This window comes from Streptomyces sp. P9(2023) (assembly GCF_032436795.1).
Lineage (GTDB): Bacteria > Actinomycetota > Actinomycetes > Streptomycetales > Streptomycetaceae > Streptomyces.
On sequence record NZ_JAUPWM010000001.1, the window covers coordinates 165,034 to 222,704 of the forward strand.

The following is a 57,671-nucleotide window of genomic DNA, read 5'->3' on the forward strand; positions in this document are numbered from 1 at the left end:
GTCGGCCCCACCGGGACCGTCATCGGCGCGGATCTCACCCCCGAGATGCTCGGCGAGGCGGTACGCGCCGGACGCGACGCGGCCGGCACGCTGGTCCTGGCCGATGTCGCCCGGCTGCCGCTGCGCGCCGGGGCGCTCGACGCGGTCTTCGGGGCGGGGCTGATCTCCCATCTGGCGGACCCGCCCGCCGGCCTGCGCGAACTGGCCCGGGTCGTACGCCCCGGCGGACGGCTGGCGCTCTTCCACCCCATCGGCCGGGTCGCGCTCGCCGCCCGCCACGGGCGTCAGATCACCGACGACGACCTGCGCGCCGAGGACAACCTCCGCCCGCTTCTGACCGGTTCCGGCTGGCGGATGGTCAGTTACGTGGACGAGGACGAGCGTTACCTGGTGCTTGCCGTTCGCCAGGACCAGTGACGGGGACCAGTGACGGGGACCAGTGACGGCCGCCCGCCCCGCGCCCTTCTGTACCGGCGCTTCCGTGTCTACGGTGGAGGTGCCGGGCAGCCGTGTCCGGGAAAGGCGGCAGGCATGGCCCGTGTGCGAGCGCTCTTCAACGCCCTCCTGCCGACCGCGCGGCGGGCCCCGGAGGAACCCCGGAGGCCCGCCCCGGCCCGCCGGCAGCACAACATCTTCGAGGCGGCGGCGACGTACGTGACGGGATGCGTGGAGGAGGACCAGGACCGGATCGACGAGGCCGTCACCTGGGTGTCCCCCGAGGCCCTGTCGTTCGGCGTCAACGAGCTCGCCTGCCGGGCGGTGATCGCGCTCGCCCGCGAGCGGGACGAGTCGCCCGAGACCGTGGCGCGGTCCCTGCTCGGGCTGCCACCCGCCTGAGGTCGTACGGAACGGGCCGCGCCAATTTCCTTCCGGAGACTCTCGACGCGCGGGTTACCCACTGGTTAAGGTGCGCCGACGACCAGATGGGGAGGCTGACGTGGCTACCGCCGACGACGACGCGCTGTATGTGCTGACCGCCGTGCTGCTGACGCCCGCGCAGTTTCCGAGCGTGCTCGGCGACGACTACCCGGCCGCGTGCGCGGCCCTCGACCTCGAACCGTACGCGGGCGGGTACGGCCTCGTCCTCGGCCAGGACGGCGCCGGCGCCCGGTGGACGGTGATCATCGACGATGTGTCGCTGGTCGCCGTGGCCATCGCCTCCTGGGACTGCGGGATGGAGTACGACCTCTCCCCCGACGAGCGTACGGTCGTGGCGGCGCTCCCCGGCTGGCCGCTCGCCGTGGCCACGGCCGCGCCCGGCCTGCCGGACCCGCACGACCCCGAGCCCGAGGAGGGCGACCGTCCTCCGCTGTCCCCGCCGGACGACGACGGCTGGGGTCCCGCGCAGCGCAGGCTCGGCGCCGACGAGGTGGCCCTGCAGTGGGCGGCCTGGCGGGCCCAGATGGACGAGAACGACGGGGACGGGAACGAGCCGGTCGGCTCGGCGCCCTCGGCGGACGCCGCCCCCGGCTCCGGCTCCGCGTCCGACTCCCCCGACCCGTACGACGGTGTCCGGCGCGCCCTCGCGGAGCTCCGCGGCTATCTGGAGGACGCGCCGCCGGTGGGCCGGGTGCGGTCGAGTTTCGCGTCCGGTGAGGCGCGGATGCTCCGGGCCGACGGGCCCGGCTGGTCGCTGGTGGCCCGCACCGACGACATGGCCTTCCTGCTCCTGGACGACGAGCCCCGCGAGGTCCTCCCCGTGGCGCGCGGATCCAGGCTGCCGGCGCTCCTGGAGGCCCTGGACGCGATGGCGGTACGCCCCTCTTGACGGCCCGCGGCTCAGGTCACCACCTCTTCGGTGACCTGAGCCTCAGCCGTACGCGGACCTGCCTCAGCGGCGGAGTTCCTTGCGGGAGACCCGGCGCAGCCGGCGCCGCTGACTGGGGTCCAGAGCCAGGTAGGCGACGGCCGGGACGCCGAGCACCACCAGCAGGGACAACCAGAATCCGATGAGGGGCATCAGGAGAAGGCCGACTGCCACTCCCCCGATCACGATCTTCGTCCGTGTCGACATGGGACGCCTCCTTCTCACGCTGCCGAGCGCAGCGGCTCGCCGACCTCGTGCAGATGTCCGAGCGCCTGTCGGTAGGACTCGACGAAACCGGTCTCTGTGTAGGGGATACCCACGGTACGGCAGTGCGCACGCACGGCGGGCTGGGCGAGTCGAAGATGCGGCCGCGGCATGCTCGGGAAGAGGTGGTGCTCGATCTGGTAGTTCAGTCCGCCGAGGAACCAGTCGGTCAGGAACCCGCCCCGGATGTTCCGCGAGGTGAGCACCTGGCGGCGCAGATGGCCCCAGCTCTCGCCGTCGGGGTGGGCGTCCGGCATCTCCATGCCCTTGTGGTTGGGCGCGAAGGCCATCCCGAGGTGCAGCCCGAGGAGCATCTGGTGGATCAGCGCGAAGACGAGCGCCTGGCCGAGGGTCAGGGTGGTGAGCAGGAGGGTGGCGTAGCCGGCGACGTGGGCGAGGAGGAGGGCGCCTTCGACGAGCCGCTCGCGCCGGGTCCGGTAGGGCCCGTCCTTGGAGAACAGGGCCTGGAATCCGTACACCTTCAGCGCGATGCCCTCAAGGGTGGTCAGCGGGAAGAACAGCCAGGCCTGGTGCCGGGTGAGCCAGCCGCGGAATCCGGCGCGGCCGGCGGTCTGGTGCTGGGCGAAGACGAGGATGTCGGCGGCGACGTCCGGGTCCTTGTCGAGGTGGTTGGGGTTCGCGTGGTGGCGGTTGTGCTTGTCGTTCCACCACTCCTGACTCATGCCGAGGAGCAGGTTGGCGTGGACGAGCTGGATGATCCGGTTCCGGCGCCGGTCCGCGCTGATCTGCGCGTGTCCCGCGTCGTGCCCGACGAAGGCGGCGCGGGCGGAGAGCAGCGCGAGCGGTACGGCGAGGAGGAGGGCCCACCAGGAGGGGCCGAGCAGGACCAGACCGGCGGCGACGGCGGCGAGCCCGAGGAAGTTGACCGCCATCCCGCGCGCGTACCAGCCGGTCCTGCGTTCCAGGAGTCCCTGCTCCCTGATCGTGCGCAGCAGCGGCGCGAACTCGCTGCCGCCACCACCGCGCCGCGGGGTGGCGGCACTCCGATCGGGCTCCGTGAGCGTTGCGGTGGCCTGGGGCATGGCGGTCTCCGGGGTCCGTGGTCGGTGACCCGGGCGCGGGCCGCCCGGACTCCCTCGAACCTACGGATCGGTGATCCTCCGCAACCATGGCGTCACCCCCCGAGATCCCGGGGGGATTCCCCGGGGGCGGGGGTGGGGCTGGCTCTACCCTTGAGGCGGAGTCAGGGGGAACCCCTACGGGGCGTGTCAGGCGCCCAGCGAGTCGCGCACCGCCTCGATCAGAGCAAGGTGCGTACCGCCTCGATCAGGCGGTTGGCGCGGGCGTCGCCGTGGCCGATCATCCGGTTGGCGACGTACGCGAACCCCACCCCGTGCTCGTCGTCGCCGAAGGCGAACTGGCCGCCCGCGCCGTCGTTGCCGAAGCTGCGCGGACCGAGCAGCGGGCGGAAGGCGGCGGAGTCGAGGAGGAAGCCCGAGCCCCAGCGGGCTCCCGCGTCGAAGCCCAGCCAGCCCGTGCCCGACGACACCTCGCGTACCGCGTCGGTCACCGTCTCGTGGGTGAGCAGCCGCTCCCGCCCGTCGACTCCGGTGGCGGCCGCCGCGAAGAGCCCGGCGAGACCGCTCGCGGAGGCCACCGCACCCGCGCCGGGCAGCTCGATGGCGTGCAGCGCGGGATCGTTCCAGCCGTGCGGCTCGTCGAGACCGGGGAAGACCAGGGCGCCGTTCATCGTGACGATGCGGGTGAGCAGGTGCTCGGGACCCGGCATCGGACGTCGCCCCTCCGACTCGACGAGCCGGGCGAGGCTGCCGCGTTCGGTCTCGGGGAGGCCGATCCAGGCCCGCAGCCCGAGGGGTTCGGTGACGGTGGAGCGGAGGTACGCGCCCGGTGTCAGGCCGGTGAGGCGGCGGACGAGTTCGCCGAGGACGAAGCCGAAGACATGGCCGTGGTACTCGTACGCCGTGCCCGGCTCCCACAGCGGTTTCTGGTCCTCGACGGCGCGTACGACCGGAGTCCAGGCGGCGATCTCCTCGAAGGAGAGGACGCTGTCGAGGACCGGGACGCCGGCGCGGTGGCCGAGGATCATGCGCGGGGTGACGGCCTCCTTGCCGTGGCGCGCGAACTCCGGCCAGTGGTGGGCGATCGGCGCGTCGAGGTCGAGGCGGCCCTCCTGCGCGAGCAGGTGGACTGCGAGGCTCACCATGCCCTTGGCGCAGGAGAAGACCGGGACGACCGTGTCCCGCTCCCAGGCGCGGCCGGTACGCCCGTCGGCTACACCGCCCCACAGCTCCGCGACCTTCCGGCCGCCCGCGAAGACCGTGACGCCGGAACCCAGTTCGGGGAAGTCGGCGAAGTTCCGCGCGAAAGCGTCGGCGACCGGGCCGAAGCCCTCGTCGGCCCATCCGTTGTACTGATCCACCGCGCTGCCCGCTCTCCTGCTCGTGATGATCAACGACGACCGGGTCACGGTACGGGCGTCCCGGGGTCGCGCACGAGCGAATTCTGTGCCCCCGCGGGCGGCCTCGTAACGTGAGTCAGGTCATGGCGCTTCCGCTCCCGGGTGGGTCGGAGGTTCCTGTACCCTCGGCCGCTCGGCCCAGTAGTCAAATTTGAGGAATGTGTTGTCGCCGTCCCAGAGACTCGATGAACTCGCCCACTGTTCCGCCGTCTTCCTGCCCGCCGACCCGCCTCGTGCGGGCCGAGTCGCCTTCTGGTCCCCCGACGGGACGCCGCCGGTCGACCCGCGGGTCGACCCTCCGACGGGCCCGCTGACCGTGGTGGCCGACGACGTGCGCCCACGGACGGTGCCGGCCGTACTCCTTCCCGTACGGGACGCCCTGCCGCTCCTCACCCGAGCCCGGTTCTCGGACGGGGCCTCGTCCGCGGCCGCCTTCTGGGGCGCCGCGTCCCTCTTCGCCCTGCACCTGGCGGCCCGGGGCCTGCTCCTGCCCGGTCTCACGGCCACCGACACGGACGCCTGGCGGGCGGGCCCGCTGGGGCCCGAGGAGTTGGCCGAACTCCGGGCCCTCGCCGCGTCGATGCCCCCGGCCGCCCACGCCGTACCGCTGTCGGGCGTCGATTCGTCGGGCGACGACGGGCCGCTGCTCCTGCCCGAACCGGAGAAGCTGCTGCGCGCCTTCGTGGACGCGGTCGTGGACGGCCTGCCCCGTACCCCGGCCGCCGCCCTCGCGGCCGGCGGGCCGGCCTTCGCGGCCGACGAGCCGCAGACGCTGACCGCGCAGCGGGCCTGGGCGGCGGACGTGGCGGCCGGCCATGACGCGGGCGTACGGCTCTCCCTGCGGCTGGAACTGCCCGGGCTGAGCGAACGGGAGGCGCCGGCCTTCCGGGCCGTACTCCAGATGCACAGCGTCGCCGACCCGACGCTGGTCGCGGACGCGGCGGAGGTCTGGGCGGGATCCGGACCGGCGGGATCGGCACGGCCGGTGTTCGAGCCCCGGGCCCGGATGGACGCCCTGCTCGCGCTGCGGCGCGCCGCGCGCGCCTGGCCACCCCTGGCGCCCCTGCTCTCGGCGGCCGTCCCCGACGCCGTCGAGCTGGCCGACGAGGAGGTCACGGAGCTGCTCGGCCCGGCGGCCCGCGCGCTCGCCGCGACCGGCGTCCAGATCCACTGGCCGCGCGACCTGGCCCAGCGGCTCACCACGAGTGCCGTGATCGGCCCGGCGGACGGCGCGCCCGCCGACACCAGGACGATCACGAAACCAGACGCTCCGGACCTCCACGACACGGGCCAAGACGCCGGCGCCGACACCGGCGCCGACACCGGCGCCACCTCCGACGGCCGCCGCTCCTCCGCGCTCCCCTCCTTCCTCTCCGCCGACGCCCTGCTCGCCTTCAACTGGCGGTTCGCCATCGGCGACCAGGAGCTCACCCGCGCCGAACTCGACCAGCTCGCCGAAGCCGGCCGCCCGGTCGTGCGGCTGCGTGACCAGTGGGTCCTCGTCGACCCGGCCGAGGTGCGCCGCGCCCGAGCGTCGCAGGACACCAAGGTCACCCCGGTCGACGCGCTCGGCGCGGTGCTCACGGGGGCCGCCGAGCTGGACGGCCGGCGGGTCGAGGTCCGGGCGACCGGCTGGCTGGAGCAGTTGCGCGCCCGGCTCGCCGACCCCGAGGGCGGTACGCAGGAGGTCGCGCAGCCGGCCGCGCTGGCCGCGACGCTCCGCGACTACCAACTGCGCGGGCTCAACTGGCTGCACCGGATGACCTCGCTGGGCCTCGGCGGCTGCCTGGCCGACGACATGGGCCTGGGCAAGACCATCACGGTCATCGCCCTCCACCTGCACCGCCAGGGCGACCCGGCGGCCGCCGGCCCCACCCTCGTCGTCTGTCCGACCTCGCTGATGGGCAACTGGCAGCGGGAGATCGAGAAGTTCGCGCCCGGCACGCGCGTACGTCGCTTCCACGGCCCGTCGCGGAGTCTGGAGGAGCTGGCCGACGGCGAGTTCGTCCTCACGACGTACGGCACGATGCGGCTCGACACGGAACAGTTGGCCGCCCGGAGCTGGGGCATGGTCGTCGCGGACGAGGCCCAGCACGTCAAGAACCCGTACTCGGCCACCGCGAAGCAGCTCCGTACCATCGGCGCCAAGGCGCGCGTCGCCCTGTCGGGCACCCCCGTCGAGAACAACCTCTCCGAGCTGTGGGCCATCCTCGACTGGACGACACCCGGTCTCCTCGGCCGGCTCGGCACCTTCCGGACCCGCTACGCCGCGGCCGTCGAGGGCGGCGAGGATCCGGCGGCGGCCGAGCGACTCTCGGCGCTGGTCCGACCGTTCCTGCTGCGCCGCCGCAAGTCCGACCCGGGCATCGCGCCCGAGCTGCCGCCGAAGACCGAGACCGACCGGGCCGTCTCCCTGACGAAGGAGCAGGCGGGTCTCTACGAGGCGGTGGTACGCGAGAGTCTCGAGGCGATCGCCGTGGCGGACGGGATGGAACGGCGCGGTCTGGTGGTGAAGCTGCTGACCGGGCTGAAGCAGGTCTGCAACCACCCCGCGCAGTACCTCAAGGAGGACCAGCCGCGGATCGAAGGCCGGTCCGGCAAGCTGGAGTTGCTCGACGAGCTGCTGGACACCATCCTCGCCGAGGACGCGAGCGTGCTCGTCTTCACCCAGTACGTGCAGATGGCGCGGTTGCTCGAGCGGCATCTGGCGGCGCGGGGCGTGCCCACGCAGTTCCTGCACGGAGGCACCCCGGTCGCCGCGCGCGAGGCGATGGTCGCGCGGTTCCAGGACGGCGAGGTGCCGGTCTTCCTGCTGTCGCTGAAGGCGGCGGGCACCGGGCTCAACCTGACCAGGGCCGGGCACGTCGTGCACTACGACCGCTGGTGGAACCCGGCCGTGGAGGCGCAGGCCACCGACCGTGCGTACCGGATCGGACAGACCCAGCCGGTGCAGGTCCACCGGCTGATCGCCGAGGGGACGATCGAGGACCGGATCGCGGACATGCTGCTGCGCAAGAAGGCGTTGGCCGATGCCGTGCTCGGCTCGGGCGAGGCGGCGCTGACCGAACTGACGGATGCCGAGCTGGCGGACCTGGTCCAGCTGCGAGGGGACGGACGATGAGCGGATACGCACACGACGACGAACGGACGTTCGCGGCGCTGCCGCCCGCCGGGGGCTCGGCCTTCGCCCGTACCTGGTGGGGCCGTGCGTGGCTCAAGGCGCTTGAGGACACGGCGCTCGACGGCCAGCAGCTGAAGAAGGGGCGGCGGCAGGCGCGGGCGGGCGCCGTGGGTGCGGTGTCGGTACGGCCGGGCCGGATCACGGCGGTCGTGAAAGACCGTGACGGCTCCTCGTACCGCAGTGACATCCTCCTGCAGGAGCTGTCGGACGAGGACTGGGACCGGCTGCTCGACCTGGCGGTGGAGAGCGCGGGCCACATCGCGGCCCTGCTCGACCACGAGATGCCGCCGCACCTGGTGGAGGACGCGGCGGCGGCCGGCCTCGAACTGCTGCCGGGCATCGGCGATCTGGAACCGGAGTGCGGCTGCGAGGCGTGGGACCACTGCCCGCACACGGCCGCGCTCTGTTACCAGGTGGCGCGGCTGCTGGACGAGGACCCGTTCGTGCTGCTGCTGATGCGGGGGCGCGGCGAGCGGGCGGTCGTGGACGCGTTGCAGGAGCGCAGCGCGGCGCGGGCCACGACGACGGCGTCCGCCGTCGAGGAGCCGGTGGCCGAGGGCGTACCGGCGGAGGAGGCGTTCGGCGCGCGCGACATCCTGCCGCCGCTGCCGGCGCCACCGGCGCTCCCTTCGGCGCCCGGCGAGCCGCCTTCGCTGGACACCGAGACCGAGCCGGAGCCGGGTCTCGACCCGGCCGCGCTGGAGTTCCTCGCGGCGGACGCGGCCGCCCGCGCCCACCGGCTGCTGGCCGAGGCGTTCGCCCCGGGTCATGAACGCCCTTGGGCGGAGCCGCGCTTGACGCCCGCTCAGGACGCGGTGCGGCTGGCGGCCACGGGGGCGCCGCCGTCGTGGGTCGCGGCGCGGCTCGCGGAGGGGTCGGGCCGGCGCCGGACGGAGCTCGACCTGGCCACGCGCGCGTGGCGGTTCGGGGGCGCCGCCGCCCTCTCCGTGCTGGAGGAGGAGTGGACGCCGGGCCCGGACGCGCTCGCCCGTGCGAAGACGGCGCTCACGGAGGCCTGGGAGGACGCCGACCGGCCCGTGCTGCGCCAGGCGGGAGCGGCCCGCTGGACGGTGGTCGGTGCGGAGGCACAGCTGCGTCTGGGCGAGGACGGCCGCTGGTGGCCCTTCCGTAAGGAGCGCGGCGACTGGGCCCCGGCCGGCCCCGCGGACCAGGACCCGGCGGCCGCGCTCGCGGGCGTGTCGTCGCCGGAGGCGTGAGCGGACGGCCGGGTCGCTGCGAGGCTCGCAGCAGAGGTGCCGCCGCCCCGTCCCGTAGCGCATGGTCGGTACGGGACGGGGCAGCGGCACTTGCTGGGCTGCGGGCGCCTTGCGCTCCTACAGCCCGAGCTGGCGCTCCGCGCCTTCGACGGTCTGCGCGAGGAGCACGGCGATCGTCATCGGGCCGACTCCGCCCGGTACGGGGGTGATGAGGGAGGCGCGCTCGGCGGCCGTCTCGAAGTCGACGTCACCGATGTTGCCGGGGTTGTAGCCGGCGTCGACGACGACGGCGCCGGGCTTGATGTCCTCGCCCTTGATGAAGCGGGGCTTGCCCACGGCCGCCACGAGGATGTCGGCCTCGCGGACGGCGGCCGAGAGGTCGGTGGTGCGCGAGTGGCAGTAGGTGACGGTGGCGTCGCGGCCGAGCAGCAGCAGACCGGCGGGCTTGCCGAGGATCGCGGAGCGGCCGACGACGACGGCCCGCTTGCCGCGCGGATCGACGGCGTACGCGTCGAGCAGCCGCATGATGCCGCCGGGCGTGCAGGAGACGAAGCCGGGCAGCCCGAAGCCCATGGCGGCGAACGAGGCCATGGTGACGCCGTCGACGTCCTTCTCCGGGGCGATCGCCTCGAAGGCCGCGCGCTCGTCGATGTGCGGGCCGACCGGGTGCTGGAGCAGGATGCCGTGGACCGACGGGTCCTGGGAGAGCGCGGTGAGCGCGGCGACGAGTTCCTCGGTCGTCGTCTCGGCGGGCAGCTCGACGTGCTGGGAGCGGATTCCGGCCTTCGCGCAGCGGTTCTGCTTCATCTTCACGTACGTGACGGAGGCCGGGTCCGCTCCCACGAGCACCGTGGCGAGGCAGGGCGTGACGCCGGTGCGGCGGGTGATCTCGGCGGCGCGGGCGGCGGTCTCCTCGACCGTACGGCGGGCGAGCGCGGTGCCGTCCATGAGGGAGGCGGTACTGGTGGACATGGGCCACTCCTGGGCGTCGTCGATGACAGGGTGATCGCCCAGGCGCACGGCAGTGGCGGATCCGCGCGCGTGCGCGGGTTCCGCGGGCCGCTCCCCGGTGGTGATCCACCTCAAGCGCCAGTCACGGCCCTACCCCTACTCTACGTGAGCCCCGGAGGGGGGCCCAGGGGCGGTGTCCGGACACCGCGCATAGGCGGGGGTGCCGGGACGCTTGTCGGGGGCCTCCGCGCGCACGACGATGACCGGTGTTCCGAACGGTGGACCTCGACGTGGAGGCCGAGTTGAGCGATGCGTGGGTGGCGGCGGAGCCGGACGCGGGAGCGCTGCGGAGGGCGCACGAGGTGTTCACCAGCGGCGGCCAGGTCCGCCTCCCGCCGGTGCGGCCGCTGGTCGCGGAGTCGTGGCGGCGCTCGGCGCGGGCCCGTGTCAGCCCGGACGGGGCGGCCTGTGTGGAGCTGGCCGACGACGAGCTCGCCGACCACCGCGAGGGTCATCCGCTGTCCGCCGCGATGCCGGTGATCCGGGAGCTGATGGGCACGTACGCGACGGACGGCGCGCACCTGTTGGCGGTCTGCGACGCGGCGGGGCGGATGCTGTGGGTGGAGGGCCATCCGGGGACGCTGCGGCGGGCGCGGGCGATGAACTTCGTCGCCGGGGCCCGCTGGTCGGAGTCGGTGGCCGGGACGAACGCGCCCGGCACCGCGATCGCCATGGACCGCCCGGTGCACGTGTTCAGCGCCGAGCACTTCCAGCGGCCGGTGCAGGCGTGGACCTGCGCCGCCGCCCCAGTACACGATCCGCACAGCGGGCGGCTGCTCGGCGCCGTCGACCTGACCGGCGGGGACGAGCTGGCGCATCCGCACAGTCTGGCGTTCGTGCAGGCGGTGGCGCGGGCGGCGGAGTCGCAACTGGCCCTGCTGGCGCCCCGACCCGCCGCCGACCGGGTACGCCTCGCGGCGCTCGGCCGGGACGAGGCGCTGCTGACGGTGGCGGGGCGGCGGCTGCGGCTGAGCCGCCGGCACAGCGAGATCCTGGTGGTCCTGGCCCACCGCCCGGAGGGGGTGAGCGGCGACGAGCTGCTGACGCTCCTGTACGAGGACGAGTCGGTCACCCCGGTGACGCTGCGCGCGGAGCTGTCCCGGCTGCGCGGTCTGCTCGGCCCGGAGCTGCTGCGCTCGCGCCCGTACCGCCTGGCCGGCGCGGTGGCGGGGGCGGTGGACACGGACTTCGCGACGGTGGACCGCCGGCTCGGCTCGGGCGCGGTGTCGGCGGCCCTCGCCGACTACGCGGGCCCGTTGCTGCCGGCGTCCCGGGCCCCCGGGGTCGTACGGCTGCGGGAGCGGCTCGCGGACCGGTTGCGGGCGGCGCTGGTGGACCGGGGCGATCCGGGGCTGCTGGCGGACTGGACGTACAGCGCGTGGGGCGAGGACGACGTGGAGATGTGGCGGGCGCTCTCGGAGGTCGTACCGGCTTCCGGACTGGCGCCCGTGCTGGCCCGGTTGCAGGCGCTGGACGCGGAACTGTCGGCGGGCGCAACGGTGTTGCAACCTCGGTCGGCGCACTCTCGGCGGTGAGCGCCGGCCAGGGACGGCCGGCGCGGTCCGAGGGAGGCCATGTCCATGACCCGTTTCGCCGCACCCGGTACCGAGGGCGCGCTCATGTCGTACCTGCCCCGCTACGACCACTGGATCGGCGGTGCGTACGTGGCCCCGGCCCGGGGCCAGTACTTCGAGAACCCGAGCCCGGTCGACGGCCGTCCGTTCACGGAGGTGGCGCGCGGCACCGCGGAGGACGTGGAGCGCGCCCTCGACGCGGCGCACGCGGCGGCGCCGGGGTGGGGCCGTACGGCGCCCGGCGAGCGGGCCGGGGTGTTGCTGCGGATCGCGGACCGCATGGAGTCGCATCTGCAGGAACTCGCGGTCGCGGAGAGCTGGGAGAACGGCAAGCCGGTCCGCGAGACACTGGCGGCCGACATCCCGCTCGCGATCGACCACTTCCGCTACTTCGCGGGGGCGCTGCGCGGCCAGGAGGGCGCGCTGAGCGAGATCGACGAGGACACGGTCGCGTACCACTTCCATGAGCCGCTGGGGGTCGTCGCGCAGATCATCCCGTGGAACTTCCCGATCCTGATGGCGGTCTGGAAGCTGGCCCCGGCGCTGGCGGCGGGCAACGCGGTGGTGCTCAAGCCGGCGGAGCAGACCCCGGCCTCGGTGCACTACTGGATGAGCCTGGTCGCCGACCTGTTGCCGCCGGGCGTGATCAACATCGTCAACGGCTTCGGCGCGGAGGCGGGCAAACCTCTGGCCTCGTCCCCCCGCGTGGCGAAGATCGCCTTCACGGGCGAGACGACGACGGGGCGGCTGATCATGCAGTACGCCTCCGAGAACATCAAACCGGTCACGCTGGAGCTGGGCGGCAAGTCGCCGAACATCTTCTTCGACGACGTGTGGGCGGCGGACGACGACTTCCGGGACAAGGCACTGGAGGGCTTCACGATGTTCGCCCTGAACCAGGGCGAGGTCTGCACGTGCCCGTCGAGGGCCCTGATCCAGCGGGGCCACTACAGCGAGTTCCTGGAGGCGGCGGTCGCCCGCACGGAGCAGATCCTCCCGGGCCACCCGCTGGACACGGACACGATGATCGGCGCCCAGGCGTCCAACGACCAGCTGCAGAAGATCCTCTCGTATCTGGACATCGGCCAGCAGGAGGGCGCGAAGATCCTGACGGGCGGTCAGCGGATCGAGTACGAAGGGGAGTTGGCGGGCGGCTACTACGTCCAGCCGACCATCTTCGAGGGCGACAACCGGATGCGGATCTTCCAGGAGGAGATCTTCGGCCCGGTGGTCGCGGTCACGTCCTTCACGGACTTCGACGACGCGATCCGCACGGCGAACGACACGCTCTACGGCCTCGGCGCGGGCGTCTGGACCCGCGACGCCAACACGGCCTACCGCGCGGGCCGGGCGATCCAGGCGGGCCGCGTCTGGACGAACTGCTACCACGCCTACCCGGCCCACGCGGCCTTCGGCGGCTACAAGCAGTCGGGCATCGGCCGCGAAACCCACAAGATGATGCTGGACCACTACCAGCAGACGAAGAACCTGCTGGTGAGCTACTCCCCGAAGAAGCTGGGCTTCTTCTAGCAGCACGAAAGAGGGCGCCTGACCTGGGGTTTTCCCCGGGTCGGACGCCTTCTGGGAGCGCCCGGCCCTGCCCATGGGGGAGGCATCGAAATACTCCTACGGGCCCGCTCCCCCGTCTTGCCGTAGGCCGCTGCATCAACGTATCCGCCGGCCGCATGGCCGCGTAGTACATGCGGCCGAAGAACGCCTCAAGGCGCGGGCCGCGTCCCCGTTGTTGGCCAGCAGTGGTCAGCAGGCGAGCAACCTGGGTAGGGTTCGGCACGCAGGCCGGGTCCACTTCCTCACTCACCCCAGGGGCCTGCCACTTGACCCTTGCGAGCGGATTCTCCGCGAAGTATCCCTTGTCGACGGCGGTTCCGAGGACCTCACTGAAGGCTGATCGTTTACACAGGGCGGTCTTCGCCGCGGCGGATTCGCCGTCGATCTTGCGGCCAAGCGCGTCCAACGCCCTGCGCACGACATCTGGTTCCATCAGTCGCTGATGGGCAGGGAGTTGAGGGCCGCCCCCAGCGCCTCATCCCCGCCGTCGGACTGGCCGGCTGCCTCGCCCTGACTTTCGCCCTCCCCGCGTCCTCGGTCGTCTCCGGCGCAGCTGTCATCGCCCTGGGGGCCGCCCTCTACGGCCTGCGCAGCGCGCTCACGGTCCGGTGCGGTGTCGGCCGCCTTCCGTGACGTCGTGCGCGTGTCCGACCTCACCGACAGCCACGCCGCGACCAACGCCCTGCTGGCGGAGGCGAGGAAGTCCCACTGGACCGCCCACGCCGTCGCTCGCTTCCTTTGCACGCCGGCCACCGTCGGCGTGTCAGGCAGCCCGTCACCCTCGCGCGCTCGCCCAGCTCACCGCCTTGCACGGCCTCTTGGTCCCCCTGACCCGCACCCGGCGGGACCGCGGATGGGTAGCGGCGAGCTGGACACTGTGCGCCCTTCACCTGGGCCTGATGGAGGACCGCGACCGGCTCTCCGTAGCCGACGCGCTCACCCTCATCCGTGGCAACCTCCCCGCGACGGCCGCCTGGCCCGGCGTCAGGCCACCGTGTCCCCGTTCGGCGACTACGCCGACTCCTTCGCCGACGCCGCGTTCTGGACCTGGCTCGCCCTGCGGCACGAACCGAGCCGGATGCCGGAGCGGCCCCGTCCCGCACTGCCGCGAGGCCGCGACGACGCAGGCGGTTGTCGCGCTCCGTCACCTGCTACGCCGCTGACCCGGCAACCTCACCGGACTCACACGTGCGGAACAGACGCCGACGCCCACGTGCGGACTTCGGCGGCTCTGCCGTACCCGGGAGTCCGAACCGGTGCGCCAAGACGCGCGGCACGGCATCTCTCTGATGGAAGCATCAGTAACAGCGTTGGGACGGGTAGGAACCTCGCTTCCGCCCGTCACCCGGTCGGGCGGTTCACCGTAGGGCCAGCGTGGGAAGCCATCCGTCCGTGCTGTCACTACCTCCACCGGCAGAAGCCCTGCACAGCCGATTCAAGGCCGACCACTATCTTCCGATGCCAGGCCTCCTGGGGCCCGGCCTCCTCACGGCACTGCGTGCGGAGGCCCGGCGGCTGGAACGGAGCGCGGCCCGCCGGGACTTCCGCATGGAGTGCATGGCGGGAAGCCCCCGGCACATGACCACCGTCGGTGGACGACAGATCGCCCGGGAATCGCCGCTGGTCAGCGACCTGTACCAGGACACCACCCTGCTGGCCTTCCTGACCTCCGTACTGGGCAGCGAGGTCAGCACCGTGCGGGACCCCGTCGAGCGGCACGTCCTGAACATCCTCCACCGGGAAGGCGACACCCACGGCGCCCACACCGACGACCACCCGCTCGCCCTGGTCCTCTTCCTCGAATCCCCACCCCACCCCGATGACGGCGGTCTGCTGGAATTCCACCCCGGGCACCCCGACCTCGACGAACTGGACAGCGCCGCCTCCCGGCGCGTGCATCACCGACCGGGCGAGGGCTATCTCCTGCGCAGCGACCGCACCGCCCACCGCGTCACCCCACTGAACCGTCCGGGCGTCCGGCGGACCGTGCTCAACCTGGCCTACACCGTGCCCGGCCACCAGGGGCCTGCCACCCCGTCCGCATTCCTCCTGTACGAGTGACGCGTCTCGGGATACCCCGCTGTGGGCGTTCTCGTCATTCTGGACGCCGACGTCCGCGGCGCGCTCGATCGCCGCTTGCCACGGGTGGCAAGCCGATGAGCCGCTGCTGTGCCCGCCCGCGATCAGGGGATGGGGCGCAGGGTGGGGTATGGGGTGAGGGAGAGGTAGAGGCCCGCGGCTGCCTGATCGGGGGTCGTGGGCAGGGGGAGCATCTGACTGGTTCCGTGTCCGCCAAGCCCTTGGGCGTGGTGGCCGGCCAGGGGGGTGCGGAGCTTTTCGTAGAGGGAGTCGAGGCGGTCTTGCTGGGCGTCGTGGAGGTCTTCCTCGCCGGTGATGATGTTGAGGAACGACTCGTGGAGGCGTAGTCCTTGCTGGTCGCGGTGGCTGAGGGCCTGTGCTCGGCGGAAGTAGGCGTCGCGGCCGTCATGGATGCGGTAGAACGCGCTGACCAGGACGAGGAGACGCTCGTACGCGTTCTGATAGGTCGTCTGGTAGAAGCGGCGGGCGTCGGTCTCATCTACTTCGCCGCGCAGGACGCCGGCAATGGCCGCGGCGCTGAGAAGGCCGCTGTACATGGCCAGGTGCACGCCGGTGGACAGCAGCGGGTCGAGGAAGCAGGCGGCGTCGCCGGCGAGGTAGTAGCCCGGGCCGCAGAACGCGTCGCTGGTGTATGAGTAGTCGCTCTCCACTTTGAGGGCGGAAACCTGTTGTGCGCCTTCGAGCATGCGGGCCAGGAGCGGGCATCGAGCCATTGCGTCGTGGTAGACGGCGTCGATGGAGCCCTGTTCGTCCTTTGCCTGGTTGAAGGAGCGTTTGTCGGTGACCAGTCCGACGCTCAGGGTGCCGTCGTGCAGAGGGATGGCCCAGAGCCAGCCGTGGTCGGGCAGGGAGAAGACGCCGATCGCTCCCTCGGGGGCCTCAGGCAGGGCTGCGGCACCGCGCCAGTAGCCCCAGGCGGCGACGTTACGGAACACGTCGTGCACGCGCCGGGTGCGCAGTTGACGGGCCCCCAGGATTCCGGCCCTCCCGGTGGCGTCGATCAGGTGGGTGAAGTCGATCTCGCCGTCGCGACCGTCCCTGGTGAACCACGAAGCCGTGGTTGCCCGGCCTTCGGGCAGGGCGACATGACGCACCTGGGACTCTTCCCGTACATCCGCTCCCTGGTGGCGGGCGTGCTGAAGGAGAAGGTGGTCGAACTGGGAACGGATGACCTGGAAGCTGTGCGTGGCCGGCCGGCCCGGGTCGTCGAAGCGCAGGGCCCACTCCTGGCCGCCCCAGCCGTAGAAGGCGCCGGTCTTGCGGACAAAGCCGTGCTGTTCGACCACCTCACGGGCGCCGATGATGTCCAGAACCGGCAGGAGTGACGGAAGCAGGGACTCCCCGATGTGATCGCGAGGGAAACGCTCGCGTTCCAACAGCACGACGTCGATGCCCTGTTGGGCCAGCAGTGCGGCGGCTGTCGCTCCCGCGGGCCCGCCTCCGGCGATCAGTACCTGTGTCCGCTCGCGCAACGTCCCGCTCCCCAGAAGTCGAGAGAATGTCGTCCTTCGCGTCCTGCTCGGCGCTCACCACACGTGACAGCATGGTCACCATGACGAGTACAGGGCACACGCCCGCCGGCCCACAAGGGGCGGTCGCGAGCCACGGCCGAAGCCGAACGGCCTCTTTGACGGTAGGTGTGGAAGAGGAATACCTGCTGGTCGATCCAGTATCGCGGCAGGTAAGCCCCGAGGCGGAAAAGGTGGTGGCCGAAGCCGCAGGTGAACTCGGCGACCGGGTCACCACGGAAATCACGCGCTACCAGGTCGAGGTACGCACCGACCCGCACGACCGCCTCACCGAACTCGCCGATCAAATCCGCTACACGCGGCTGGCGGTCGCGCGGGCCGCCGCGCGCCAAGGGCTGCGCATCATCTCCACGGGAACGCCCGTGCTCGGCCAGGCCACCCCCGCTCCCCTGACCGCCGGACCGCGCTACGAACGAAGCGCCGCGATGTTCCGTGCCCTGGACGACGAGCAGAGCGCCTGCGCCTGCCACATCCACGTCGGCGTTCCCGACCTGGCCACCGCGCTGGAGGTCAGCAACCACTTACGGCCCTGGATTCCGGTCCTCATCGCACTCGCGGCCAACTCACCGTACTGGGCGGGACGCGACACCGGGTACGCGAGCTGGCGCACGACGATCTGGGGACGGTGGCCGGTCGCCGGCCCCCCGCCGTTCTTCGAGTCCCCCGCCCATTTCGAGGACCTCGTCTCGGGCTTCCTCGCCACGGGCACGGTCATGGACCGCGGTGGCCTGTACTGGGACGTAAGGCCCTCGCACCACGTACCCACCCTCGAGTTCCGCTTCGCCGACGCGACGACCACGGCGGGCGAGACCGTGCTGCTCGCCGGCATCATCAGGGCGATGGTCGCCACCGCCCTCCAGGCCATCGACGCCGGAGACGCGGCGCTTCGGCCTCAGCCCGAAGTACTGCGCGCCGCGTGCTGGCGCGCGGCCCGCGACGGCCTCGCAGGCGAAGTCATCGACCTGCACACGGAACGCCTCGCTCCCGCCACCCACCAGGTCGAACACCTGCTGTCCTTGCTGGAACCCGTACTGCGAGACCAGGGCGACACCGAGCTCATCAGCAGCCTCTGGTCACGCGTGCGTACCGAAGGCAGCGGAGCGGAGCGCCAACGAGCTGCCTACCAACGCTGCGGCAGTGCTACCGGGGTCGTCGACCACCTCATCTCCGCCACGCCGACCAACTGAGGGCTTCCCCTCGCACTGGGCCCGATCATCGATCTGCCGCACGCCCCGGGTTCCTGTGGCAGCAAGATGTGGCCGTGCGCCCTCGAAGCGCAAGTCCCATATTCAATGTCAAGGGATACGGGACCTTCGCGCAGACCTACCTGCGCGACGCAGTCAAGGGCGCCAGCCGTCCGGTCAAGCTGTCGGCCGCCCTTCTTTCGTGTGCCAGCTCGGCGCCGCCACGGGCCATCGGTCCGGGGCCCACTCCGTGCCGACCAAGATCCGGGCCATACGCGGACCAGCCGCCTGCAGCTTGGCTGAATCGTGGCCGTTTCCGCTGGTCAGCGGCCACGCGAGGCGTGTACCACCAGCACCTCGAAGAATCTGCTGGTGTCGTACTCGCCTAAGAAGCTGGGCTTCTTCTAAGGGCCCAAGAAGAGGCGCCTGACCTGGGATTTTGCCCGTCAGGCGCCTCTCGGTCAGCTCACGTACGGCGGCTCCGGTCTGCGCCATGACTCCGGTTTCTCCCACCACTGCCCCGACTCCGCGGGGTCAACACTGGAGCAGCGGGGCGAGGACGCCATCGCGCGGTACGGCCGCCACGAGCGCGATCTGGACCGGCTGTCGGCGCGTCGCGATGTGGGACGCCGTCATCATCGCCACGCCGCACGACACGCACGAGCCGCTGCTCGCGGCCGCGCTGGAGGCCGGCAAGCACGTACTGATGGAGAAGCCCCTCGCGCAGGACCTGGCCACGGCACGGCGGGTGGCGGCGGCGTCCGGCGCCGGCGTGCTGTTCCCGTGGCAGCCTGCCTCCCCGACGAGGAGAGCGGACGGCCGACGCAACAGCCATGTCGCCCTGTCCACGCCGCCGCGTGCGATGCCCACCGGAGAGGTGGGACGGCGCGAAGCGGTGTCACAGGCCGGCGAACGTGAAGGCGGTAGCGGTGACGGAACGCGCGACTGTCGCCGCGAACTCCGTGTTGTGGTCCTGGTCGAGGAGGGTGTCGCCCGGGGTGTGGTACTGCCGTGTACCGGTGCCGGGGTCTCCGTCGGGCGTGGAGAACAGGTCCTCGGAGATCGCGACGGCCGCCCACCCCCGCTCATGGAAGCTCGCGTGGTCGCTGCGCCCCACAGCCGGGTCGGCGGGCCCGGTGAGCTGCTGGACCGTCACCTCGGGGTCGATGACCGGCACTGTACGGGCGACACGGCCTCCCAGCGCGTCGGACGCGCTCACGACCGGGCCCGGTACCGAGGAGCCGGCGTGGATCTCGACGACGGGCGTGCTCCCCTGCTGCCGGCCCGCAATCATGTCCATCTGGAAGACGCCGGCGATGCGGTCGCCTGCCGCCGCGGCGGCCCGTGCGTAGAACTTGCTGCCGACCAGCCCCTGTTCTTCGGCGTTGAACAGCACGAAGCGCACGTTCCGGGTCGGCGCCCTACCGTTCTCGAGCAGCGTCCTCAGACACTCGGCCGCGGCCATGACGGCCGCTGTGCCGCTGCCGTCGTCGTCGGCACCCGGCGCGGAGTCGATCGCCGGATCGTAGGGGCGCAGCTCGCCGTCCCTACGGAAGAAGACGCCGTTCGCCGCGGTGGAGTCCATATGGGCGGTGATAAGCACCGTGGAGTCCGCGCCCGGGACACGGTGCTCGGCTTCCACATTCAGCAGCCGATGGTCGCGCCACCGGAACGGGTGCAGTCGGACAGTCAGTCCGAGGTCCTCGAACCGGCGCGCGAGCGCCTCCACGACCAGCGCGTTGTCCTCGGTCGAAGCGTCCCGGCTACGGACCTTCAGCGGTGCGCCCTCCACCAGCGGCTCGACGCCGGAGATGGACGCCACATGCCGTCGCAGCACCTCAGGGGTCACGGCCGCACGGACCGCGGCGATCGTCTCCGGAGAGGGGAGGCCGTCGCCGACCCCCGCGATGAGGCGTTCCGGCGGGGCCTCCGCGCGGCGGGCGAGGAGCACCGGGTCCGGTAGCAGCCGCTCGGTGTGTCCCGGTTTCGCGCCCGGCAGATGCACTTCCTCGACCGGGGCGCCGGCAGGCGCGGCGAGATAGACACCGCCGGGCGCGGGCCCCAGCGAAGTGACCGGTGGAGCTGGCGTTGCCGCCAGTTCGTCGGCGACGAAACCGAAGACGGCCGTGGCGCGCAGCGCCGCTTCGACCACCGACCGGGATGCGGACGGAACGTCTGCGAACGCCTCGACGGCCGGGAGCGGACGGTTGTCGCGGATGAGGAAGGCCGCCGTGTCCTCCACGCGTCCCCGCAAGTCCACCGTGAACCCGGCCTGTTGGAGCGCCCCGGCGCCGCTCGTGCTCGCCATGGCGAGCACGAGCCTCTCGGAGGCGACATGCACCGGAACGACCTCGGCCTCGTTGGCGATCACCGCCAGGTCGGACAGTTCCCGGCCCTCCGACAGCTCGATCCGGGTCCAGAAGACGGGACGGTTCTCCACAGCCGCGAGGGCGAACACGGGATGGGCAGCGGTGCGCATCCCCGCTTCCCGGGCGAACGCCCGCTCCTGGGGATCCTCGCCCACGAAGACGCACTCGTCGGGCACCACGGCCCGCGCGCCCTCGCCCTCCACGCTCGCCGCGCTCGCGATCGCCTCGTCGAAGAGCCTCCGGCTGTTCTTCGGGCCCCAATGCACGAGACCGGCGTCCGTGAAACGGCCGGGGAACGCCTCATGCAGGGCCGCCGCGGCCGCCGCCGCTGCCCCTTCCTGCGTTCCGGGGTTGGAGATGATGCCCTTGGGGACCTCATCAAGGGAGTTGAGCACCGCCATGACACGCGGCCGGGGCAGGAGCGTCAGCGAGCCGTCGGCCTCGAGGCGGGCATCCGCCACAGTCCCCCCGATGTCGCAGAAGAGCACGGGCATCTGAAGTTCCTCCGTGACCCGGAAGCCCAGGGGGCCGACGGCCACGCGCCCGGCCAACGGGCGAGCGCGCTGCTCCGAGAACAGGCTCCCGACCACTCCATCCTCGTCCTGTGGTTGCGTCTCCGCATCCCACGACGTAGGCGAATGCCGTTGAACATCGCACAGTTGAAGCGAATACGGGTGCGCAACGCGCCGTGCCCTCCAGTTGCCGCCGGTGCCACCTGGTGTGACGTTTGAAGGGGACGCGTGCGAAGGGGACAGGGCAGCAAGAGCGAGGGGCGCAACCAGGGGGGCGTCATGAGGGGTCGTGTCAATAGTCATGTCACAGTTGGAGAAATTCCGCTATCACTTCAGCGACGACCCGCAGGCGGACGGCGCGCCTCCGGGGCCCGAGTCGGTGCGCGGGTTGGACGCCCCGGAGGACGCTGAGCGCCGGAGTTTCAACTCGGCCGAGTCCGCCGCACGGTTCTACCTGGCCGAGAAGCTCGCTCAGGAGGAAGCACCGGCGCTGCGTGAGGCCGTTCGGGAGGACCGGCCCGAGCGGGTGCCCGATCTCGCCCTGAGCACGGAGAGCCACCAGGCCGGCACGGGCACCACTCTGGTCCGCTTCGAGCAGACCCAGCAGGAGATCCCCGTCTTCGGCGCCGAGGTGCTGGTCGAGCTCGACGAGAACCAGCGGCTGGTCTCGATGGACGGCAGGCTCGGCGAGGTGACGGGCGTCGGCTCCGTGCCGGAACTGTCGGGCACGGAGGCACTGGAGCGGGTCAAGACGGCGACCGGGAGCGCGGTCAGCGCCGAGGAGCTGCCTCCGCCGACCTTGACGTACGTCAGCCGGGACGACCAATGGCACCTGGCCTGGCACCTGCGTGAAGTGCCGGCCCAACTGCCGTCGAACCGCCGTGAGGAAGGCCAGCGCGGCCATGGGCTCGGCGCGTCGCCGCGCGAGGCCTTCCCGCTCACCGGCTACCTCGTCGACGCGTACTCCGGCGAGATCCTCAAGTCGTACGGGATGACACCCACGATCACCGTGCCCACCCGGCTGGAGGGCGAGGACGAGGTCAGCGTGCGACACCGGTTCCAGGGCAGCCGCTTGGACGGCTCCTTCCTCCTGCACGACCAGTGGCGGGAGATCGTCACGTACGACCTGGACTTCGCCGACATCGCGAGCACCGGCACGCCGACTTCGGCGATCAGCTCGCCGCAGGCGGACTTCGGCGCCGGCCACAGGGCCGGGGTCTCGGCGCATGTCAACGCCGAGCGGGTGGAGAGCTTCTACCGCGATCAGCTCCACCGGAACGGCATCGACGACGCCGACATGGACCTGGTCTCCCTGGTCAACTGCACGTACAACGAGGATGGGCCGGGGCCCGAGTGGTTCAACGCCGTCTGGTGGAAGAGCCGTATGTGGTACGGCCAGGTGTCCGACGGGAACCGGCTCGTCAGCCTGGCTCGCCACTTCGTCATCATCGCCCACGAGATGACCCACGGGGTGATCGAGACCTCCAGCAACCTCGTCTACCAGGACCAGTCCGGCGCCCTGAACGAGTCGCTTGCGGACACGATGGGCGTCATCATCGCCAACTGGTACCAGGCGCCGGACCGTGAGGACGTGGACACTTGGAACTGGGAGATCGGGGCCGGGCTGGGCGACGGTGGGCTGCCGCTGCGCGACATGAGCGATCCCACCCGGACCGGCGATCCCGACCACATGCGCGACTTTCTGCACACGACTCGCGACAACGGCGGCGTGCACACCAACAGCAACATCCACAACAAGGCGATGTTCCGCCTGCTCACCTCGGTGGACGCGGCGGGCAACCCTGTCCTCACGGTCGCGGAGTGGGCGCTGCTGATCTATCTCGCCCTGGTGCGACTGCTGAGGGAGTCGGATTTCCCGGACATGCACCAGGCGCTGCGGGACGTCACCAATACGTACCTCTCCGGAAACGCTGCGCTGCGGACCGCCGCGCAGGCGGCGATCGACCAGGCGTATCAGCAGGTGGGCATCCCCATCGCCTGAGCGTCCCCGGCGGACCGAACTCGCGTACGGCCGGGCCGGGCCCTGGATGGGCCCGGCCCGGCCGTACGTGAACCCGGCGACGGGATGTCCGACCCGTACCCAAAAACTACATAGGCCAGCAAGCGCTTTCTCGGAATCGCGTGCGAAGCATTGACGAAACATCGACGCGCCCCTAGTTTCAACCGCGTTGCACGTCGTACGTCATATATGAGACGCGATACACGAGAATCTGAGAGTGCGTCATGGCCTTCGCCCCCAGCCCCATCCCGTCGCGAACCCAGTACGTCCTGGAGGCGATCAAGCACGACATCCTGACCGGCGGTCTGAGTCCCGGCCAGGCCTTGGTGGAGACGGAGCTCGCCGCCCGTTTCGGCGTGTCGAAGACCCCGGTGCGCGAAGCCCTCAAGACGCTCGCCGGCAGCGGCCTCGTGGTGATGAGCCAGTACAAGGGCGTGACGGTACGGATGGTGGACGCCGACATGGCCCGCGCCGTCTACGACGTACGGCTGCTCCTGGAGCCGGAGGCCGTGCGCCGTACCGTCGTCGCCGGCTCGCCCCTCGACGAGGCGCGGGACGCGCTCCGGCGGGCCGCCACCGCCGAGGACCAGGCCGAACGCTCCCTGGCCAACCGGGACTTCCACCGCGCCCTCTATCTGCCCTGCGGAAACCCCCTGCTCGGCCGGATGCTGGACGAGGTGCGCGACCAGGCCGCCCTGGTGTCGACCGTGGCATGGGCCTCGACGCCCTCCTGGGAGCGCGAGGCGGCGGAGCACGAGGAGATCCTGCGGCTCGCGGCGGCCGGCGACTCCGCCGGCGCCGGCCTCGCCGTGTACGACCACATCGCCTCGTTCGTCGAGCGCGCCTTCCCCGAAGACGGCGAGTGACCCGGTGACCAGGGATTTCGAGACCGAGAAGGCCGCGCTCGCCGATGTGGTGGCCATCCCCGTGACGCCGTTCGCGGAGGACGGCTCGGTGGACATCGCAGCCCATCGCGCGCTGCTGCGGCGGCTGCTCGACGGCGGCGTCCGCACCCTCACGCCGAACGGGAACACCGGCGAGTACTACGCCCTCACGCCCGAGGAGCGGCGCCTCGTCACCGAACTTACCGTCGCGGAGGCCGGTGACCGCGCCATCGTCCTGGTCGGTGTCGGCCACGACGTGCCGACCGCCGTGGCCGACGCCCGGCATGCCCGGGACACCGGAGCACGCATGCTGATGATCCATCAGCCGGTGCATCCGTACGTCTCCGAGGGCGGCTGGGTCGACTACCACCGCGCGGTCGCGGAGGCCGTCCCCGAACTCGGCATCGTGCCGTACATCCGTCAACCGCGGCTGAGCGGCACACGGCTCGCGGAGCTCGGCGCCTTGTGCCCGAACGTGATCGGGGTGAAGTACGCCGTCCCCGACGCCTCGCGCTTCGCCGGCTTCGCCCGCGACGCCGGTCTGGACCGCTTCGTCTGGGTGGCGGGTCTCGCCGAGCCGTACGCTCCCTCGTACTTCGCGAGCGGCGCCACCGGCTTCACCTCGGGCCTCGTCAACGTGGCCCCCTCGGTGTCGCTGGAGATGCTCGACGCGCTGCGGGCCGGGGACTATCCGACCGCGATGAAGGTGTGGGAGCGGATCCGCCGCTTCGAGGAGCTGCGGGCCGCCGACGGAAGCGCCGACAACGTCACGGTCGTCAAGGAGGCACTGGCCGCGCTCGGCCTGTGCCGCCGTGACATCCGCCCGCCGAGCCGTGAACTGCCCGAGCCGGCCCGAGCCGAGGTCGCCGCCATAGTCGCCGGATGGCAGGCATGAGCGCGTCCGACTCCCAGGGCGGGAGAAAGCCCGAGGAGCTGCGCAGCCATCGCTGGTACGGGACGGAGGGACTGCGCTCCTTCAGCCACCGCGCCCGTACCCGGCAGCTCGGCTATCTCCCCGAGGAACACCTGGGCAAGCCGGTCGTCGCGATCCTCAACACCTGGTCCGACATCAACCCGTGCCATGTCCATCTGCGCGACCGCGCCCAGGCCGTGAAGCGCGGTGTGTGGCAGGCGGGCGGCTTCCCGCTGGAATTCCCCGTCTCCACCCTTTCGGAGACATTCCAGAAGCCGACCCCGATGCTCTACCGCAACCTCCTCGCCCTGGAGACGGAGGAGCTGCTGCGCTCCTACCCGGTCGACGGCGCGGTGCTGATGGGCGGCTGTGACAAGTCGACCCCGGCGCTGCTGATGGGCGCGGCGTCGGTGGACCTGCCGACCGTGTTCGTGCCGGCCGGGCCGATGCTGCCGGGCCACTGGCGCGGTGAGACGCTCGGCTCCGGTACGGACATGTGGAAGTACTGGGACGACCGGCGGGCCGGCCTGATCGGCGACAGCGAGATGGCCGAGCTGGAGAACGGGCTCGCCCGCTCACCCGGCCACTGCATGACGATGGGCACGGCGTCGACCCTCACCGCCGCCGCGGAGACGCTCGGGGTGACGATGCCGGGCGCGTCGTCGATCCCCGCGGTCGACTCCGGCCACGACCGCATGGCGGCGGCCTCCGGGATCCGGATCGTCGAGCTGGTCCGGCAGGACCTGAGGCTGTCGCGGATCCTGACCCGGGAGGCGTACGAGGACGCGGTCGCGGCCGTCCTGGCGCTCGGCGGCTCGACGAACGCCGTCATCCATCTGATCGCCATGGCCGGGCGGTCCGGGGTGAAGCTGACCCTGGACGACTTCGACCGGGTCGCACGGACGGTGCCGGTGCTCGCGAACCTCCGCCCCGGCGGGCGGTATCTGATGGAGGACTTCCACTTCGCCGGTGGCATGCCGGGCTTCCTCTCGCGGCTCACGGATCTGCTTCATCTCGACCGGTCGACGGTCGCCCACACGACGCTGCGGGAGCAGCTCGACGGCGCCCTCGTGCACAACGACGAGGTCATCAGGGAGCGTTCGCGTCCGCTCGCGTTTGAGGGCGGTGTCGCGGTGCTGCGCGGCAACCTGTGCCCGGACGGCGCGGTGATCAAGCACATCGCCGCCGAGCCGCAGCTGCTCAAGCACACCGGGCCCGCGGTGGTCTTCGACGATTACCGCACCATGCAGCGGACGATCGACGATCCGGAACTCGGAATCACCCGGGACCACGTCCTGGTCCTGCGCAACTCCGGGCCCAAGGGCGGTCCGGGGATGCCGGAGTACGGCATGCTGCCGATCCCCCGTCACCTGCTGGAACAGGGGGTGCGGGACATGGTCCGGATCTCCGACGCCCGGATGAGCGGGACGAGTTACGGCGCCTGCGTGCTCCACGTGGCACCGGAGTCGTACGTCGGCGGGCCGCTCGCCCTCGTCCGCACCGGCGACCTCATCACCCTGGACGTCGAGGCACGCACGCTCCATCTGGACGTCGACGAGGAGGAGTGGGACCGCCGACGGGCCGAGTGGACTCCCCCGCCCAGGCGTTACGAGCGCGGCTACGGCGCGCTGTACTCCGAACAGATCTCCCAGGCCGACACCGGTTGCGACTTCGAGTTCCTGGCCAGGCCGGGAACGACCCCGGACCCGTACGCGGGCTGACGCCCCGAGCCGCTCCACGCCCGTTCCGTCTGTTCGACACACCGAACACCGTCCGAGAAGCGCCTTGCGCCCGAGAACGGAGCCGCCGCCATGGCCACAGCCATGACCCCGCCGCCCCCGGCACCCTCGCCACCCGCGACACCCCGGGCTCCCGCGCGTCGCCGCCGCACGGGAGCGACACCACGCCGTCTGCCGTATCTGCTCATCGCCCCCGCCGCACTGCTGATGCTGGGCTTCATCGCCTACCCCGTGCTCAGCGTCTTCTACTACAGCCTGCAGCACTACAACCCGACGAAACCCTGGCGGAACGGCTTCGCGGGCTTCGACAACTTCACCCGGATCTTCACCGACGACCCGCACTTCTGGGGAACGCTGACCTTCAGCCTGAAGTGGGTCGCCGTCGAGGTCACCCTGCAGCTCCTCTTCGGACTCGCCCTCGCCCTGATCGTCAACCAGACCTTCGTCGGACGGGCGCTGGGCCGGGCCCTTGTCTTCTCCCCGTGGGCGGTGTCCGGGGTCCTCACCTCGGCCATCTGGGTCCTGCTCTACAACTCGCAGACGGGCATCACCCGCTACCTCGCCGACATGGGCATCGGCGAGTACGGAACGTCCTGGCTGTCCGACACGTCCACGGTCTTCTCCGCGGTGGTGGTCGCCGATCTGTGGCGCGGGGTGCCGTTCTTCGCGATCCTCATCCTCGCCGACCTCCAGTCCGTACCGAAGGATCTGTACGAGGCGGCCGAGGTCGACGGGGCGGGCCGGATACGGCAGTTCGTCCACATCACGCTGCCGCACCTGAAGGACGCGATCATCCTCTCCACTCTGCTGCGCGCGGTGTGGGAGTTCAACAACGTGGACCTGCTCTACACCCTGACGGGCGGCGGTCCCGCAGGCGAGACGACGACGCTCCCCCTCTACATCGCCAACACCAGTGTCGACGCCCACAACTTCGGTTACGCCTCCGCCCTGACGACGGTGGCGTTCGTGATCCTTCTCTTCTGCTCGATGGTCTATCTGCGCCTGAGCAAGTTCGGAGGCGAGAGCAAGTGATGGCCCAGGACACCACGTCCACGGCGCCGGCGGCGCCGGCCACCGAGGCGGGCACGGACGCCGCGGCCCCGACCCGTACCCCTCCGACCCGTATCCCTCCGACCGGGAGTCGCAAGCGACGGCGCGCCTGGGACGAGGCCCCTCGCTGGCAGATATACCTGCCGCTCGGCCTCTATCTGCTCTTCACGCTGATCCCCTTCTACTGGATCCTGCTCTTCGCGGTCCGCCCGGCGGGTTCCACCTCGCTCCTGCCGTGGCCGATGACGACCGCGCACTTCGAGAAGGTGTGGACCGAGCGTGCCTTCGGCACCTTCTTCCAGAACAGCCTGCTCATCGGCCTGGCGACGCTGGTCATGACCACGGTGGTCGCCCTCGCCGGCGGCTACGCGCTGGCCCGGTTCGACTTCCGGATCAAGAAGGGCTTCATGCTGGCCCTGCTCTGCTCCCAGTTCGTCCCGGGCGCCCTCCTGCTCGTACCGCTGTTCCAGATCTTCGCCAACCTCAGCATGATCAACTCGCTGGGCAGCGTCATCATCGCGGAGACCGTCTTCCAGCTGCCGCTGTCGATGATCCTGATCAGCGGGTTCATCAGGAACGTGCCGTACTCCCTGGAGGAGGCCGCCTGGGTCGACGGCTGCAGCCGATTCAGCGCCTTCCGCATCGTGGTACTGCCACTGCTGCGCCCGGGTCTGGTGGCCGTCGGCTCGTTCGCCTTCGTCCACTCCTGGAACCACTTCCTCTTCGCGCTCATGTTCCTCAGCAGCCAGGAGAAGCAGACCATCCCGGTCGGCCTCAACACCCTGATGGGCGCGGACAGTGTGGATCTCGGAGCGCTCGCCGCCGGCGGTGTGATCGCGGCTCTGCCCGTGGTGATCGTGTTCGGCTTCATCCAGAAGTGGCTGGTCACAGGCTTCAGCGCAGGGGCGGTGAAGGGATGATCACCGAACCCGGCAGCGTGCCGGCCACCGTACCCTCCACCGTGCCCGTCACCACTCGTGAACCCTTCCCCGTCGTTCTGGCGGGCGCCCGCGGGCACGGCCGCTCCCACCTGGTGAACATCCGCCGGCTCGAACGCCTCGGCCTGGTGCGGCTCGCCGGGATCTGCGAGCTGCGGCCGCTGGACGCCGCGGAACTGGAGGGCTTCGGTGCACCCGAGCAGTCGGACGACTTCGGTGCGCTCCTCGCCTCGACGGGCGCCCGGATCGCGGTCGTCTGCACCCCTATCCAGACCCACACCGACCTGGCCCTGACCGCCGCCCGCCACGGGGCCCATCTGCTCCTGGAGAAGCCTCCGGCTCCGTCCTACGCCGAGTTCCGGCGGCTGGCGGACGGGGTGGCCGCGGCGGGGGTGGCCTGTCAGATCGGCTTCCAGTCCCTCGGCTCGCACGCCGTGCCGGCGATCCGCCGGCTGATCGCGGAGGGGGCGATCGGCGAACTCCTGGGGGTCGGCGGGGCCGGCGCCTGGGTGCGCGAGGAGGCGTACTTCCGTCGCGCTCCCTGGGCCGGCCGGCGGCGCCTCGGCGGTGTCGACGTCGTCGACGGCGCCCTCACCAATCCGCTCGCCCACGCGGTCGCCACCGCGCTCGCCCTCGACGGCGCCACACGCGCCGAGGACGTGGAGCACATCGAGACGGAGCTGCTGCGCGCCAACGCCGTCGAGTGCGACGACACCTCCTGCGTACGCGTCCTCACCAGCCTCGGCACCCGGGTCACCGTGGCCGCGACGCTCTGCGCGGAGCGGGCCTCGGAGCCGTACGTGATCGTGCACGGGACCCGGGGCCGGATCACCTTCTGGTACAAGCAGGACCGCGTGCTGCTCCAGCGGGCCGGGCACGGCCCGGAGGAGTCCGCCCACGGGCGGACCGACCTGCTGGAGAACCTGGTCGCCCATCTCACCGACGGCACCGCGCTGCTCGTGCCGCCGGATGCGACCGGTGCGTTCATGCGGGTCGTGGAGGCCGTCCGGCTGGCGCCCGACCCGCGGGAGATCCCGGCCGACGACTGGTACACCGTGCCCGGCGAGAAGGGCCCGCGCCGCGTGGTGCCGGGCGTCGACGGGCTGGTCGCGGCCAGCGCCGACACCCTCAGCCTCTACTCCGAGCTCGCCGCCCCCTGGGCCCGGTCCACGAAGGCGGAATGCCGATGAATCCCCCCACGCCGCTGTGCTGCGCGGGCCGCACGGTCGCCCGGTACGTCCTGCACCCTGAGCTCGCTCCCGGCCATGCCCCCCGTCCCTATCTGCATCCCGTCCGCACCCTGGCGGGCATTGCGGTGACCGAGGAGCTGTCCGCGGACCATCCGCACCACCTCGGGGCCGGGGTCGCCGTGCCGGATGTCGCGGGGTTCAACTTCTGGGGCGGGCGCACCTTCGTCCGGGGCCTGGGTCCGACCGTGCTGAGCAACCACGGTGTCCAGCGCCACGAGGGGTTCCTGTCCCAGCAACCGGACGGTTTCGTGGCGGAGCTGGCCTGGGTCGCCTGCGATCGCGTCCTCCTGCGGGAACGCCGGACGGTCACGGCCACGGCGCTCGACGACACCGCCTGGGCGCTGGACCTGTCCTTCTCGCTGACCAACGTCTCGGGCGCGGAACTCTCCTTCGGCAGCCCGGCGACCAACGGCCGGGCGGGGGCTGCGTACGGCGGTTTCTTCTGGCGCGCGCCTCGGTCGGAGGCGGTGCCGGAGGTCTTCGGCCCGGATGCGGACGGCGAGTCGTCGGTGCACGGCGCGCGGGCGGACTGGGTGGCGCTCGCGGGGCGGGGCTGGACGCTGGTCTTCGCCGGGGCGAGCGAGGAGACGCGCCGGGACCCGTGGTTCGTGCGGGCCGCCGCGTACCCGGGGGTCGGTTCCTCGCTCGCCGCCGACGGGCGGCTGAGCGCCGCCGCCGGCGGGACGGTGGTACGCCGTGTGGTCACCGTGGTCGCCGACGGCCGCCTCGACCGGGGCAGGGCCGCGGCGCTGGTGCGCGAGGCGGTGGCGACGACATGAGCCCGACCGGACGCACCGGGATCCCCGCGCGAGGAACCGTACGCGACGACGACCTGGGAGAAGCCACCCTGCGCAGCGGCGACCTGGGGAACGGGACGTACCGCAACCCCGTCCTGGCGGCGGACTGGTCCGACCCGGACGTCGTGCGGGTCGGCGAGGACTTCTACCTCACGGCGTCCAGCTTCGGCCGGGCGCCCGGACTGCCGATCCTGCACTCCCGTGACCTGGTCAACTGGACGCTGGTCGGCCACGCCCTCGAGCGGCTGCTCCCGGCGGCCTCGTTCGCCACACCGCAGCACGACCGCGGGGTGTGGGCGCCCTCGCTGCGCCACCACGACGGCCGGTTCTGGATCTTCTGGGGCGACCCGGACCACGGGATCTGGCAGACCAACTCCCCCTCCGTACGCGGAGAATGGAGCACCCCGCATCTGGTGAAGGCGGGCCGCGGCCTGATCGACGCCTGCCCCCTGTGGGACGAGTCGACGGGCCAGGCCTACCTCGTCCACGCCTTCGCCAAATCCCGCTCGGGCATCAACAACCGTCTCACCGGGCACCGGATGAGCTCCGACGGCACCGAACTCCTCGACGAGGGAAGGACGATCGTCGACGGCGATCTCCTCCCGGGCTGGTTCACCCTGGAAGGCCCCAAGCTCTACCGGCACGACGGCTGGTTCTGGATCTTCGCCCCCGCCGGGGGCGTGAGCACCGGATGGCAGGGCGCCTTCCGCTCCCGGTCCTTCTTCGGCCCGTACGAGGAGCGGGTCGTCCTGGAGCAGGGCGGTACGGACGTCAACGGGCCGCACCAGGGCGGCTGGGTCCGCACCGGGCGGGGCGAGGACTGGTTCCTGCACTTCCAGGAGCGCGGGGCGTACGGCCGGGTCGTCCATCTCCAGCCGCTGCGCTGGGGCGGCGACGGCTGGCCGGTACTCGGCGACGAGGGCGCTCCCGTCCTCGTCCACCCCAAGCCCGCGCTGCCGCTCCAGCCACCGTCGGCTCCCGCCACCGACGACGACTTCCCCGGCGGCCGGTTCGGCAGGCAGTGGCAGTGGACCGCCAATCCCCGCGACGGCTGGACGACGCGACACTCCGCCGACGGTCTGCGGCTCGGCTGCGGCCGTACGGAGGAGATCGACGACATCCGCCGGCTGCCGCACGTCCTCACGCAGCGTCTGCCGGCCCACCCATGTGTCGTCGAGGTCGAACTGCGCCTGGACAGTGAGGAGCCCGGCGCCCGGGCGGGGCTGGCGATGCTGGGCGACGCGTACTCCTGGATCGGGCTGCGGCGCAAGGCGGACGGGACCGTCCGGCTTGTGCACCGCTTCGCGCCGGTCTCGGCCGACCGGGAGAGGGACGCGGCCTTCGGCCGGCCCGCGCCCGAGGGCCGGGCCCGGCTGAGGATCGAGATCGGCGCGGAAGCCCGCTGCCGGTTCTCGTACGACACCGGTGCGGGCTTGACCCGCTCCGGTCAGGTCTTCGCCGCCACACCCTGGCGCTGGGTCGGCGCGCTGATCGGCCTGTTCGCCGCCGCTCCGACGGGCACGGGCCCCGCCGGTACGGCCGACTTCACCACGTTCCGCATCACCCCGAGCGACATCCCCCCGAGTGACCCGAGAGAAGAGAGCCGACGATGACCATCTTCCGCAGCGGGCGGCGCAGAGCCGCCAGTGCCCTCGCCCTGACCACCGTCCTCGCGCTGACCGTCACCGCCTGTGGCGACGACGGCAGCGGCGCCGCGGGTGACAAGGGCAATGAGGGGTCGGGCAAGGGAGAGATCACCTTCTGGGACAACAACGGCGGTGTCCGCACCGACGTCTGGAAGGAGATCATCAAGGACTTCGAGACGGCGAACCCCGACATCAAGGTGACGTACGTCGGGATCGCCTCGACCGAGGTGCAGTCCAAGTACGACACCGCCATCCAGGGCGGCGGCCTGCCGGACGTCGGCGGCGTAGGGGCCGCCATGCTCGCGGGGATCGCCGCGCAGGACGCCCTGGAGCCGCTCGACGCCCGGATCGGGTCGAGCGCGCTGAAGGACAAGCTGAACGCGGGCATGGTCGACAGCGTGAAGTCGGCGGGTGGCCAGGACAAGCTGTTCACCGTTCCCACCTCCGCGAGCAACGGCGTCCTCTACTACCGCACCGACCTGTTCAAGACGGCCGGTCTGGACGAGCCCACCACCTGGTCGGCGTTCTACGCGGCCGCCGACAAGCTGACGGCCAAGGACAAGAACCGGTTCGGTTACACCATCCGCGGCGGCGCGGGCTCCATCGCGCAGGCGCTGGACGCCATGTACGGCCAGAGCGGCATCACCGGCTTCTGGAACGGCGACACGACCACGGTCAACGACCCGAAGAACGTGGCCGCCCTGGAGAAGTACGTCGGTCTCTTCAAGAAGAACACGCCCGCGGCCGACGTCAACAACGACTTCACCAAGATGGTCGCCCAGTGGGACAGCGGCGAGATCGGCATGCTCAATCACAACCTGGGCTCGTACAAGGACCATGTGAAGGCCCTGGGCACCGAGAAGTTCCGCGGCATCCCCAACCCGACCACGGACGACGGCACCAGGGTCCAGGTGTCCAACCCGGTCGACGGACTCGGGCTGTTCTCCTCCAGCAAGAACAAGGCGGCGGCCTGGAAGTTCATCGAGTTCGCCGCCTCGCACCAGTCCAACAGCAAGTGGAACGAGTCGGCCGGTGCCATCCCGGCCAACACCGAGGCGGCGAAGGACGCCTGGATCCAGCAGGCCGAGCCCACGAAGCTCGCCGCCGAGGTGCTCTTCAGCGGCGAGGCCACCATCGTGCAGCTGCCCTACTACCTGCCCGACTGGAACACCATCTCCAAGGCGGACAACGAGCCCGCCTTCCAGAAGGTGCTGCTCGGCAAGTCCTCCGCCAAGGAGTTCCTGGACGGCCTGGCCGAGCAGCTCAACACGGCGCAGGCCGAGTGGAAGTCACGGAAGAAGTGACGTCCGGACTCACCCGCCGTCAGGTGGTCGCGGCCGGGACGGGCCTCGCGCTCGCCCTGGGCGCGGCCCCCGCCGCGGCGGCCTTCCCCCGCTTCACCCGAGGACACCCCTCCGCCCGAGGACCCCACCGCATGCGCACGCTCCACATCGCCGGCGACTCCACCGCCGCCCAGAAGTACGCCGACGCCGCACCCGAGACCGGTTGGGCCATGGCGCTCCCCTTCTTCCTCCGCAGGGACCTCTCGGTCGCCAACCACGCGATCAACGGCCGCAGTACGAGGAGTTTCCTCGACGAGGGCCGGCTGGACGCGATCCTGGCGGTGATCCGGCCGGGCGACCTGTTGCTGATCCAGTTCGGCCACAACGACCAGAAGGTCACCGACCCGACCCGCTACACCGAGCCCTGGACCAGCTACCAGGACAATCTGCGCCGGTACGTCGACGGGGCGCGGGAGCACGGGGCGCTGCCCGTACTCGCCACCTCCGTCGAGCGGCGGAGGTTCGACGCCGACGGCACGGCCCTGCGGACCCACGGGGAGTACCCGGCCGCGATGCGGCAGATGGCCCGTGCCGAGGGCGTCGCCCTGCTCGACGTCCAGGAACTGTCCCTGGCGCTGTGGCAGAAGCTCGGTCCCGAGGCGACCACGACGTACTTCAACTGGACCGCGACCGAGCAGGACAACACCCACTTCAATCCGCCCGGCGCCATCGCCGTGGCGCGGCTCGTCGCGGCCGAGCTGCTGCGCAACCGGGTGCTCGCGCCGCGCGACACCCGCCGTCTCGACGAGGAGATCCCCACCGAGTGGATCACCTGGCCCGATGCCGAGGAGAACTGACCTTGAACCGACACAAGAGTCTCTGGCTGGTGGGCGCGACCGCGCTCGTCCTGAGCCTCACGAGCCCGGTGGCCGCCGCCCGTTCCGCGTCCGATCCCGCCCGCCAGACCCTGCCCGCCGGGGACGGCTGGGCCTCGGAGGGCACGGGGACCAGTGGTGGCGCCAAGGCCGTCGCCTCCCGGGTCTTCACCGTCACCACCTGGGAGGAGTTCCGGGCCGCGCTCGCCGTCCCGGGCACCGAGCCGAGGATCGTCAAGGTCAGGGGGACGCTGAACGCGACCGCCGCGGGCTGCTCGGCGTTCGAGGCCCCCGGCTACGACTTCGGCCGCTACCTCGCCGACTACGACCCGGCCGTATGGGGCCTCGACACCGTGGTGAGCGGCCCGCAGGAGGACCTGCGGGCGGCCTCCGCGCAGGCGCAGGGCAAGGCGATCAAGGCGTACGTCCCCGCCAACACGACTGTCGTCGGCGTCGGCAAGGGAGCCGGAATCGTCGGCGGGAGCGTGCAGATCCAGGGCGTCGACAACGTCGTGATCCGCAATCTGACCGTGGAGAGCCCCCTCGACTGCTTCCCGCAGTGGGACCCGACGGACGGCGCGACGGGCGCCTGGAACTCCGAGTACGACAGCATGGTGGTGTACGGCTCCACGCATGTCTGGATCGACCACAACACCTTCACCGACGGTGCCCACCCGGACTCCTCGCTCCCGTCGTACTACGGCGAGGTGTACCAGCAGCACGACGGCGAGCTGGACATCGTGCGCGGTGCCGACCTGGTCACCGCGTCCTGGAACGTGTTCGCCGACCACGACAAGACCCTGATGATCGGCAACAGCGACAGCGCGGGCGCCACCGACCGCGGCAAGCTGCGGGTCACCCTGCACCACAACCTCTTCAAGAACGTGATCGAGCGGGCGCCGCGGGTCCGCTTCGGCCAGGTCGACGCGTACAACAACCACTTCGTGGTGCCCGCGTCCGGGTACGCGTACAGCCTCGGCGTCGGCCAGGAGTCCCAGCTCGTCGCCGAGAAGAACGCGTTCACCGTGCCGGCGGGCGTCGGCGTGGGCACGATCCTCAAGAAGTGGAAGGACGCCCCGGTCACGACCGCGGGCAATCTCGTCAACGGCAGGCCCGTCGACCTTCTCGCCGTCCACAACGCGGAGTTCCCCGACGAGATCCTGCGTGACGGCGCCGGCTGGACGCCGACGCTGCGCACCCGGGTCGACGACCCGCGGGCCGTTCCGGGCGTCGTCGACCACCGCGCGGGCGCGGGCCGGCTCTGCTGACCGGAGGCGGGGGCAGCGGGGCCACCCGTCCGGCCTCGCTGCTCCCGCCTCCCTCACGCTTCGTACATTCGCCGCAGCCGCAGGAACAGCCGCAGCCGCACGACGGCGGCGGCGAGCTCATCGCCGCCCTGCAAGGCAGGCTCCGCACCTCGCTCGATCGCTTCGAGCAGGCACTGGCGGAGGGCACGACGGGCGGAGTCGCGATCGTCAACAAGCACGGCGAGCCGTGGATCAGAGTCTCCCCGTGCTGGACATCTTGAAGTAGGCCACGTTCGGCACGGACTTCATCGCCGAGTTCACCTCGGTGGCCATCTGGTGCTGTTCGGCCTGGGCACGAGCATGGGGATCAAAGGGTCGCGGTGGCCGGCCGCCGACTCCGTCCACGCCGCCTTCCCGCTGCTACCCGGCTTCTCGGACGACGGCGAGTGCCACCCCGAGCGGCTTCCCGAAGGACCACCGGTCCTGACCATCTGCCGGCGCCACTTGGCAGCCGTGCATGCCGTACGGCGCAAGACGACCCCCGCAGACCTCGCGTCCTGACCTCCCTCGACCGGACGCGACCCGTGTCCCACCGTCGCGCCGGCGCGACCCCCTGTTCACCGCACACGGCATCGACCGGGCCCAGCACCGTGCCCTGCGCGAGCGGACCGCCCGCGCCGAAGCTCGCGCCCGCAGCGCCGCCGGGCACCGGTTTCCGAGCAACGGTCCACCGAAGGCCTCTTCCCCGCTCCGCTCCATCCGTCCGCCGGACGGCCCGGCCACGCCTCCGACCGCGGCAGCCGCCCGAAGCTCCCGGCCCACCGCATGACCACCGCCGTCGCCTCCGCCGCCTGCCCCATTCTCGCCGAAGGCGGACTGGGCGCCGACGGCACCCACATCGGCAAGGACGGCCGTCGCCATGGCCTTGGGCGGCGAGTCCGTCGCTCTCGGCCGCGGACTGCCCGGCAGGCTCAACCCCCTCGATGCGGTCCCCGGCCGCCCTCAGCCATCAGGGAGACGGATTGCGCGGGCGGGGTCCCTGGCCCGCACCGTGCTCGGTCGCGACTTGCCGCCGATGGCGCACACCGTCCTCGACGTCGCGCTCGACACCGCCGTCACCCCAGCGGCCTCCACGGGCCGAGGCCCGCCGCTCGGCGACATCGCGCCCGCCCTGGCCGGCGGCCCCGGCTTCGAACTGGCCGGCGGACTGCCGGCCGGGCGCCTCGGTAACGCGGCCCGCGACCTCGCCCATGCCATGCGACGGCTGGACTTCGGCGACCTGGCAGGCATGTTCGACGCAGCCTCCATCACGGCATTCGCCCCGCACCGGCCCATGCTCACCGTCGACCTCTCCCGCCCGGGCGGCAGCGACGACACGGCCCTCGTCCTGGCCATGACCTGCGTCTCCGCAGGGATGGAGGCCGCCCTCGCCGACCCGAACGGCGGCCGGCGCCGGGTGGTCTACGACGAGGTATGGAGGCTGACGCGCCACCCAACCTCCTGATGCGCACGCAGGCCCAGTGGAAGCTGTCCAGCGGCCTGGGCGGCGTCGAGGCCGGTGCCCCGTCCCACCCCACCCGGGGCCGCGGGCTCTGGAAGGTCGCTGGACCCTCGTTCGTCGTTCAGTATCAGCCGCACCCGGCCGAGCCGTACCTCTACCGAGGGAAACGGCGCACGTCCACCCCCCGGTCGGGGGGGTGGACGTGGAGCGGGCGAAGGTGGCGGTGAACCCGCTGCGCTGCGGGCTCACCCGCCTCTCCGACCTTGGACCCGAGGTGGCGGAGAACGTCCTCCGCGGAACGGGCCGGATACGCCGGACGGGTCGACGAGTTCGCCACGGCCCGGAGACCGCGCTGCGGGCGGAGTGGGACCGCGTGGAGCTGCCAGCCGGGTGGCTGGACGGGCTGGCGAAGGCCTCCGCCCCTCCGGATGGTGAGTGATCGGCGGCTACTCCGCGTAGGTCTCGAACTCGGCGACCTTCGGTACGCCGGTAGAACCGGTGATCTCGAAGGTGATCTTCTCGAGCGAGGTCCGGGCGAAGGTGATCGCACCCGCCCCGCTGCCGGAGGTCAGGACCGCGCCGGTGTCGGCGTTGACGACCCTCCAGGACCCGATGCCGCCGGCGGACCCTGACGCCTCCCGGATGTTGATCCTGGACACGGCGGTGGCCGAGCCCCACTTGATCGAGATGGAACCGGTCGCACCGGCAGGCGACCAGTAGGTACTCAGGTCACCGTCCCGCACGTTGCCGTAGCTCGTGCCGTCGGCCTTGCTGGAGCCGTCGGAGCCGGCACCGATGCTGAGGTTGGTCCCGGCGGGCTGGGTCGGTGCCGGCGTGGTCGGCGTGGGAGTGGTCGGCGTCGGCGCGGGAGTGGTGGGTGCCGGAGTGGTGGGCGCCGGCGTCTGCGGGGAGCAGCTGCCGTCCGACACCCGCAGGCCCTTGCCGGCGCCTGCCGTCTGGCTCACGACCGCCGGCACACAACTGGCGTTGTCGAGGCTGTAGGAGTAGGGGATGGCGACCGTCGTGTTGGACTGCGGGTTCGGACCGGCGGGGTTGTTGTCGGTGCCCGGGCTCGACCATGTCACGTTGTCGAAGATGTTGCCGCTGACCTGCCAGTATCCGGCCGCGTCGGTGTAGAAGGTGCCGAGGACGTCCTTGGAGTCCTCGAAGTAGTTGCTGTCCACCTTGGCGCGGGCCCCGGCACGGGAGTTGATGCCGGACTCGTTCAGGCTCACGTAGTGGTTGTTGTAGACGTGGGCGATGCCGCCACGCAGCAGGGGCGCGCGCGAGTCGATGTTCTCGTACAGGTTGTGGTGGTACGTGATGAAGCTGTTCGCGAGGTCGCTCTCACTGGATCCGACGAGACCACCGCGGCCGGAGTTGCGCAGGATGCTGTAGGACAGCGTCACGTACTGGGTGTTGTCCTTCATGTCGAACAGGCCGTCGAACCCCTCCGCCTCGCCGCCCGACGCCTCCAGGGTGGTGTGATCGACCCAGACGTTGCGGACGGTGCTCTCCATCCCGATGGCGTCACCACCGTTGGAGAGGGGCGAGCCCGACTTCTTGACGTTCCGGACGGTCACGTTCTGGATGATGATGTTGCTGGAGTCACGGATGTGAATGCCCAGCTGGTCGAAGACCGCTCCGCCGCCGACGCCGACGATCGTGACGTTGCTGATCTGCTTGAGCTCGATCACGCCGTCGGCGGTGTTGCAGCTGCTGCCCGACACCTTCGCGGTGTTGCCGTGGTTGATGGTCCCCTCGACCTCGATGACGATGGGGGTGCTGCTGCTCGCCCGGCCGCACAGCGCCGCGTGGATCGCGGTCCCCGTGGTGGCACGCACGGTCTGGCCGCCCGCTCCGCCGGTGGTCCCGCCGTTCTGGGTCGCGTAGCCGGTGGCGCCGCCGGTCGCCGCCGACGCCTCGGGCATCGTCAGAACCGCTCCGGCCGTTGCCGCGAGGGCCGCCGTGGCCAGCGCGGCGCTGAGTCGCAGTGCGACTGGTCGTCTCATTCTCGTCCCCATTCGTCTTCGACATGCGTCATGGGCATGCGTCTTCGAGTACCGGGTGGTGTGCTGCGTGCCGTGGTCGTGCCGAGCGGGCCGACCGCGCCTGCCGACCTGCCTCCGGGCAGGTCCTGACACGTCGACAGCCTGGGTGGAGCTCTGTGCCGGATGCCGGGATCCGTGGCGACTCATTGCGCGGAGAAGTCGCGCACGGTGCCGCGACGGTCGCCTCCGCCGGGACGATCACAAGCGTAGAAAGCGCTTTCCGTCGGCAGACAATAGGGTGCCGTGAGTTCCGCTGACAAGGTTCTGGCCGACGGCAAAGTCAGATACTTGAACGCCGGTTCCGCACCGGACCGGTGCGAGTGCGCGCCGACCTCTTCCCTTCAACTGCCGTGCGGGGTCGCGCACATGCGTCCCCGGCGGCCTTCCGCGCGTCGGGCACCGGCCCCGGACCCGGACCCGGGCTCGGGCTCGGGAGCCCGAGCGGCCCGCGTGGTGGGCGAGCGGAAGCTCGGGGTCTTCCGGTGGCCGAGGCGGGGCTGTGGATGGCACTGCGGCGCCTCACCGGGTACTTCTCGGGTCCGCTACCGCAGTTGCTGCGCACCGCTGTCCGGTTGTCCGGGGGCGGTGCGCCTCTCGGCGTGGTGCCCGCCGCCGACTTCCTCGTGGGCCCGGAGCTGGACCCCGCGGCCGACCTGGTGCGCGAGAAGCTGGGCGGGTCCCCCGGACCCTGGGTGAACGCCGTGCGCCTGCTCGCCTCCGGCTTCGAGGGAACGCTTCCCGAACTGCTCGACGCCGCGCCGGCAGAGCTGCCCTTCGAGCCGGGCCGGGCCGCCTTCCTCCACGGAGGGCCGGCCACCCTGCTCGGTCTCGCTCCTGGTGATGTCATCGACGCCGCCGTGGGCAGCCTCGACGTGCCAACCCGCGTCGTACTGGCCCGCACCAGCGTGAGCCCGGGCACGCTGCGGGCCCTGGCTGCTCACGGTCACCGCCACGTGTGGGAGGCGCTGCTGATCGCCCCCCGTGTGCGGCCTCCGATCGAGAAGCCTGGCAGCCCGGACCTCAGCCGCCGGCGCACAAACATCATCATCCCGGCGCTGCTCGCCCAGGACGATCCCTGGCTCAACGCATGCCTGGTCCGCCGGGAGTTCACCTGGGAAAGCAGCCAGGACGCCGCTGTGATCAGCGCCGTGCTGGCGGGACGTCCCTTCGGTCCGCGTGAGCTGCCCGTACCGGTACTGCCCGGACTGCGGGCCGAATTCGCCGACTGGACCCCCGACTCCGGCGCCGAGCTGCCGAGGTGGACCGGCAACCCGCACTTCTACACCTCCGGCGAGCCGGTGCTGGCGATGCAGGCCATGATGACCGTACGGAAGGACAACTACCAGGACCCGCCGACCACGCGCCTCGGTGTTCGGCAGAGCCTGCTGGCCGCGTCGACGATCGCCCATGCGGGTCGCTACGAACTCTTGGAGTACGTCGTCACGCACTGGCACATCCGGTATCCCTACGGACAATGCCCCGAAGTTCGGGACCTGTTCGGCCGGGCCGTACGGCTGCGTTCGGCCGTGGAGATCGACGCGGAGCTGTCTGCGGCCGAGTGAGTGACCCGGGCCGTTCGCTGCCGAAGGGCGGCGGACGGCCGCCCCCGGTACCTATGCCGACGATGGCTGCGGTTGCCGGGGGTACGGCCTGGGTCCGGACCGACCGCGACGAGATGCGCCTGCTCGGCGGAGGCCCGCGCCCGCAGCCGGTTGGGATACTGCGGTCAGTGAAGTCCCGGGCATCCAGGGGGACGAGGTCGAGAGGGAGACCAGGTGGCGATACCCAAGCGTCCGGAGCCGTTGGAGCCGTGGGTCGAGCCGGCCGCTGAAGCCGGCGACGTAGCCGCGATGAAACAGCTCGGACAGTACCTCTACCAAACCGGCAGCCAAGGCAACGCTCCGGCCGAGAAGTGGCTGCTCGCCGCCGCGGAGGCCGGTGGTGCCGAAGCGATGTACTCCCTGACGAGCGTCCACCATGACCGGGCAGTGAACACGGCCCCGCACGGCAAGGCCCACAGCCTCAAGGCGGCGTCCTGGTGCAGGCGCGCCGCCCAGGCAGGCTGGATCCCGGCGATCCAGAGCATGCATGTATACGCGGCGGACGAGGAGGAGAGCGAGTTCTGGCTCCGGAAAGCCGTGGAAACGGGCGATCCGTGGGCGCCGTCCAACCTCGCTCACCTCCTCGACGAGATGGGACGGGCCGCGGAAGCGGAACACTGGTACCGCAGAGCGATACGAGAGTCCGGCCGCATCGGCCTGTCCGCCCGCGAGTCGCTGGGTGACTTCCTCCTGAGGCAGGGCCGCCTGGAGGAAGCCGCGGAGTGCTGGAAACAACTCGCGGAAGCAGGCGAACCAGCCGGCGCCTGGCACCGGGCCTACGTCCTCAAGATCCTCGGCCGGCCGGACGAAGCCGCCACGTGGCAGCAGCACGGTGACGCCCTGCAAGCTGCCAAGCGTGCCCAGGAACCCGACTACCCAGAGCGGTAGGACGAACCCTCCACCCGGACCCGCGGAGGCGTTTCGAGCGTCCTTGGGCAGGTTCACCTTCGGAAGCGTGTCGCAGAAGGCTGTGATCCGGCGTGTCAGCGGCGGCGCCAGCGGTCGAGTCTTGGGCGGGGAGGTGGGGGCGGCTCGTCAGGGCGGTTGTCCGGGAGGGCGGGGGCTGGGAGGGCGGGGGCTGGGAGGCCCAGGACTTCAGACAGCTCCTGGCGTTGAGCGGCGGTCAGCCGGGGCGGCGCGGACTGGAGGGCGTACGTTGCGAGGGCTCGTAGGCCGGCGTCGGCGAGGGCACCGACGAATTCCCGGTACAGGTCGGGGAACATCCAGCCGGCGCCGTCGACGATGGCACGGGCGACGGCTGTGAGCCCTGCCGCGTCCAGCGCGCTGAGGAGTGCGACCACCTGTGGGATCGGCATGAGCCTGGCGGAGGTCGCCAGGAGGTCCGCGACGGGTTCGGTGAGGCCCGCCTCGCACAGGGCTGTGATCACCGCGACCCGCTCATCGAGGGAGGGGTCTGGCCCCTCCCGTCCCAGGAGAGCCGCGATCGTCTCGGCGCGAACCGGGCCCACCGGCGCACCTGCCGACCTGAGTTTCGCCTGCAGGACCGTCCGGTCGAGTGCCGTGCCGAAGTCCGCCACGTGCCGCAGGTACCGCTGCGCCTTCTCGGGGGCCGTCTGCACCACGTGCCGTATCAGCAGGTCGACGACGTCGCCCAGGCCGTGCTTGGGAAGCGTGACGAGTACCTCGGCGAACTCGGGTTCGGGAAGCCGGCGCAGTCCTTCGATCAGCTCCTGGACCGGTGTGCCGGACGCGTGCCCGTGGTGGATCACCTGGGCGATCCGCAGCGGTTCCGGCGGGAGCGCGTCCCGTACGTGGGCGTGGTCGCGGGCGGCGAGGAGCGCCAGGAGTTCGCCGATCTCCTCAGGGGTGCGGCGCTTCGCCGCGTCGGTCAGGAGGCTGCGTGCGTCCAGGGGGCGGCCCATCGAGCGGAGGGCCTCGACGATGTCCGGGGTATGGGACACCGGTTGGGACCGCGCCGCGTGTCCGAGGAGGTGGAGGACGGCGTCGTCGTGCCCTTGGCCCTGCAGCAAGGCGGCGAAGGCGATGACGCCTCGCGCGCTCAGCACGCGGGCGTAGCCGGCCAGGGCGTCCTGGGCGTGCTCCCCCATGCCGGCGGTCCACAGGGCCTCGCAGAGCACCATGATCTGCGCGAGAGTCGTGGTGGCGCGCATGGCCTGGTGCAGAAGGCCGTGCGCTTCGGACGCCTCTCCAACCTGCTCCAGGATGCGGACCAGCCGCACCACCTCGGCGGGGTCCCGAGCGATGAACTTGTAGATCTGCCGGTGGAGGGCGAGTGCCTCCGCGGTACGGCCGATGGAGTGCAGGGCGTCCGCCAGCCGGGACGTCTCCTCCGGGGACGAGACCGACGGTGCGCGCAGGACGAGCGTGGCGTGGTCGTCGAGCTGTGCCGACCACAGGGCGCCGGCCAGACCGAGCACCGCTTCGGTGGTGTCGAGCGTGGCCATCGCCGCTGTCAGCAGTGCGTCGGCGTCCGGGCGGCTGCCGTGGCCGGCGGAGTCCTCGTGCAGAATCCGGATGGTGCTCGCGACGTCCTCGGGGCCGCGTCGCTCGGCGATGGCGGGCAGCAGTCGTGCGACGGCTTCGTCGTCGTCCAGCGCACGGAGCGTGGGGACGATCGCGGCGAGGTCGAGCGGCGACCGTTCCTCGGCGACCGTGGCCAGGACCGTGTCGGCCGCGTCCGCGCTGCCTTCCTCGCGCAGCACGCAGGCGAGCGCCGCCGCCTCCTGCGCGGGGCGGGTGAGGGCGGCGAGCCTCAGGAGTTCACGGCCCGTGGCTCGGTCCGTCGTATGGAGGTACGCGGCGCGCTCGGCGATGGCCCGGGGCGGGCGGCGCAGGACCTCGTGCAGGCCTTCCGGTACGACGGGCACGGATGCGGCCGACCCTGCGGCCCCCTGCGCGACGGACCCCCACGCGGCGGATCCCGGACCGGGGAACCCCGGACCGGCGAGCCCCGGACCGGCGCCGGAGGGGTCGCGCCTGCCGGGGCGGCCGTGGCGGTTGCGGGCGAAGGAGAGGGTCCGTCCGGTGTTGCCGAGGCGTTGCTGCGGTGTCGGGCGTCCTTTGGCCCGGAGCTCGCCGACAAGGTGGTCGTAGACGTCCGTCGCACCGATGAGGGGCCCGGCTCCGGGCAACCCCTGGTCGAGCAGACGGATCAGTTCGCCGGTGAAGGCGGTGTGTGTCTCACCAGGTGCGGCCAGCGCCCGCGTGTTGGCCGCGCACGCGGTGAGCAGGTACGTGCCGGCGATCCTGGCCTGCTCCGCCATCGTCACCGAGTCGCTCACCGAGTCGCTCACCGGCCCGCTCATGGCGCCCTCGAACGCCTTGCCGCTGTAGCAGCAGTCGAGGATCACGACGCGGTTGACCCTCGGTCCCGTTCCCAGGACCTCGCGGCGAACGCGTGCGTAGTCGACCGCCGAATACGCGCGGTCGGGGTCGGTGGAGGGCAGGGCGAGCAGCAGCCCGTCCTCGTCCAGAGGTGTCAGTCCGTGCCCGGCGAAGTAGAAGAGGAGGGTGTCCGTGGCCCGCTGGGCCGCCTCGCGTACGGCGTCGAGGAAGACCTGCGGGGAGTCGGGGTCGACCACGCGGATGCAGCGCTCCGGCGGCAGCCCCCAGACGCCCGGGTCCTCGAGCAGCCGTCCGAGGTCCCGGAGGTTTTCGGCCACCGCCGGGAGGTCCTCCAGGTCTGTGCTGTCGTACCGCGTCGAACCGACGAGGACGGCGTACGAGCCGTGCGGGTCTGCCAGTTCCACGGCTATCGGACCTCCGGCGTCGCCCCGTCTCCGGGCCGGGACGTTCCTGGGACGGATGTTCCGGGCACCGCCGTACCGGGGTCGGATGTTCCGGCCACGGACGCACCGGATGGCGGGGCCGTCCGGTGGTCGGGCTGCGGCTCGGTGGCAGGGGCGACGGTCGGTTCGGGGACCAGTGCCTGGAGCAGCCTCCGTACCGTTTCCTCCGAGCCGTCCTCCACCGTGACGGACAGCCCGTCGGAGGCCCTGGTGACGGTGAAGACGGCACGGTTCCGGCGCGCCCTGCGCCATCCGGCGAACGCGAGTGCCAGGCCCGCCATGCCGGTGGAGTGCGTGAGCACCAGGTCGATGACGTCGAGTCCGCCGCTCATGGTGCCCGGTACGGGTACCGAGCTGAGCCGGGCCTCGCCCGGCGGCTCCTCCTCGTTCCGCAGCCACCGGAAGAAGTCCCGCAGGGCAGCCGTCTCCCCAGGGTCCGCCACCCCGACCGTCAGCTCCATATCCCCAACTCCCCGTCACCCTCCGGCGTCTCGGTGGAGAGCCTGGCACACATATCCCCGAGGGATAGGAGAGTTCGCCACAAGGGATCTCCGCTCCGCCAGTTGGCCGAATTGCGCTCAGGCCAGCCCGAGTTGAGCGGACCTCAGGCCTCCCCGCCAAAAGTGTCCACGGTAGGGCGGCGACGACATCGGAGGTGCCGGCCACCGTGACGCGGCCGGCCACCCGGTAGCCCTGAACGGCTTCGGTTTCGATGCCAGTGAGCCGGAGCGCCCGAAAGGGGGCAGGAAGGCGAGGCGCTCGGCCGGTCACGGGGTGGGCTGGCCAGCAAGATCCACGTGGCCTGCGCCGGCCGGGGCCGCCCACTCGCCTTCGCGGAGTCGCCTACGAGTGCTACTCAGCCCCTGAAGATCCGGGCGTACCTCCGGCGGCGCGGCGGCGCCCGCACGATCCCGGAGCGGATGGACCAGATCAACGGACGCGTCAGCCGAGGCGAAGCGCAGTGCCGGCTCGACCGGCCGCCTACCGGCGACGGAACGTGATCGCACACTGCTTCAACCGGCTCAAACAGAACCGCGCCCTTCGGTCATCCCTTCGTCAATGCTCCATCCGGGAGCCATGTGGGACACCGTGGAAGGTTCTACGCGCGTCAGAATCGGCGATGGCATATCGGAAAACACCAGTCACAACCGGCGCAGTTGGAGCAATGGCCACAACCTCTGAGCAGGGGGCGAAAAGCGTCCCGAGCCAGGAGAGAATTCCGGACGCACTGTCCAAAAAATGATCCAGAGGAAATTCCGTGCGACCAAGACTCTTCGGCGCGACCGCCTCCGTGGCCGCACTCGGACTACTGGGCTCCCTCGTCACCGCTTGCGGCTCGTCCGTGAGCGGCGACGGGACGACACTGCGTCTGGTGGCCGCCGAATACGGCAACAGCTCGACGAACAGCTCCAAGGCGTACTGGGACAAACTGACCGCTGCCTTCACCGCCGCCCACCCCGGCACGAAGATCGAGGTGACGATCTATCCGTGGGCCGACGTCGATCGCGAGGTCACCCGCATGGTCGAGGAGGGCAACGCCCCGGACGTGGCACTGATGGGCGCGTATTCCGACTTCGCCGCACAGGGCCGCCTTTACGCCGCCAGTGAGCTGCTGTCCGTCAGGGCAGAGGTGAACTTCCTGCCGCCGCTCGCGGAGGCCGGGTCGGTGGACAACACCCTCTACGGCTTGCCCTTCGTCGCCAGCAGCCGGCTGCTCTTCTACAACCAGGAGCTGTTCGACAAGGCCGAAGCGAAGCCGCCGAAGACATGGTCGGACCTGAAGAGGGCGGCCAAGGCACTGAAGCAGGACGGCGTGCTCTATCCGTACGCCCTGCCGCTCGGCCCCGAGGAAGCGCACGCCGAAGCCCTGATCTGGGAACTGAGCAACGGCGGGGGGTACGCCGGCAACAGCGGCGGCTACAGCATCGCATCCGAGCAGAACACGCAGACGTTCCGTTGGATCAAGGACAATCTGGTCGCGCCGGGCCTGACCGGCCCGGTTCCGCCGGCCGAGCTCAACCGGCAGGATGCCTTCGCCGCCTTTCTGCGCGGCGAGGTCGGCATGCTCAACGGCTACCCCTCGCTCCTCCACGAGGCGAGGGCGAAGGGCATGAAGGTCGGCACCCTGAGCATGCCGGTGTCGGACACGCTGAGAGACCGGCGGGCCTTGCCGTCGGCGGGCGTCGCGGACTGGATGATGGCCTTCAAGCACGACGGCAATCGTGAACTGGTGGGCTCCTTCTTGGAATTCGTCTACGAGGACAAGAACCTCAATGAATTCGCCGGGCGTTATCACCTGCTGCCCTCGACGGTGTCCGCGACCCAAGCCTCCAAGGACGCGGCGGCGGACCGAAGCAGCGCGCAGTTCCTGAACGCACTGCGCGGTGCCGAGCTCTACCCGGTCAACGAGCCGTCCTGGCTGCAGGTCAGCAACACCATCAAGCGGAACATCGGCAAGGCCGTCGCGCCGTCGGCCGACCCGAAGGCGGTGCTGGAGGAAATCGACCAGCAGGTCCAGGACATAGCGAAGCAGTCGTAAGGGTCACAGGGTCTGGGCCTGTAGGGACGGCCTGCCTCGAAAGCCTCACCGCCGCGGTCAGGGCGGTCGCGGTGAAGGCCCAGGCGGGCGGGAGGCCGGATACGAGGGTGACCGCCACGATCCAGGAAACCGGCCTCCCGTGGACGCCGGAGGAGCTCGTGGCGCTCGCCCGTCCCACGCCACCCGTCATCGGCCGCGCGTACGGACCAGCCGCTCGGCCTCCCGGCTTGAGCCCAGGAGGCCCGCGGGCGGCTCAGCCGCCGCTGGACGAGCGCGCCCGTAGCTGCGGCAGGACGAAGAGCCGGTGCCGGGGAGCGTCCGGCTGGTCGAGTCGACGTACCACCAACTCCACTGCGGCTGCGCCGACTTCGCGCTTCGCGGGGGCGATGGCACTCAGCGGGATGTCGGCGAGCCCCGCCACTTCGTCGTCGTACGACACGATCGCGACCTTGCCCGGGACCGGGATCGACCGTGCGCGCAATCGCCTGAGCAGCGCGAGCGCCTCGTTGTCGGGGTGGGCGATGACCGCGTCGACGCGGCCCTCCGCCGCGGCGTCGAGGAGCGCCTCGACCGGGGTGTCGTACTCCGGGCTGCCGTGGCCCGCGTCGCCGAGGTCCAGGACGGAGGTCGTACGGGGCGCTTCGAGCCCGGCCGCACGCACCCCGGCCTCGAAGCCCTCGATGATCCATTGCGCGGTCGGGCTCGTCCCCCGTACGAGCAGCACGAGGTGACGGCGGCCCGCCTCGGCAAGATGCCGCACGGCCAGCCGCGCCCCATGGACGTGGTCGGACAGGACGTGGTCGATCCCGGCCACCTCGTCGGCCTCGGGTCGGCGCTCCACGATCACGACAGGGACGGGAAGTTCTTCGTACCAGCCGCGCGGCCCCGACGGAACCACCAGGAGCCCGTCGACCCCGTCGCCGATCATCCGCTCGACCTGCGTGCGCTCCTCTCCCGCGTCGTACCCCGAAATGTCCAGTACCAGGCGGAGGTTGTGTGCGGCAGCGGCCTCTCGCGCCCCCTTGATCACCTCGGGGTAGTAGTAGTCGGCGGACGGCACGATCAGGCCGATGACACGTTGCCGGCCAGCGGCCCCGGCGCCAGGGGTTCCGGCGCCAGAGGCCCTGGCGCCGGGGGCCGTTCCGGTGGGGGCGGTCTCCGCCCAGGTGTCGGGGAGCATCGCCCCGCCGTGCACGCGGGCGACGAGGCCGCGGTCGGCGAGGATCTCCACGTCCCGGCGGACCGTGACCGGGGAGACGCCCAGCTCGGCCGCGAAATCGCTGACCCGCAGAGAGCCTTCTTCCCGCAGCTTGCGCAGGATCGCCTGGTGCCTGTTCTCCGCGTGCACTTCCCGCTCCCCTCGGACGACACCCCAGTTCAGAAGCAGTGTAGCCACCTCGCGATCGATTCTGTCGCTTTTCCATCGAATGGACATTTGACGGCCGTTCTTGTCCGAACTGTTGCTGTCTTGTTTTTCCGCGTGTTAGAAACCTCCCGCTCACGACGCGCCCCTCCCCCGTAAAGGTCGTCTCCCATGGCATCTCCCTGGCGTCGCCGCACCTTCCTCCACGCCGCCGGTGGCAGCGCGCTCGCCTTCGGACTCACCGGAGCGCTCACCCACCCGGCCGCCGCCGCTCAACTCACCGGGTCCGACGGCACGTTCACCACCGCGGCCGACGCGGAGTTCGACGCGCTCCGCGGCAAGTGGCGCGACCTCATCCTCGGTACGGGCTTCAGCCCGACGGCCGAGCCGTACCGGACCATCCTCGCCACCCTCGGCACCACCGCGTCCGGCTACCGGGCAACCATGGCCCCGGCGCCTGGTTCGCTCTGGCCCGGCCGGTCCTGGACCGATCCGGAGCCCGACCTCGACGCGGAGTCGTACGCCTTCTCGGGGATCATGAACGACAGCTTCAACCGGCTGCGCACGATGGCCGAGGCCTACTCACAGCCGGGCACCGGGGTGACCGGGGACGCCGGGCTCAGGGACGCCGTCCTCACCGGCCTCGACCACCTCCACACCGAGGTCTACAACGAGAACACCGCACGCTACGGCAATTGGTACAACTGGCAGATCGGCGCTCCCCAGGCGCTGATGGACACCTGCGTGCTCATGTACGACCACCTGTCGGCAACACGGATCGCCGACTACTGCCGGGCCGTGGACGCGTTCGTGCCGGACTCGGTCTTCGCCTCGTACACCGGAACCAGTACCGGCGCCAACCGTGTCGACCTGTGCCGCGGAGTCATCCTGCGCGGGATCGTCGGCAAGGACCCGGGCAGGATCGCGCTGGCCTCAAAGGCGTTGGCCCCGGTGTTCCCCTACGTCACCTCAGGGGACGGCTTCTACGACGACGGATCGTTCATCCAGCACCGGAACGTCCCCTACATCGGCGGCTACGGCGCGGTGCTTCACGACGGAGTGGGCCGGCTGCTGGCGCTGCTGCGCGGGTCGACCTGGGAGGTGTCGGACGCGGGCACGCAGCTCTTCCTCGACACCATCGAGAAGGCCGTCGCGCCGTTCATCTACAACGGTCTGATCATGGACAACGTGAGCAGCCGGGGAATCAGCCGGATCGGCGGCAGCGACCACCAGCGCGCGCACGGCCTCATGGCGACCCTCCTGCTGGTCGGCCAGGGAGCGAGCCCCGAGGAGAACGCCCGCTGGCGCGCGATGGTCAAGGGCTGGCTGCGGCGCGACTACTACTACCCCGCGCTGAAGAACCCCGGTCTGAGCCTGATCAGGGCGTCGCTCCTGCAGTCGCTGCAGGACGACACGTCCGTCAAGTCCGCCCCCGAGCCCATCGAGCACCGGCTCTTCCCCAACATGGCACGGGCCACGCACCGCCGTCGTGACTGGGCGGCCTCGGTCTCCATGGCCTCGAACCGCATCGCCCACTACGAGTTCGGCAACGGCGAGCACGCCCGTGGCTACCACACCGGAGCGGGCTGGCTCTCCTGGTGGGGCCGCGACTTCGGGCTTGAGCAGTACTCGGACGCCTACTGGCCCACGGTCGACCCGTACCGCCTGCCCGGTATCACCGCGTCGCGCAAGCCTCTCGCCGACGGCGAGGGCGGCAACTGGGGACAGCCCATGCCGGACGCCGCCTGGGTCGGCGGCACCACCGATGGCGAGTACGCCGCCATCGGCCAGCACCTCAAGGGCATCTCCAGCACCATGGACGCCAAGAAGTCCTGGTTCTGCCTCGACGACTCCATCGTCTGCCTGGGCGCCGGCATCACCTCGACGGACGGCCACACCGTCGAGACGACCGTCGACAACCGCGCCCTCGGCGCGACCGGCGCCCCGGGCCTCACCGTCGACGGCAGGGCGCAACCGGTGACGCAGGGCTGGACGGCCACCTTCGACGACGCCGAGTGGGCCCACATCGCCGGGCAGGCCGGTTACGTCTTTCCCGGCGGCGCACGGGTCAGCGCGGTGCGCGAGGAACGCACCGGCTCCTGGAGGGACATCAACACCGGCGGCTCCCCCGACCCGCTCACCCGCCGCTATCTGACCCTCTTCACGGATCACGGCGTCGATCCGACCGACGGCCACTACGCCTACGTCCTGCTGCCGGGCGCCGGCGCCCGGACCACCGCCGACCGCGCCCGCGACAGGGGGTGGCTGCGGATCCTCGCCAACTCCGGCAACCAGCAGGGCGTGCGCGTGCCCAGGCTGGGGCTCACCGCGGTGAACTTCTGGGCCGCGGGCACCGTCGAGAGGATCGGAGCCGACGCCCCGGCGTCCGTACTCGTACGGGAGCATCGCAACGGCACGGCGACGATCGTGGTCTCGGACCCCGCGCGGCAGGCCACGTCGTTGGGCATCGTCTGGAACCGCCGGGTGAGTACGGTGCTCTCGGCGCCCGCCACGGTCACCGCCGCCACCACCGGCTCCTCGCTGAAGCTCACCTTCGGCGACCTGACCGGCCAGGCCGGCGCCCCGCAGAAGATCACTGTCGTGCTGGGCTGAGCTGAAGGCGGCGTGCTCGCCCAAACATCCGTCCGTACCCCCGGAGGAAACCATGCGCCACCACAACATCGGACGTGTCTCCCGCCTCTCCCCCACTGTGCTCGCCACTGTGCTCGCCGCTGCGCTCTCGCTTGTGTCGGCGACGCCCGCGCACGCCTCGGTCGAGTGGGACGGTGACGCGGACAACGGAGGAACCGCCGTGTTCGCCTCCGTACTCTGTGACTCCCCGTCGTACGTGTACCAGCCGGACTGGAACGACGGTCGCGGGAAGATCTTCGGCTTCACCAAAGCAGCGGGCTCCGAGCGGTGCGAGGGACACGGCATCGCCGGCCGCACCCTCACGTCGGGCAGGACGTACTGGTTCGGCTGGGAGTCCATGACCAAGACCGGCAACGCCCAGACCATCTTCCAGTGGAAGTCCTGGGGCACCGGCGACGAGCATGACCAGAACTACCCGGTGATCATGAAGGTCGAGGACAGCCGGTTGAAGATCTGGTACGTCGCCCCGGGTGAGCAGTGGATCTCCGCCGGCAGCGTTCCCTGGACGCCCGGCACGTGGAACAAGATCGAGCTGGGCATCGACGCCCGGACCTCCACGAGCGGTTCGTTCGCCCTGTACGTCAACGGCCAACTGGTCGTCGACCGCCAGAACGCGCGGACGTGGGACCTCAAGGGCAACGTACCCCGCTGGGGCTCCTACGGCTCCACGATCTTCGACGTGGAGTCCGTCCACTGGGTCGACGGCCTGAAGATGGGCACGGCGCGGGCCGACGTCGACTGAGGGGCCGGAGGCACCGTGGGGTCGGCGAACCTCGGCGGGCGGGGGCCGTCGAGGGTGACGTGGGAAGCGTGGGTGCGGCGTACGGCGCGGGGTCGGCCCGCTCGACGTCACGCCCGCGGGGTAGCCGCCGTCGGTCAGGCAGTGGAATGCTCGTCCCGCCGCTTCAACAGGCGCCGCCGGGGCGCCCGAGGCCTCACGGCCGAACCAGTGACAGTAGGGGACGGCGCCGGCGGCCGCCGCACGCGTGACGCGCGATCGGTGTCCCGCAGAACCCACTGGACCCGGCCTTTCCCCGCGGCACTCCCTGCCCCCTGGTCGGGGGTCCCCCGCTCGCGCTGATCCGGCGTACCCCGGGTACGCGCGACCAGGACGAACGTGACGCTGATCAAGAGAGCCCAGGCGCCGAACTTGGTGAGTGGTACGGGCTGCCAGCCGTCGAGTTGGTGGGGGTAGCTCCAGGCGCCGACGTAGGTGGCCGCGTTCTCGGCGACCCAGAGGAAGAACCCGATCAGCGCGAAGGCCAGGGCCAGCGGCATCCGGTGGCGGGCGGCGCCCACCGTGAAGTGGACCCGGGTTCCGGCCATCGCGCCGAGCAGCAGCAGGGCCAGCAGCAGCCGTGCGTCCGGCAGCCAGTGGTGGGTGAAGAAGTTCAGGTACACCGCCGCCGCGAGGGCGGCCATCAGCCGCGGCCGGTACCCGGTCATCGACAGATCCATGATCTTCCACGCCCGGCAGCAGTAACTGCCGACGGCGCTGTAGAGGAATCCGCCGTAGAGAGGAACTCCCGCGATCTTGGAGATGGCGTCCTCCGGGTAGCTCCACGAGCCCATCCGCACTTTGACGAGCTCGAAGAGCAGGCCCACCAGGTGGCAGCCCAAGATCACGGCGGTGTCCCGGGGGCCGTCCCATCCGACCTTGCGGGCCAGGACCGTCAGTGCCACGCCGTAGACCAGGAGCAGGTCGTAACGCGCGACCGGCAGGTCGCCGGGTAGCAGCCGCGAGGCGCCGATGCCGCCGACGAGGACGACGGCGAAGGCGACAGCCCGCACCTGGTCGAGCCCGAAACGCCAGAACTGGGCGCAGCCGTGGGCGATCCGCTGGAAGGTCACGCCCAAGCAGACTGTCGATCGACGGCCATTGGTTCCACTCTCGGGTTGTCGCCCCTCCCGGGCCACCGGGTGAATTCACTCCGACGGCAGGCGGCGCGTTCGGAGTCCGTGACCGGCCCCGCCCATGATCGTTACCCGCAGTGGCGGCGGCTCAGTCCGGCCGCATCGCCCCCCTGGGTCCAGGGCGCGCGTACGACGTCAGGTCATCGCCGGAAGGAACGACGAGTGGGTGGCTGGGTGAGTGTGGGGCTTGGGGCTGCGGCAGCCTTGTGCCCGCTGGCGCAGCACGGCGACGTCACCGTCGTCATGGACCACACCCCCACCGGCGATCGCCTGGTGGTGTGTGCCCCTGACGTATGGGTCGACGTGGGCTACGGCGATGAGGCACCCGAAACCCCGGGACCCACGTGCACACCGCCGACCCCGCCGACTCCGCCACCGCCCAGATCGCGGCCGTCTCCACCGCCTCCCTCCCCGTCGGTCCCCGAGCCGGCGTCGCCGGGGCCGCCCGGACCCCTGCTCTCGGCTCCGTCGGCAGCGGCCCCGTCACCCGCCACGCCGGCGCCCCCCGCTCCCGTCCAGGAGCTGACACGACCGGAGGATCCGGTGCCGAGCACCACCCCGGCACCGGCGTCGCCGCACCCGGCGAAAGCGCCTCAAGCCTTCCGATGGGTGCCGCGTTCGCACTACACCGGCGGTCCGTCGCGTCCGGCGCCGGCCAATATCTCGATGACCATGTCCACGGTCGTGGTCACCCTGCCGGCTGTTCTGGCCGCGGCCGCCCTGCGGCCGGGGTCCCGTCGCCGCGCCCGTGGCTGACCGTTGTCTCCCCGGTGGGCCGGGGGTGCGTGACCGGCCCACCGCGCCTGCCCCGTACGTCGTTCACGTCGCTTCGCTCGTCCTGGAGTTGTGCAATGCCGGAATGGCTCGTCTACACCCTGGCCTCGGTCCTGGTCTGCGTGCTCGTCGTCACCGCGACCGTCGTGCGGCACCGCCGCGTGGCAGTCGACGAGGACACCTCCGAGACGCCGGACGTGCTGGAGTACATGGTCATGATGGTCGGCGTCGTCTACGCCATCGTGCTCGGTCTGGCGATCGCCGGCGTGTGGGAAGCCCGTAGTGCGGCGGAGGACACCGTTCAGCGCGAGGCTCAGGCGCTGTACGAAATCGACCAGCGCCTGGACGTCTACCCGGCCGTCTTCCGGACCCGGATCAAGGAGCACATCGACGCCTACGCCCGGCACGCCGTCACCGCCGAATGGCCCGCCCTGAAGGACGGCACGCCTGTCGACGGCACCGGCGCCGAGCTGCTGGGCCGCATCCGGAGCGACATCGCTCACCGGACCCCGACCGACGAACTCCAGTCCCAGGCCTACCAGCCGCTCCTGGACCAGGTGGCGGCCGCGGACGACGCCCGTCACCAGCGCCTGGACACCGCCGGCACCACCCTGCCCGCCGCACTCTGGTTCGGCCTCGTCGCGGGCGCCCTGGTCACCCTCGGCCTGCTCTACACCCTGCAGATCCGCCGTTCCGCGCGCGAACTGCTGCTGGCCACCGCCTTCAGCGCCCTGGTGGTCTTCCTGCTCTTCCTCGTCTGGAGCTTCGACGCGCCCTTCGGCCACTCCGGAACAGATTCGGCCCAGCCCCTGAGCGAGCTGCTCACCACCGCGGCCTGATCACCACGGGCGGGAGTGCCGAGTTCGTTTCAGGCGTTCCTCGCAACCGGCGGGGGCTGGGGTGAGCGGGCCTTCGGCACGAGCCCGAGCTGCTTTCCGGTCGCTGCGACGAGTCCCCCCAACGGCGTTCGTTCGGCACTCCGACCCCGCACGTTCGTCCGTATCGGTGGACACCGCTCGCCTATCGACTGGAGCTCATCCATGGAGCCTTCCGGCACCGAGACTGTGGCATTCATCGAGACGCGCCCGGCCCGCGGTCTGCACCGCCGCGCCACGAGCCTGCTGTCGGAGGCCTCCCGCCGGCCGACTGAGGACCGGTGGCCCTGGCCGCTGCTCTCCGGCATGGCACCGGAGGTGGCCGACGAGCTGGACACCGCGCCCGACGCCCTCCGTACGCGCCCTCGAGAGCCGGGCGCTGGTCTTGCGTCAGCCGGAAGCCGGCTGACGGTCTCCGCTCGGCCGGCCGGACAAGGCCGATGCCGATGCCGCCCTCGGCATCGGCATCCGCATCGCAGATCGGTCGGTCGCCCTGAGGTGGATGCCTGAAGCGAGCTCCGTTCCGATCGATCGATCCGATCCGATTCAGGCCTGTCCGGCTGACAGCCGGCCTCGCGCCGACTGCCTCAGGTGCCCGCGCAAGTCGCGCCTGGTCGCCGCGTGTCGCCTGTCCTCGACGGCGGTCAGGATTGCCAGGAGGGCAGCCACGCAGCCGAGTCCCGCCGGCGGTGGCAGCGTCGTCACGGCAGGAACGAAGACGAGCAGCAGCGCAAGCGAGCTCTCTTCCGGTTCAGGCCTGTTCGACTGACAGCCGACCTCGCCCCGAAGGCCCGCCAGCACGGTGAACACGATGCCGGAGGGATCGCGTGAGCCCTCAGGTCTGCGCGTTGGACGGGGCGTGGCGTTCCAGGCCGCCGACGAGGAGGTCGAGGCCGAAGCGGAATTCGTCGGCGAGGGGGATGGAGGTGAGGGTGCGCGCGGTCTGGGCGATGGCCGGGTAGACGTTGGGATCCAGGCCCCGGTAGAAGGCGGCGAGCTGGGGGCCGGCTGCGGGGGATGCGGCAGCGGGGCCGTGCTGTTGCGCGGTGAAGCCGATGACGTAGTGGCCGATGGCGGTGAACGCGCGGGCGGCGAGGCCGGCGGGTAGGCCATGGGCGAGAAGGGCGTGCAGGGCGCGTTCGCGCTGGTCGACGCCGTTGGGGCCGACGGGGACCTGGGTCATGAGCGGGCCGACGATGTGGGGGTGGCGGCGCAGGGCGTCGTAGAGGCGTTGGCCCGTGACGGTGAGGGTTTCCTGCCAGGTGGCGAGGGTGGCGAGGTCGGTCAGGTCGGGTTCGCCGAGGACGCGGTCGACGACGTGGGCGAGGATCTCGTCTTTGCTCGCGAAGTGTCGGTAGAGGGTGGCGGTGCCGGAGCCCAGGGTGTCGGCGAGCATGCGCAGGGAGAAGGCCTGGACACCGTGCTCATCGACCAGGCGCAGGGCGGTGGCGATGATCTGGGCCGTGTCCAGGGCGGGACGGCCCCGGCGGGTCGCGGCGGGGGTGACCCGGCGGGCGGCCCACCAGGCCGGGCTGCCCGGCACGTCCGCGCTGTTCGGAGTGTCCGGGGCGGCGGCGGTCATCTGGAAGGGCCTTCCTGAGCGCGTGTGCGCGGTTGCTCGATGGGCGTCGACGAATTTCGGTCATGCCGTAGCCACAGTAGCGGCCCTGCGGCCGGTGATCGCGCGCTCACGCTCGGCCGGGGTCGGCCGGGATCCGCCGGGGGTCCGCCGGGTAGCCGCGTCGCCGCCGGCGTGCCCGGTGACCCACCGAGCCAATATCGGTTACGGTGTACCCGAAACGGATCCGGATACACCGTAGCCATAATCTTGGAGGTCGGTATGTCGCACAGTCTCGAGGAAGGGTCGTCCTTCACCTCGGTGGACGGGATGCGCGTGCGCGTCGTGCGCGAGGGGCACGGCCCGCCGGTGCTGATGCTGCATGGCTCCGGCTCCTCCCTGGACAGCTTCGACCAGATCGCGGCCCGGCTGCGCTCGTCCCACGAGGTGATCAGGTTCGATCTGCCCGGGTTCGGGCTGACCGGCCCGCGCCCGGACAGGGATTACCGCATCGAGTCGTACACGGCCTTCGTCGTCCGTCTCCTCGACCAGTTGTCGGTGGAGAGCTGCGCGGTCGCCGGGCACTCCCTCGGCGGGAACATCGCGTGGAACTTCGCCCTTGACCGACCGGCGCGGGCACGACGGCTGGTGCTGATGAACGCGACCGGCTATCCCGGCAAGTCGCTGCCCCTTCGCGATGCGCCTTGCCCGCAATCCACTGACCCGCCCGCTGCTGCGCCGCGCAGGCTCGCGCGCCATGGTCGCCCGTAACATCCGCGGCATGGTCGGGCCGGGTTTCACCGTGCCCGAGGCCCTGGTCGACCGGCTCCACGCCATGATGCGCCGGCCGGGAAACAGCGCCGCCTTCATCGACCTGGCCAGAACCGACCAGGCCGACCGCACGGCCGAGCTGGGGCGGCTGCGGGTGCCCACGCTGGTGCTGCGCGGAGAGGGCATCGACGGTCAGCACTTCGCCCGGGACATCCGCGACGCCCAGGAGCTCGTGCTCCCCGGTGTCGGTCACCTGATGCCGGAAGAAGCGCCTGTCCTGGTGGGCGACGCCATGCTCCCCTTCCTCGGGGGCCGGGGATGAGCCGCGCCTACGTCGCCCGGGGCGAGGACCGGATTCTGGACGAGGCCGCCCGCGCCTCGACCGCAGGCTCGTACGTCACGCAGTCCGACGGAGTGACCCACTACCGGCTCGCCGGACCCGGCACGGAGCCGCTCGTGCTGCTGACGCCCGGCATCACCATCCCGCTCGGCTACTGGGACGCGATCGCCGCCGATCTGCACGCGGGTGGCCTACGCACGCTGGCCTACAGCGCCTACGGCCGAGGGTGGTCCGACCGCGTCGAGGGCCGCTACGACCAGGCTCTCTTCGTCCGCCAGCTGGGCGAACTCCTCGACGCCGTCGCTCCCGTGGAGCCGGTGCACCTGGTCGGCACCTCCATGGGCGGGCTCCTGGCCATTGCTCACGCGACACGGCCCGGTGTCCCGGCGCCGCTGTCCCTGACCCTGATCGGTCCCGCCGGCCTGAGCGCCCGGCGGCCGCCCCTGACACGCCTGCTGGCCGTCGATCCGCTCGCCCGGGTCCTGGGCACGCACTTCGGGCACCGTCTCCTCGACAGCCATCTGGGACACAACGTGCGCTCACCCCAGGACGCCGAGCGGCTG

46 protein-coding genes, 4 pseudogenes and 1 riboswitch (2 of these 51 only partly in view) are annotated in these 57,671 nt (G+C 71.3%); of the genes and pseudogenes, 36 read left to right on the forward strand and 14 right to left on the reverse strand.

Features of this window, described 5'->3' with window-relative positions; all coding sequences use genetic code 11:
* From Q5762_RS00850 to Q5762_RS00860, 3 genes are all read left to right on the forward strand, one after another.
* On the forward strand, nt 1-417 hold the 3' portion of the coding sequence (locus tag Q5762_RS00850; protein ID WP_315889917.1) for a methyltransferase domain-containing protein. It extends 186 nt beyond the left edge of the window; the window shows 417 of its 603 coding nt (coding positions 187-603); its start codon lies off the left edge, out of view; the stop codon is at nt 415-417.
* Between the two features lie 114 nt (nt 418-531).
* Nucleotides 532-837, forward strand: coding sequence for a hypothetical protein (locus tag Q5762_RS00855; RefSeq protein WP_315889918.1), 306 nt, complete (start codon nt 532-534; stop codon nt 835-837).
* Between the two features lie 100 nt (nt 838-937).
* Nucleotides 938-1,768, forward strand: coding sequence for a hypothetical protein (locus Q5762_RS00860; RefSeq protein ID WP_315889919.1), 831 nt, complete (start codon nt 938-940; stop codon nt 1,766-1,768).
* Between the two features lie 63 nt (nt 1,769-1,831).
* Here the strand turns inward: Q5762_RS00860 and Q5762_RS00865 are convergent, their stop codons facing one another.
* The 3 genes from Q5762_RS00865 to Q5762_RS00875 form a co-directional block, all read right to left on the reverse strand.
* Nucleotides 1,832-2,014 carry a hypothetical protein gene (locus tag Q5762_RS00865; RefSeq protein ID WP_315889920.1) on the reverse strand — a complete coding sequence of 61 codons (183 nt, stop codon included), beginning with the start codon at nt 2,012-2,014 and terminating at the stop codon, nt 1,832-1,834.
* Nucleotides 2,015-2,028: 14 nt separating this feature from the next.
* Nucleotides 2,029-3,114, reverse strand: a complete 1,086-nt coding sequence (locus Q5762_RS00870) for an acyl-CoA desaturase (RefSeq protein ID WP_315889921.1) — start codon at nt 3,112-3,114, stop codon at nt 2,029-2,031.
* Nucleotides 3,115-3,332: 218 nt separating this feature from the next.
* Nucleotides 3,333-4,472 (reverse strand): serine hydrolase domain-containing protein, encoded by a 1,140-nt coding sequence (locus tag Q5762_RS00875; protein WP_315889922.1) that lies wholly within the window; start codon nt 4,470-4,472, stop codon nt 3,333-3,335.
* A gap of 199 nt (nt 4,473-4,671) precedes the next feature.
* On the opposite strand from Q5762_RS00875, the gene Q5762_RS00880 reads away from it, so the two are divergent.
* Both Q5762_RS00880 and Q5762_RS00885 read left to right on the forward strand, forming a co-directional pair.
* Entirely contained in the window at nt 4,672-7,632 is a 2,961-nt protein-coding gene (locus Q5762_RS00880) for a DEAD/DEAH box helicase (protein WP_399494129.1), read from the forward strand.
* The gene (locus tag Q5762_RS00885; protein ID WP_315889924.1) at nt 7,629-8,909 is read left to right on the forward strand and encodes an SWF or SNF family helicase; all 1,281 of its coding nucleotides are present in this window, start codon (nt 7,629-7,631) and stop codon (nt 8,907-8,909) included. Before Q5762_RS00880 ends, Q5762_RS00885 begins: the two co-directional genes overlap by 4 nt.
* A 117-nt stretch (nt 8,910-9,026) precedes the next feature.
* On the opposite strand, the gene Q5762_RS00890 is transcribed toward Q5762_RS00885, so the two are convergent.
* Nucleotides 9,027-9,881: a bifunctional 5,10-methylenetetrahydrofolate dehydrogenase/5,10-methenyltetrahydrofolate cyclohydrolase gene (locus tag Q5762_RS00890; protein ID WP_315889925.1), complete on the reverse strand. Its 855-nt coding sequence runs from the start codon at nt 9,879-9,881 to the stop codon at nt 9,027-9,029.
* Between the two features lie 29 nt (nt 9,882-9,910).
* Nucleotides 9,911-10,016, reverse strand: a riboswitch (ZMP/ZTP riboswitch).
* Nucleotides 10,017-10,162: 146 nt separating this feature from the next.
* On the opposite strand from Q5762_RS00890, the gene Q5762_RS00895 reads away from it, so the two are divergent.
* Both Q5762_RS00895 and Q5762_RS00900 read left to right on the forward strand, forming a co-directional pair.
* A complete protein-coding gene (locus Q5762_RS00895) occupies nt 10,163-11,455 on the forward strand; it encodes a GAF domain-containing protein (protein WP_399494257.1) in 1,293 nt (430 codons plus the stop codon).
* Nucleotides 11,456-11,500: 45 nt separating this feature from the next.
* Nucleotides 11,501-13,024: an aldehyde dehydrogenase family protein gene (locus tag Q5762_RS00900; RefSeq protein ID WP_315889926.1), complete on the forward strand. Its 1,524-nt coding sequence runs from the start codon at nt 11,501-11,503 to the stop codon at nt 13,022-13,024.
* A gap of 471 nt (nt 13,025-13,495) precedes the next feature.
* On the opposite strand, the gene Q5762_RS00905 is transcribed toward Q5762_RS00900, so the two are convergent.
* Nucleotides 13,496-13,807, reverse strand: coding sequence for a hypothetical protein (locus Q5762_RS00905; protein WP_315889927.1), 312 nt, complete (start codon nt 13,805-13,807; stop codon nt 13,496-13,498).
* A gap of 714 nt (nt 13,808-14,521) precedes the next feature.
* Here Q5762_RS00905 and Q5762_RS00915 point away from each other — a divergent pair.
* A complete protein-coding gene (locus Q5762_RS00915; RefSeq protein ID WP_399494132.1) occupies nt 14,522-15,124 on the forward strand; it encodes a hypothetical protein in 603 nt (200 codons plus the stop codon).
* A gap of 122 nt (nt 15,125-15,246) precedes the next feature.
* On the opposite strand, the gene Q5762_RS00920 is transcribed toward Q5762_RS00915, so the two are convergent.
* Complete coding sequence (locus tag Q5762_RS00920; protein WP_315889929.1) at nt 15,247-16,635, reverse strand: tryptophan 7-halogenase; 1,389 nt, start codon at nt 16,633-16,635, stop codon at nt 15,247-15,249.
* A gap of 80 nt (nt 16,636-16,715) precedes the next feature.
* On the opposite strand from Q5762_RS00920, the gene Q5762_RS00925 reads away from it, so the two are divergent.
* Entirely contained in the window at nt 16,716-17,879 is a 1,164-nt protein-coding gene (locus Q5762_RS00925) for a glutamate--cysteine ligase (protein ID WP_399494259.1), read from the forward strand.
* Between the two features lie 616 nt (nt 17,880-18,495).
* Nucleotides 18,496-18,576: pseudogene (locus Q5762_RS00930) on the forward strand (hypothetical protein); the annotation flags it as partial.
* A 198-nt stretch (nt 18,577-18,774) separates the two neighbouring features.
* Here the strand turns inward: Q5762_RS00930 and Q5762_RS00935 are convergent.
* Nucleotides 18,775-20,739, reverse strand: a complete 1,965-nt coding sequence (locus Q5762_RS00935) for a M20/M25/M40 family metallo-hydrolase (protein WP_315889930.1) — start codon at nt 20,737-20,739, stop codon at nt 18,775-18,777.
* Between the two features lie 319 nt (nt 20,740-21,058).
* On the opposite strand from Q5762_RS00935, the gene Q5762_RS00940 reads away from it, so the two are divergent.
* From Q5762_RS00940 to Q5762_RS00995, 12 genes are all read left to right on the forward strand, one after another.
* Nucleotides 21,059-22,759, forward strand: a complete 1,701-nt coding sequence (locus Q5762_RS00940) for a M4 family metallopeptidase (RefSeq protein WP_315889931.1) — start codon at nt 21,059-21,061, stop codon at nt 22,757-22,759.
* Between the two features lie 242 nt (nt 22,760-23,001).
* Nucleotides 23,002-23,643, forward strand: a complete 642-nt coding sequence (locus Q5762_RS00945) for a GntR family transcriptional regulator (RefSeq protein WP_315889932.1) — start codon at nt 23,002-23,004, stop codon at nt 23,641-23,643.
* 4 nt (nt 23,644-23,647) lie between these two features.
* Nucleotides 23,648-24,556 carry a dihydrodipicolinate synthase family protein gene (locus Q5762_RS00950; RefSeq protein WP_315889933.1) on the forward strand — a complete coding sequence of 303 codons (909 nt, stop codon included), beginning with the start codon at nt 23,648-23,650 and terminating at the stop codon, nt 24,554-24,556.
* Nucleotides 24,553-26,295, forward strand: coding sequence for an L-arabinonate dehydratase (araD, locus tag Q5762_RS00955; protein WP_315889934.1), 1,743 nt, complete (start codon nt 24,553-24,555; stop codon nt 26,293-26,295). The genes Q5762_RS00950 and araD overlap by 4 nt, the downstream gene beginning before the upstream one ends.
* Before the next feature lie 90 nt (nt 26,296-26,385).
* A complete protein-coding gene (locus Q5762_RS00960) occupies nt 26,386-27,345 on the forward strand; it encodes a sugar ABC transporter permease (protein ID WP_315889935.1) in 960 nt (319 codons plus the stop codon).
* Complete coding sequence (locus Q5762_RS00965) at nt 27,345-28,283, forward strand: carbohydrate ABC transporter permease (protein WP_315889936.1); 939 nt, start codon at nt 27,345-27,347, stop codon at nt 28,281-28,283. Before Q5762_RS00960 ends, Q5762_RS00965 begins: the two co-directional genes overlap by 1 nt.
* A complete protein-coding gene (locus Q5762_RS00970) occupies nt 28,280-29,491 on the forward strand; it encodes a Gfo/Idh/MocA family oxidoreductase (protein WP_315889937.1) in 1,212 nt (403 codons plus the stop codon). The genes Q5762_RS00965 and Q5762_RS00970 overlap by 4 nt, the downstream gene beginning before the upstream one ends.
* On the forward strand, nt 29,482-30,330 hold the full coding sequence (locus tag Q5762_RS00975) for a PmoA family protein (protein WP_399494137.1): 849 nt from the start codon (nt 29,482-29,484) through the stop codon (nt 30,328-30,330). The genes Q5762_RS00970 and Q5762_RS00975 overlap by 10 nt, the downstream gene beginning before the upstream one ends.
* Nucleotides 30,327-31,961, forward strand: a complete 1,635-nt coding sequence (locus tag Q5762_RS00980; RefSeq protein ID WP_399494138.1) for a family 43 glycosylhydrolase — start codon at nt 30,327-30,329, stop codon at nt 31,959-31,961. Before Q5762_RS00975 ends, Q5762_RS00980 begins: the two co-directional genes overlap by 4 nt.
* A complete protein-coding gene (locus Q5762_RS00985; protein ID WP_315889939.1) occupies nt 31,958-33,298 on the forward strand; it encodes a sugar ABC transporter substrate-binding protein in 1,341 nt (446 codons plus the stop codon). The genes Q5762_RS00980 and Q5762_RS00985 overlap by 4 nt, the downstream gene beginning before the upstream one ends.
* The gene (locus Q5762_RS00990) at nt 33,295-34,134 is read left to right on the forward strand and encodes a rhamnogalacturonan acetylesterase (protein WP_399494141.1); all 840 of its coding nucleotides are present in this window, start codon (nt 33,295-33,297) and stop codon (nt 34,132-34,134) included. Before Q5762_RS00985 ends, Q5762_RS00990 begins: the two co-directional genes overlap by 4 nt.
* Before the next feature lie 2 nt (nt 34,135-34,136).
* Nucleotides 34,137-35,420 carry a pectate lyase gene (locus Q5762_RS00995; protein ID WP_315889940.1) on the forward strand — a complete coding sequence of 428 codons (1,284 nt, stop codon included), beginning with the start codon at nt 34,137-34,139 and terminating at the stop codon, nt 35,418-35,420.
* A 53-nt stretch (nt 35,421-35,473) separates the two neighbouring features.
* Here Q5762_RS00995 and Q5762_RS01000 read toward each other — a convergent pair whose 3' ends face one another.
* A complete protein-coding gene (locus Q5762_RS01000; RefSeq protein ID WP_315889941.1) occupies nt 35,474-35,638 on the reverse strand; it encodes a hypothetical protein in 165 nt (54 codons plus the stop codon).
* Between the two features lie 121 nt (nt 35,639-35,759).
* Between Q5762_RS01000 and Q5762_RS01005 the strand changes: the two genes are divergently transcribed.
* The 3 genes and pseudogenes from Q5762_RS01005 (at nt 35,760) to Q5762_RS01015 (ending at nt 37,339) form a co-directional block, all read left to right on the forward strand.
* On the forward strand, nt 35,760-35,960 hold the full coding sequence (locus tag Q5762_RS01005) for a DUF6238 family protein (protein ID WP_399494143.1): 201 nt from the start codon (nt 35,760-35,762) through the stop codon (nt 35,958-35,960).
* Nucleotides 35,917-37,127: pseudogene (locus Q5762_RS01010) on the forward strand (hypothetical protein). Before Q5762_RS01005 ends, Q5762_RS01010 begins: the two are co-directional and overlap by 44 nt.
* Complete coding sequence (locus Q5762_RS01015; protein ID WP_315889942.1) at nt 37,103-37,339, forward strand: hypothetical protein; 237 nt, start codon at nt 37,103-37,105, stop codon at nt 37,337-37,339. The pseudogene Q5762_RS01010 and the gene Q5762_RS01015 overlap by 25 nt, the downstream one beginning before the upstream one ends.
* 7 nt (nt 37,340-37,346) lie before the next feature.
* Here Q5762_RS01015 and Q5762_RS01020 read toward each other — a convergent pair whose 3' ends face one another.
* Nucleotides 37,347-38,912, reverse strand: a complete 1,566-nt coding sequence (locus tag Q5762_RS01020; protein WP_315889943.1) for a pectate lyase — start codon at nt 38,910-38,912, stop codon at nt 37,347-37,349.
* 542 nt (nt 38,913-39,454) lie between these two features.
* Between Q5762_RS01020 and Q5762_RS01025 the strand changes: the two genes are divergently transcribed.
* Both Q5762_RS01025 and Q5762_RS01030 read left to right on the forward strand, forming a co-directional pair.
* Entirely contained in the window at nt 39,455-40,513 is a 1,059-nt protein-coding gene (locus tag Q5762_RS01025; protein WP_315889944.1) for a hypothetical protein, read from the forward strand.
* Nucleotides 40,514-40,726: 213 nt separating this feature from the next.
* Nucleotides 40,727-41,440, forward strand: coding sequence for a hypothetical protein (locus Q5762_RS01030; RefSeq protein ID WP_315889945.1), 714 nt, complete (start codon nt 40,727-40,729; stop codon nt 41,438-41,440).
* A gap of 95 nt (nt 41,441-41,535) precedes the next feature.
* Here Q5762_RS01030 and Q5762_RS01035 read toward each other — a convergent pair whose 3' ends face one another.
* Nucleotides 41,536-44,283, reverse strand: a complete 2,748-nt coding sequence (locus tag Q5762_RS01035; protein ID WP_315889946.1) for a caspase, EACC1-associated type — start codon at nt 44,281-44,283, stop codon at nt 41,536-41,538.
* A 2-nt stretch (nt 44,284-44,285) separates the two neighbouring features.
* The gene (locus Q5762_RS01040; RefSeq protein ID WP_315889947.1) at nt 44,286-44,783 is read right to left on the reverse strand and encodes an effector-associated constant component EACC1; all 498 of its coding nucleotides are present in this window, start codon (nt 44,781-44,783) and stop codon (nt 44,286-44,288) included.
* A gap of 279 nt (nt 44,784-45,062) precedes the next feature.
* On the opposite strand from Q5762_RS01040, the pseudogene Q5762_RS01045 reads away from it, so the two are divergent.
* The 3 genes and pseudogenes from Q5762_RS01045 to Q5762_RS01050 all read left to right on the forward strand — a co-directional run.
* A pseudogene (locus tag Q5762_RS01045) lies at nt 45,063-45,146 on the forward strand (IS5/IS1182 family transposase); the annotation flags it as partial.
* A 39-nt stretch (nt 45,147-45,185) separates the two neighbouring features.
* Nucleotides 45,186-45,364 (forward strand): annotated as a pseudogene (locus Q5762_RS39910) (IS5/IS1182 family transposase); the annotation flags it as partial.
* A 216-nt stretch (nt 45,365-45,580) separates the two neighbouring features.
* Nucleotides 45,581-46,861, forward strand: coding sequence for an extracellular solute-binding protein (locus Q5762_RS01050; protein WP_399494147.1), 1,281 nt, complete (start codon nt 45,581-45,583; stop codon nt 46,859-46,861).
* Between the two features lie 253 nt (nt 46,862-47,114).
* Here Q5762_RS01050 and Q5762_RS01055 read toward each other — a convergent pair whose 3' ends face one another.
* Nucleotides 47,115-48,257 (reverse strand): substrate-binding domain-containing protein, encoded by a 1,143-nt coding sequence (locus tag Q5762_RS01055; RefSeq protein WP_315889949.1) that lies wholly within the window; start codon nt 48,255-48,257, stop codon nt 47,115-47,117.
* A gap of 138 nt (nt 48,258-48,395) precedes the next feature.
* Here Q5762_RS01055 and Q5762_RS01060 point away from each other — a divergent pair, with 138 nt between their 5' ends.
* Both Q5762_RS01060 and Q5762_RS01065 read left to right on the forward strand, forming a co-directional pair.
* On the forward strand, nt 48,396-50,837 hold the full coding sequence (locus Q5762_RS01060) for a polysaccharide lyase 8 family protein (RefSeq protein WP_315889950.1): 2,442 nt from the start codon (nt 48,396-48,398) through the stop codon (nt 50,835-50,837).
* Between the two features lie 52 nt (nt 50,838-50,889).
* Nucleotides 50,890-51,618, forward strand: a complete 729-nt coding sequence (locus Q5762_RS01065; protein WP_315889951.1) for a heparin lyase I family protein — start codon at nt 50,890-50,892, stop codon at nt 51,616-51,618.
* A gap of 134 nt (nt 51,619-51,752) precedes the next feature.
* Here the strand turns inward: Q5762_RS01065 and Q5762_RS01070 are convergent, their stop codons facing one another.
* Nucleotides 51,753-52,727, reverse strand: a complete 975-nt coding sequence (locus tag Q5762_RS01070; protein ID WP_399494150.1) for a DUF817 domain-containing protein — start codon at nt 52,725-52,727, stop codon at nt 51,753-51,755.
* 914 nt (nt 52,728-53,641) lie between these two features.
* On the opposite strand from Q5762_RS01070, the gene Q5762_RS01075 reads away from it, so the two are divergent.
* Nucleotides 53,642-54,403, forward strand: coding sequence for a hypothetical protein (locus Q5762_RS01075; RefSeq protein WP_315889952.1), 762 nt, complete (start codon nt 53,642-53,644; stop codon nt 54,401-54,403).
* 871 nt (nt 54,404-55,274) lie between these two features.
* On the opposite strand, the gene Q5762_RS01080 is transcribed toward Q5762_RS01075, so the two are convergent.
* A complete protein-coding gene (locus tag Q5762_RS01080; protein WP_315889953.1) occupies nt 55,275-56,021 on the reverse strand; it encodes a TetR/AcrR family transcriptional regulator in 747 nt (248 codons plus the stop codon).
* A 258-nt stretch (nt 56,022-56,279) separates the two neighbouring features.
* On the opposite strand from Q5762_RS01080, the gene Q5762_RS01085 reads away from it, so the two are divergent.
* The 3 genes in view from Q5762_RS01085 to Q5762_RS01095 are tightly spaced (each overlapping or abutting the next) and all read left to right on the forward strand, a layout consistent with a single transcriptional unit that may run on beyond the window.
* Nucleotides 56,280-56,768: an alpha/beta fold hydrolase gene (locus Q5762_RS01085; protein WP_315889954.1), complete on the forward strand. Its 489-nt coding sequence runs from the start codon at nt 56,280-56,282 to the stop codon at nt 56,766-56,768.
* Nucleotides 56,755-57,090, forward strand: a complete 336-nt coding sequence (locus Q5762_RS01090) for an alpha/beta hydrolase (RefSeq protein WP_315889955.1) — start codon at nt 56,755-56,757, stop codon at nt 57,088-57,090. Before Q5762_RS01085 ends, Q5762_RS01090 begins: the two co-directional genes overlap by 14 nt.
* A protein-coding gene (locus tag Q5762_RS01095) for an alpha/beta fold hydrolase (protein WP_315889956.1) crosses the window boundary here: on the forward strand, nt 57,087-57,671 show its 5' portion. It continues 321 nt past the right edge of the window; only the first 585 of its 906 coding nucleotides appear in the window; its start codon is at nt 57,087-57,089; the stop codon falls past the right edge of the window. Before Q5762_RS01090 ends, Q5762_RS01095 begins: the two co-directional genes overlap by 4 nt.

Bases quoted from the DNA above. Each gene is read 5' to 3' on its own strand.
- Q5762_RS00855 (WP_315889918.1), top strand. From the start codon at position 532: ATGGCCCGTGTGCGAGCGCTCTTCAACGCCCTCCTGCCGACCGCGCGG.
- Q5762_RS00865 (WP_315889920.1), bottom strand. From the start codon at position 2,014: ATGTCGACACGGACGAAGATCGTGATCGGGGGAGTGGCAGTCGGCCTT.
- Q5762_RS00870 (WP_315889921.1), bottom strand. From the start codon at position 3,114: ATGCCCCAGGCCACCGCAACGCTCACGGAGCCCGATCGGAGTGCCGCC.
- Q5762_RS00885 (WP_315889924.1), top strand. From the start codon at position 7,629: ATGAGCGGATACGCACACGACGACGAACGGACGTTCGCGGCGCTGCCG.
- Q5762_RS00890 (WP_315889925.1), bottom strand. From the start codon at position 9,881: ATGTCCACCAGTACCGCCTCCCTCATGGACGGCACCGCGCTCGCCCGC.
- Q5762_RS00900 (WP_315889926.1), top strand. From the start codon at position 11,501: ATGACCCGTTTCGCCGCACCCGGTACCGAGGGCGCGCTCATGTCGTAC.
- Q5762_RS00915 (WP_399494132.1), top strand. From the start codon at position 14,522: ATGCCAGGCCTCCTGGGGCCCGGCCTCCTCACGGCACTGCGTGCGGAG.
- Q5762_RS00925 (WP_399494259.1), top strand. From the start codon at position 16,716: ATGACGAGTACAGGGCACACGCCCGCCGGCCCACAAGGGGCGGTCGCG.
- Q5762_RS00935 (WP_315889930.1), bottom strand. From the start codon at position 20,739: ATGCCCGTGCTCTTCTGCGACATCGGGGGGACTGTGGCGGATGCCCGC.
- Q5762_RS00940 (WP_315889931.1), top strand. From the start codon at position 21,059: ATGTCACAGTTGGAGAAATTCCGCTATCACTTCAGCGACGACCCGCAG.
- Q5762_RS00945 (WP_315889932.1), top strand. From the start codon at position 23,002: ATGGCCTTCGCCCCCAGCCCCATCCCGTCGCGAACCCAGTACGTCCTG.
- araD (WP_315889934.1), top strand. From the start codon at position 24,553: ATGAGCGCGTCCGACTCCCAGGGCGGGAGAAAGCCCGAGGAGCTGCGC.
- Q5762_RS00960 (WP_315889935.1), top strand. From the start codon at position 26,386: ATGGCCACAGCCATGACCCCGCCGCCCCCGGCACCCTCGCCACCCGCG.
- Q5762_RS00965 (WP_315889936.1), top strand. From the start codon at position 27,345: ATGGCCCAGGACACCACGTCCACGGCGCCGGCGGCGCCGGCCACCGAG.
- Q5762_RS00970 (WP_315889937.1), top strand. From the start codon at position 28,280: ATGATCACCGAACCCGGCAGCGTGCCGGCCACCGTACCCTCCACCGTG.
- Q5762_RS00975 (WP_399494137.1), top strand. From the start codon at position 29,482: ATGCCGATGAATCCCCCCACGCCGCTGTGCTGCGCGGGCCGCACGGTC.
- Q5762_RS00980 (WP_399494138.1), top strand. From the start codon at position 30,327: ATGAGCCCGACCGGACGCACCGGGATCCCCGCGCGAGGAACCGTACGC.
- Q5762_RS00985 (WP_315889939.1), top strand. From the start codon at position 31,958: ATGACCATCTTCCGCAGCGGGCGGCGCAGAGCCGCCAGTGCCCTCGCC.
- Q5762_RS01005 (WP_399494143.1), top strand. From the start codon at position 35,760: ATGGGGATCAAAGGGTCGCGGTGGCCGGCCGCCGACTCCGTCCACGCC.
- Q5762_RS01020 (WP_315889943.1), bottom strand. From the start codon at position 38,912: ATGAGACGACCAGTCGCACTGCGACTCAGCGCCGCGCTGGCCACGGCG.
- Q5762_RS01025 (WP_315889944.1), top strand. From the start codon at position 39,455: ATGGCACTGCGGCGCCTCACCGGGTACTTCTCGGGTCCGCTACCGCAG.
- Q5762_RS01040 (WP_315889947.1), bottom strand. From the start codon at position 44,783: ATGGAGCTGACGGTCGGGGTGGCGGACCCTGGGGAGACGGCTGCCCTG.
- Q5762_RS01060 (WP_315889950.1), top strand. From the start codon at position 48,396: ATGGCATCTCCCTGGCGTCGCCGCACCTTCCTCCACGCCGCCGGTGGC.
- Q5762_RS01065 (WP_315889951.1), top strand. From the start codon at position 50,890: ATGCGCCACCACAACATCGGACGTGTCTCCCGCCTCTCCCCCACTGTG.
- Q5762_RS01075 (WP_315889952.1), top strand. From the start codon at position 53,642: ATGCCGGAATGGCTCGTCTACACCCTGGCCTCGGTCCTGGTCTGCGTG.
- Q5762_RS01080 (WP_315889953.1), bottom strand. From the start codon at position 56,021: ATGACCGCCGCCGCCCCGGACACTCCGAACAGCGCGGACGTGCCGGGC.
- Q5762_RS01085 (WP_315889954.1), top strand. From the start codon at position 56,280: ATGTCGCACAGTCTCGAGGAAGGGTCGTCCTTCACCTCGGTGGACGGG.
- Q5762_RS01090 (WP_315889955.1), top strand. From the start codon at position 56,755: ATGGTCGCCCGTAACATCCGCGGCATGGTCGGGCCGGGTTTCACCGTG.